55 protein-coding genes and 1 tRNA gene (1 of these 56 running past the window's edge) are annotated in these 55,718 nt (G+C 60.5%); 31 read left to right on the top strand and 25 right to left on the bottom strand.

Going from position 1 to position 55,718, the window contains the following annotated elements:
- The 3 genes in view from Q7V03_RS17580 to Q7V03_RS17570 are tightly spaced (at most 55 nt apart) and all read right to left on the bottom strand, a layout consistent with a single transcriptional unit that may run on beyond the window.
- A protein-coding gene (locus Q7V03_RS17580) for an ABC transporter permease (protein ID WP_304926894.1) crosses the window boundary here: on the bottom strand, positions 1-1,072 show its 5' portion. The gene continues 590 nt to the left of window position 1, outside the view; the window shows 1,072 of its 1,662 coding nt (coding positions 1-1,072); its start codon is at positions 1,070-1,072; its stop codon lies beyond the left edge, outside the window.
- On the bottom strand, positions 1,069-2,253 hold the full coding sequence (locus tag Q7V03_RS17575) for an ABC transporter substrate-binding protein (RefSeq protein ID WP_304926893.1): 1,185 nt from the start codon (positions 2,251-2,253) through the stop codon (positions 1,069-1,071). Before Q7V03_RS17575 ends, Q7V03_RS17580 begins: the two co-directional genes overlap by 4 nt.
- A gap of 55 nt (positions 2,254-2,308) precedes the next feature.
- The gene (locus Q7V03_RS17570; RefSeq protein WP_304926892.1) at positions 2,309-2,914 is read right to left on the bottom strand and encodes a CDP-alcohol phosphatidyltransferase family protein; all 606 of its coding nucleotides are present in this window, start codon (positions 2,912-2,914) and stop codon (positions 2,309-2,311) included.
- A gap of 228 nt (positions 2,915-3,142) precedes the next feature.
- Between Q7V03_RS17570 and Q7V03_RS17565 the strand changes: the two genes are divergently transcribed.
- Positions 3,143-3,547 carry a DUF2177 family protein gene (locus tag Q7V03_RS17565; RefSeq protein ID WP_304926891.1) on the top strand — a complete coding sequence of 135 codons (405 nt, stop codon included), beginning with the start codon at positions 3,143-3,145 and terminating at the stop codon, positions 3,545-3,547.
- On the top strand, positions 3,544-3,867 hold the full coding sequence (locus Q7V03_RS17560; protein WP_304926890.1) for an arsenate reductase family protein: 324 nt from the start codon (positions 3,544-3,546) through the stop codon (positions 3,865-3,867). Before Q7V03_RS17565 ends, Q7V03_RS17560 begins: the two co-directional genes overlap by 4 nt.
- 34 nt (positions 3,868-3,901) lie before the next feature.
- Here Q7V03_RS17560 and Q7V03_RS17555 read toward each other — a convergent pair whose 3' ends face one another.
- Complete coding sequence (locus Q7V03_RS17555) at positions 3,902-4,108, bottom strand: cold-shock protein (RefSeq protein WP_304926889.1); 207 nt, start codon at positions 4,106-4,108, stop codon at positions 3,902-3,904.
- Between the two features lie 148 nt (positions 4,109-4,256).
- Between Q7V03_RS17555 and Q7V03_RS17550 the strand changes: the two genes are divergently transcribed.
- Positions 4,257-4,613 (top strand): hypothetical protein, encoded by a 357-nt coding sequence (locus Q7V03_RS17550; RefSeq protein WP_304926888.1) that lies wholly within the window; start codon positions 4,257-4,259, stop codon positions 4,611-4,613.
- Positions 4,614-4,767: 154 nt separating this feature from the next.
- Here Q7V03_RS17550 and thrS read toward each other — a convergent pair whose 3' ends face one another.
- Positions 4,768-6,714: a threonine--tRNA ligase gene (thrS, locus tag Q7V03_RS17545; RefSeq protein ID WP_304926887.1), complete on the bottom strand. Its 1,947-nt coding sequence runs from the start codon at positions 6,712-6,714 to the stop codon at positions 4,768-4,770.
- A 125-nt stretch (positions 6,715-6,839) separates the two neighbouring features.
- Here thrS and Q7V03_RS17540 point away from each other — a divergent pair, with 125 nt between their 5' ends.
- Positions 6,840-7,595, top strand: coding sequence for a carboxylesterase (locus Q7V03_RS17540; RefSeq protein WP_304926886.1), 756 nt, complete (start codon positions 6,840-6,842; stop codon positions 7,593-7,595).
- On the top strand, positions 7,595-8,311 hold the full coding sequence (locus tag Q7V03_RS17535; RefSeq protein ID WP_304926885.1) for an alpha/beta fold hydrolase: 717 nt from the start codon (positions 7,595-7,597) through the stop codon (positions 8,309-8,311). The genes Q7V03_RS17540 and Q7V03_RS17535 overlap by 1 nt, the downstream gene beginning before the upstream one ends.
- Before the next feature lie 50 nt (positions 8,312-8,361).
- Here Q7V03_RS17535 and phaZ read toward each other — a convergent pair whose 3' ends face one another.
- Positions 8,362-9,720: a polyhydroxyalkanoate depolymerase gene (phaZ, locus tag Q7V03_RS17530; protein WP_304926884.1), complete on the bottom strand. Its 1,359-nt coding sequence runs from the start codon at positions 9,718-9,720 to the stop codon at positions 8,362-8,364.
- Positions 9,721-9,824: 104 nt separating this feature from the next.
- On the opposite strand from phaZ, the gene Q7V03_RS17525 reads away from it, so the two are divergent.
- The 5 genes from Q7V03_RS17525 (at position 9,825) to Q7V03_RS17505 (ending at position 14,476) form a co-directional block, all read left to right on the top strand.
- On the top strand, positions 9,825-11,630 hold the full coding sequence (locus Q7V03_RS17525) for an alpha/beta hydrolase (RefSeq protein WP_304926883.1): 1,806 nt from the start codon (positions 9,825-9,827) through the stop codon (positions 11,628-11,630).
- A 153-nt stretch (positions 11,631-11,783) separates the two neighbouring features.
- Positions 11,784-12,239, top strand: coding sequence for a Phasin (locus Q7V03_RS17520; protein ID WP_304926882.1), 456 nt, complete (start codon positions 11,784-11,786; stop codon positions 12,237-12,239).
- A 132-nt stretch (positions 12,240-12,371) separates the two neighbouring features.
- Complete coding sequence (gene phaR / locus Q7V03_RS17515) at positions 12,372-12,926, top strand: polyhydroxyalkanoate synthesis repressor PhaR (protein ID WP_304926881.1); 555 nt, start codon at positions 12,372-12,374, stop codon at positions 12,924-12,926.
- Positions 12,927-12,941: 15 nt separating this feature from the next.
- On the top strand, positions 12,942-13,889 hold the full coding sequence (locus Q7V03_RS17510; protein ID WP_304926880.1) for a LysR family transcriptional regulator: 948 nt from the start codon (positions 12,942-12,944) through the stop codon (positions 13,887-13,889).
- A 65-nt stretch (positions 13,890-13,954) separates the two neighbouring features.
- A complete protein-coding gene (locus tag Q7V03_RS17505; RefSeq protein WP_304926879.1) occupies positions 13,955-14,476 on the top strand; it encodes an alkylphosphonate utilization protein in 522 nt (173 codons plus the stop codon).
- A gap of 157 nt (positions 14,477-14,633) precedes the next feature.
- Here the strand turns inward: Q7V03_RS17505 and Q7V03_RS17500 are convergent, their stop codons facing one another.
- A complete protein-coding gene (locus Q7V03_RS17500; RefSeq protein ID WP_304926878.1) occupies positions 14,634-18,074 on the bottom strand; it encodes a pyruvate carboxylase in 3,441 nt (1,146 codons plus the stop codon).
- A 324-nt stretch (positions 18,075-18,398) separates the two neighbouring features.
- Between Q7V03_RS17500 and Q7V03_RS17495 the strand changes: the two genes are divergently transcribed.
- Positions 18,399-20,831, top strand: a complete 2,433-nt coding sequence (locus tag Q7V03_RS17495; protein WP_304926877.1) for an ATP-dependent helicase — start codon at positions 18,399-18,401, stop codon at positions 20,829-20,831.
- Between the two features lie 78 nt (positions 20,832-20,909).
- Here the strand turns inward: Q7V03_RS17495 and Q7V03_RS17490 are convergent, their stop codons facing one another.
- Together Q7V03_RS17490 and Q7V03_RS17485 are read right to left on the bottom strand one after the other, a co-directional pair.
- Positions 20,910-22,058 carry a benzoate/H(+) symporter BenE family transporter gene (locus Q7V03_RS17490; RefSeq protein ID WP_304926876.1) on the bottom strand — a complete coding sequence of 383 codons (1,149 nt, stop codon included), beginning with the start codon at positions 22,056-22,058 and terminating at the stop codon, positions 20,910-20,912.
- A gap of 583 nt (positions 22,059-22,641) precedes the next feature.
- Positions 22,642-22,857 carry a DUF1127 domain-containing protein gene (locus Q7V03_RS17485; protein ID WP_304926875.1) on the bottom strand — a complete coding sequence of 72 codons (216 nt, stop codon included), beginning with the start codon at positions 22,855-22,857 and terminating at the stop codon, positions 22,642-22,644.
- A 302-nt stretch (positions 22,858-23,159) separates the two neighbouring features.
- Here Q7V03_RS17485 and Q7V03_RS17480 point away from each other — a divergent pair, with 302 nt between their 5' ends.
- The 8 genes from Q7V03_RS17480 (at position 23,160) to mraY (ending at position 32,726) form a co-directional block, all read left to right on the top strand.
- Positions 23,160-24,260, top strand: a complete 1,101-nt coding sequence (locus Q7V03_RS17480) for an Mrp/NBP35 family ATP-binding protein (protein WP_304926874.1) — start codon at positions 23,160-23,162, stop codon at positions 24,258-24,260.
- A gap of 699 nt (positions 24,261-24,959) precedes the next feature.
- Positions 24,960-25,460: a division/cell wall cluster transcriptional repressor MraZ gene (locus tag Q7V03_RS17475; RefSeq protein WP_304926873.1), complete on the top strand. Its 501-nt coding sequence runs from the start codon at positions 24,960-24,962 to the stop codon at positions 25,458-25,460.
- Between the two features lies 1 nt (position 25,461).
- Positions 25,462-26,475 carry a 16S rRNA (cytosine(1402)-N(4))-methyltransferase RsmH gene (gene rsmH / locus Q7V03_RS17470; protein ID WP_304926872.1) on the top strand — a complete coding sequence of 338 codons (1,014 nt, stop codon included), beginning with the start codon at positions 25,462-25,464 and terminating at the stop codon, positions 26,473-26,475.
- 3 nt (positions 26,476-26,478) lie between these two features.
- On the top strand, positions 26,479-26,850 hold the full coding sequence (locus Q7V03_RS17465) for a cell division protein FtsL (protein WP_304926871.1): 372 nt from the start codon (positions 26,479-26,481) through the stop codon (positions 26,848-26,850).
- Positions 26,847-28,634, top strand: coding sequence for a penicillin-binding protein 2 (locus Q7V03_RS17460; protein WP_304926870.1), 1,788 nt, complete (start codon positions 26,847-26,849; stop codon positions 28,632-28,634). The genes Q7V03_RS17465 and Q7V03_RS17460 overlap by 4 nt, the downstream gene beginning before the upstream one ends.
- Positions 28,635-28,649: 15 nt before the next feature.
- Positions 28,650-30,131, top strand: a complete 1,482-nt coding sequence (locus tag Q7V03_RS17455) for a UDP-N-acetylmuramoyl-L-alanyl-D-glutamate--2,6-diaminopimelate ligase (RefSeq protein ID WP_304926869.1) — start codon at positions 28,650-28,652, stop codon at positions 30,129-30,131.
- Between the two features lie 5 nt (positions 30,132-30,136).
- Complete coding sequence (murF, locus tag Q7V03_RS17450; protein ID WP_304926939.1) at positions 30,137-31,573, top strand: UDP-N-acetylmuramoyl-tripeptide--D-alanyl-D-alanine ligase; 1,437 nt, start codon at positions 30,137-30,139, stop codon at positions 31,571-31,573.
- Between the two features lie 70 nt (positions 31,574-31,643).
- A complete protein-coding gene (mraY, locus tag Q7V03_RS17445) occupies positions 31,644-32,726 on the top strand; it encodes a phospho-N-acetylmuramoyl-pentapeptide-transferase (protein WP_304926868.1) in 1,083 nt (360 codons plus the stop codon).
- Between the two features lie 220 nt (positions 32,727-32,946).
- On the opposite strand, the gene Q7V03_RS17440 is transcribed toward mraY, so the two are convergent.
- Positions 32,947-33,645 (bottom strand): hypothetical protein, encoded by a 699-nt coding sequence (locus Q7V03_RS17440; RefSeq protein ID WP_304926867.1) that lies wholly within the window; start codon positions 33,643-33,645, stop codon positions 32,947-32,949.
- Positions 33,646-33,958: 313 nt separating this feature from the next.
- Here Q7V03_RS17440 and murD point away from each other — a divergent pair, with 313 nt between their 5' ends.
- Entirely contained in the window at positions 33,959-35,359 is a 1,401-nt protein-coding gene (murD, locus tag Q7V03_RS17435) for a UDP-N-acetylmuramoyl-L-alanine--D-glutamate ligase (RefSeq protein WP_304926866.1), read from the top strand.
- 209 nt (positions 35,360-35,568) lie between these two features.
- Here the strand turns inward: murD and Q7V03_RS17430 are convergent, their stop codons facing one another.
- The gene (locus tag Q7V03_RS17430; protein WP_304926865.1) at positions 35,569-36,183 is read right to left on the bottom strand and encodes an NUDIX hydrolase; all 615 of its coding nucleotides are present in this window, start codon (positions 36,181-36,183) and stop codon (positions 35,569-35,571) included.
- A complete protein-coding gene (locus Q7V03_RS17425) occupies positions 36,180-36,641 on the bottom strand; it encodes a DUF983 domain-containing protein (protein ID WP_304926864.1) in 462 nt (153 codons plus the stop codon). The genes Q7V03_RS17430 and Q7V03_RS17425 overlap by 4 nt, the downstream gene beginning before the upstream one ends.
- A gap of 199 nt (positions 36,642-36,840) precedes the next feature.
- Here Q7V03_RS17425 and Q7V03_RS17420 point away from each other — a divergent pair, with 199 nt between their 5' ends.
- The 4 genes from Q7V03_RS17420 to Q7V03_RS17405 all read left to right on the top strand — a co-directional run bounded on the left by Q7V03_RS17420 (position 36,841) and on the right by Q7V03_RS17405 (position 39,108).
- Complete coding sequence (locus Q7V03_RS17420; RefSeq protein WP_304926863.1) at positions 36,841-37,470, top strand: EF-hand domain-containing protein; 630 nt, start codon at positions 36,841-36,843, stop codon at positions 37,468-37,470.
- Between the two features lie 181 nt (positions 37,471-37,651).
- On the top strand, positions 37,652-38,248 hold the full coding sequence (locus tag Q7V03_RS17415) for an RNA polymerase sigma factor (protein ID WP_304926862.1): 597 nt from the start codon (positions 37,652-37,654) through the stop codon (positions 38,246-38,248).
- Positions 38,248-38,586: a hypothetical protein gene (locus Q7V03_RS17410; RefSeq protein ID WP_304926861.1), complete on the top strand. Its 339-nt coding sequence runs from the start codon at positions 38,248-38,250 to the stop codon at positions 38,584-38,586. The genes Q7V03_RS17415 and Q7V03_RS17410 overlap by 1 nt, the downstream gene beginning before the upstream one ends.
- Before the next feature lie 3 nt (positions 38,587-38,589).
- Entirely contained in the window at positions 38,590-39,108 is a 519-nt protein-coding gene (locus Q7V03_RS17405) for a periplasmic heavy metal sensor (protein ID WP_304926860.1), read from the top strand.
- Between the two features lie 51 nt (positions 39,109-39,159).
- Here Q7V03_RS17405 and Q7V03_RS17400 read toward each other — a convergent pair whose 3' ends face one another.
- Positions 39,160-40,530, bottom strand: a complete 1,371-nt coding sequence (locus tag Q7V03_RS17400; RefSeq protein ID WP_304926859.1) for a diguanylate cyclase — start codon at positions 40,528-40,530, stop codon at positions 39,160-39,162.
- Between the two features lie 155 nt (positions 40,531-40,685).
- Between Q7V03_RS17400 and Q7V03_RS17395 the strand changes: the two genes are divergently transcribed.
- The 5 genes from Q7V03_RS17395 (at position 40,686) to Q7V03_RS17375 (ending at position 45,277) form a co-directional block, all read left to right on the top strand.
- Positions 40,686-40,967, top strand: a complete 282-nt coding sequence (locus tag Q7V03_RS17395) for a DUF3572 domain-containing protein (RefSeq protein ID WP_304926858.1) — start codon at positions 40,686-40,688, stop codon at positions 40,965-40,967.
- Between the two features lie 78 nt (positions 40,968-41,045).
- Positions 41,046-41,732, top strand: coding sequence for an HAD family hydrolase (locus Q7V03_RS17390; RefSeq protein WP_304926857.1), 687 nt, complete (start codon positions 41,046-41,048; stop codon positions 41,730-41,732).
- A 122-nt stretch (positions 41,733-41,854) separates the two neighbouring features.
- Positions 41,855-43,414, top strand: a complete 1,560-nt coding sequence (locus Q7V03_RS17385) for a trimethylamine methyltransferase family protein (protein ID WP_304926856.1) — start codon at positions 41,855-41,857, stop codon at positions 43,412-43,414.
- Between the two features lie 279 nt (positions 43,415-43,693).
- Positions 43,694-44,281, top strand: coding sequence for a heme NO-binding domain-containing protein (locus Q7V03_RS17380; RefSeq protein ID WP_304926855.1), 588 nt, complete (start codon positions 43,694-43,696; stop codon positions 44,279-44,281).
- A gap of 3 nt (positions 44,282-44,284) precedes the next feature.
- Complete coding sequence (locus Q7V03_RS17375) at positions 44,285-45,277, top strand: GGDEF domain-containing protein (RefSeq protein WP_304926854.1); 993 nt, start codon at positions 44,285-44,287, stop codon at positions 45,275-45,277.
- Between the two features lie 15 nt (positions 45,278-45,292).
- Here Q7V03_RS17375 and Q7V03_RS17370 read toward each other — a convergent pair whose 3' ends face one another.
- The 5 genes from Q7V03_RS17370 to Q7V03_RS17350 all read right to left on the bottom strand — a co-directional run bounded on the left by Q7V03_RS17370 (position 45,293) and on the right by Q7V03_RS17350 (position 49,182).
- On the bottom strand, positions 45,293-46,012 hold the full coding sequence (locus Q7V03_RS17370) for a sulfate/molybdate ABC transporter ATP-binding protein (protein ID WP_304926853.1): 720 nt from the start codon (positions 46,010-46,012) through the stop codon (positions 45,293-45,295).
- Positions 46,013-46,023: 11 nt separating this feature from the next.
- A complete protein-coding gene (gene cysW / locus Q7V03_RS17365) occupies positions 46,024-46,908 on the bottom strand; it encodes a sulfate ABC transporter permease subunit CysW (protein WP_304926852.1) in 885 nt (294 codons plus the stop codon).
- Positions 46,901-47,737: a sulfate ABC transporter permease subunit CysT gene (cysT, locus tag Q7V03_RS17360; RefSeq protein ID WP_304926851.1), complete on the bottom strand. Its 837-nt coding sequence runs from the start codon at positions 47,735-47,737 to the stop codon at positions 46,901-46,903. Before cysT ends, cysW begins: the two co-directional genes overlap by 8 nt.
- 6 nt (positions 47,738-47,743) lie before the next feature.
- Entirely contained in the window at positions 47,744-48,883 is a 1,140-nt protein-coding gene (locus Q7V03_RS17355) for a sulfate ABC transporter substrate-binding protein (protein WP_304926850.1), read from the bottom strand.
- Between the two features lie 74 nt (positions 48,884-48,957).
- A complete protein-coding gene (locus Q7V03_RS17350; RefSeq protein ID WP_304926849.1) occupies positions 48,958-49,182 on the bottom strand; it encodes a hypothetical protein in 225 nt (74 codons plus the stop codon).
- A 290-nt stretch (positions 49,183-49,472) separates the two neighbouring features.
- On the opposite strand from Q7V03_RS17350, the gene Q7V03_RS17345 reads away from it, so the two are divergent.
- A complete protein-coding gene (locus Q7V03_RS17345; protein ID WP_304926848.1) occupies positions 49,473-49,946 on the top strand; it encodes an Lrp/AsnC family transcriptional regulator in 474 nt (157 codons plus the stop codon).
- On the opposite strand, the gene Q7V03_RS17340 is transcribed toward Q7V03_RS17345, so the two are convergent.
- From Q7V03_RS17340 to Q7V03_RS17310, 7 genes are all read right to left on the bottom strand, one after another.
- On the bottom strand, positions 49,943-50,542 hold the full coding sequence (locus tag Q7V03_RS17340) for an alpha/beta hydrolase (RefSeq protein WP_304926847.1): 600 nt from the start codon (positions 50,540-50,542) through the stop codon (positions 49,943-49,945). The genes Q7V03_RS17345 and Q7V03_RS17340 overlap by 4 nt on opposite strands.
- A complete protein-coding gene (locus Q7V03_RS17335; RefSeq protein WP_304926846.1) occupies positions 50,539-51,477 on the bottom strand; it encodes a glutathione S-transferase family protein in 939 nt (312 codons plus the stop codon). Before Q7V03_RS17335 ends, Q7V03_RS17340 begins: the two co-directional genes overlap by 4 nt.
- Before the next feature lies 1 nt (position 51,478).
- Positions 51,479-52,288 carry a VOC family protein gene (locus tag Q7V03_RS17330; RefSeq protein ID WP_304926845.1) on the bottom strand — a complete coding sequence of 270 codons (810 nt, stop codon included), beginning with the start codon at positions 52,286-52,288 and terminating at the stop codon, positions 51,479-51,481.
- A 24-nt stretch (positions 52,289-52,312) separates the two neighbouring features.
- Positions 52,313-52,726 (bottom strand): DoxX family protein, encoded by a 414-nt coding sequence (locus Q7V03_RS17325; protein ID WP_304926844.1) that lies wholly within the window; start codon positions 52,724-52,726, stop codon positions 52,313-52,315.
- Positions 52,727-52,806: 80 nt separating this feature from the next.
- Positions 52,807-53,712, bottom strand: coding sequence for a LysR family transcriptional regulator (locus tag Q7V03_RS17320; protein WP_304926843.1), 906 nt, complete (start codon positions 53,710-53,712; stop codon positions 52,807-52,809).
- A 121-nt stretch (positions 53,713-53,833) separates the two neighbouring features.
- A tRNA-Glu gene (locus Q7V03_RS17315) sits at positions 53,834-53,908 on the bottom strand.
- Positions 53,909-53,961: 53 nt separating this feature from the next.
- Positions 53,962-54,768 (bottom strand): lytic transglycosylase domain-containing protein, encoded by an 807-nt coding sequence (locus Q7V03_RS17310; RefSeq protein ID WP_304926842.1) that lies wholly within the window; start codon positions 54,766-54,768, stop codon positions 53,962-53,964.
- A 257-nt stretch (positions 54,769-55,025) separates the two neighbouring features.
- Here Q7V03_RS17310 and Q7V03_RS17305 point away from each other — a divergent pair, with 257 nt between their 5' ends.
- Complete coding sequence (locus tag Q7V03_RS17305; RefSeq protein ID WP_304926841.1) at positions 55,026-55,583, top strand: Arm DNA-binding domain-containing protein; 558 nt, start codon at positions 55,026-55,028, stop codon at positions 55,581-55,583.
- Positions 55,584-55,718: the final 135 nt, after the last annotated feature.

Below are 55,718 nucleotides of genomic sequence, written 5' to 3'. Positions count from 1 at the left end.
TGACGCCCGCCAAAACAAGTGTATTTATCAGGGCTTTACCCCAGTCAGCGCGCATCCAAATCCCGCCCGACCACGCTTCCGGCCAGATCATCGGATAAGACCAGCGCCAGGCCAGCGACCACACCATCAGCGACAGCAGCGCCACCGCAGCCAACCCGATCAGACCCCAAACCCCAACCCGTGCCAGTTGCAAACCCGGTGCCCAAGACATCCCCCGCCCCCCGCGCCGCAACCACCAACGACCCACAACGCGCAGCACGCCCTCTGCACCCCACAGCACTGCAATACAGCCCACCACCAGCCCCGCTTGCAGCAATGCCCCTGCCGAGGCGGGCAGGATCATCGCCACATCTGCCGCACTAAACCAGCGCAGCACCGCCACGGCCAATGTCGGCGGGTTTGACGGGCCCAGAATGATCGCCATATCCACCACCGACACACCGTAAGCCAGCACCACCCAAACCGGCAGCCGGATCAGCGGCCAAAGCTGCGGCAAGATCAGCTTGATCCACGCCACCCCCGGCCCATAGCCCATCGCCCGCCCGACGGCGATCTGCCGGGCCACGGGAAGCTGGCTCAGCCCCGATGCCATCACCAACAGCAAGAACGGCAGCTCTTTCACCACCAGCCCCAGCATCAGCGCCAGTCCCCAAGCGTCATGCACCGAGGCGATATCGGGCGGCTGAACCCATCCCATCACCGGTGCCAAAGCCCGTGCGATCCAGCCCGAGGGCGCCAAAACAAACGCCAACCCCACCGCCATCGCCGCGTGCGGCACGGCCAGAAAGGGTGGCAGCCACCGCATCCGCCCCGGTGCCGCGGCACAAAACCCCACCGCCAAGGCCAGCGCGATCAGGGTCGATCCCAGCCCGGTCACCACACTCAACCGCAGACTGCTGCCAAACCCCGGCTGCGCAAACAGCATCCGCCACGGCTTCAGCGACCATGCGTTCAACCCCAAAGCAGGCAACACCCCAAACGCCGCGCGCGCGGTTTCGGCCAATCCCACCAAAATCGGCGCGATCAGCCCCAGCAGCACCACCGCCAAAACCGCGCCACGCAAGCGGCTCACTTGGTGTAACGCTTGGCCCATTCTGCGACCAAACGCGTCATCCAGCTGGCATGCGGCTCCAACAGTACCGGCCCCAGATCCTCCAGCGCGGGCAGGGCGTCAGCCTTTGGCAAAGCCGCAAACCTGGCCTTGCCCGCATCATCCAGCCGCGCCGGGTCCAGCACCGCAAACGAGCCCAAAACCGTAATATCCTGCATATGCGCTTGGGTCGCAGGCTCTAGCAGAAAGTTCGCCACCACTTCCGCCCCCGCCGCATGGGCCGCGTTGTACGGGATCGCCACAAAGCTGATATTGCCAATGCTGCCCGCTTTCGGCACGAACACCCGCGCCGTCGCTGGCAAAGTCCCCTCGGCAATCGCCGCCGCAGTTGAGGCCGGATCAAACGACATCGAGATATCCACCTCGCCATCGTTCAGCATCTGGCTTTGCACCTCGCCACTTGCCGGAAACGTCGCCCCGCCTTGCCACAGGTTCGGCCGCAACGCGTCATACCACGCCCACAACGGCACCGTCGCCGTGGCAAACGCCGCGTCGGTCACCGGCTGCTGCAACACAGCAGGATCGGGGGCCAGTTCAATCAACGCCTGCTTCAAAAACGTCGCCCCCATGAAATTCGACGGGTCCGGATGCGTCATCCGGCCCTGATGCGCCGCCGCCCAATCGACAAATCCGGCCATATCGCCAGGCACCTCTGCCACCTTGGCACTGTCATAGCTGAACACAAACTTCGCCAGCCGCCACGGGCTTTCCATGCCCTCGACCGGCACCGTAAAATCCACCGAAGCCGCCGACGAAGTCGCCAAATCCAGATACTGCGCATTCGGCAAATCGGCCACAAACGGCCCATGCAACAAACCTTGATCCTTCATTGCCAGAAAATTCGGCCCATTGATCCAGATCAGATCGACCGAGCCACCCGTGTCTTGCCCCGCCGCCTTTTCCGAAATCACCCGAGTCACCGCCTCGGCCGTGTCGGTCAGCTTCACCTGCTCCACCTTCACGCCATATTGCGCCTCGGTTTGGGCACCCACCCAAGCGATAAACGCATTGGTGCGCGCATCGCCGCCCCAGGCGTTGAAATACACCGTCTGGCCCTTCGCCTCGGCCAAAGTCTGCGCCCAATCGGCAAGCGCAGGGGTGGCAAACAGCAGCCCAAGGGCGGCAACCAGCGGCAGTTTCATGGTAACTCCAATCTTAGAAATTCATATCATATCAGCAGGGTATAGCCCGCGCAGCTTACGAGGCAAAGGCTTGCCAGCCCATCCGCCAACGCAAGCCCGTGGTCAGACAGCAGGCAAGCGCATAGCCATAAGCCAGCACAGAGAACCACGCCGGATTTAGCGCCATCAAGGTGAAGATCGCAATCGTTTCAAAGCCTTCGGTCAAGCCACCAAGGTAATAAATCCCTTTGCTGGGATAATCAGCCGCCTGCATCCCCCGCCGCGCCGCAATGCTGGCAAAAGCCAGAAACGACGATCCGGTGCCGACAAAACTGGCGATCAGCACCGCGGCAGGCAGGGCGTTGCCGCCCGGATCAGCCAAAGCAAACCCCAGTGGAAACAGCGCGTAAAACACGAAATCCAGCGCGATATCCAAGAAAGCCCCGCGATCTGTCGGCCGGTTGATCCGCGCCACAGCACCATCCAAGCCATCCGCCACCCGGTTCAGCGCCAGCAAAACCAGCGCCAGTCCATAAAACCCAAACGCCAAAGCCGGCACCGCCAGCGCGCCTAAAGCAAATCCGGCCAGCGAGACCTGATCCGCCGAAACCCACCTCGCCAGCACCCGCGCGGGCCCCCGCAACAGCCAGTTCTGCAACGGCAAAAGTTTCGCGTCTATCATGCCTGCTCCCCACATTCCGCACCAGCATAGGGACTTGGCCGTGTTTGTGCTTCATCTTTCAATCAGATGTCAAAAACGTGAGTCCGGCGGCAAAGATTTAATTTTTCATTAATTCACGTATATCAACGCATTGATATAAAAGACAAATAAAAGGTCCCGAGTTGGGACCATCCGCGACCCCTTCCCAAATTCATGCCGCACTCTAATTATTCACTAAAGGAGAGCCCCATGCAAATCATCACCCTCTACATCCTGACCGCGCTGATCTTCCTGATCCTCGACGCGGTGATGCTGACCCTCCACATGCAGCCGCTGTTTCGCCGCAATCTGGGTGACCAACTGCTAACCGAGATCCGCTACCTTCCCGCCGCCGCTTTCTACGCCGCCTATGTCGCGGGCCTCTTATACCTGATCTCAATCCCTGGTCTGAAATCCGACACTCCGGTGTTCCTGCCTGCCGCGATCGTGGGCGCAATGGCCTACGGCACCTATGAATTCACCAGCTACGCGATTATGAAGGCGTGGAGCCCCGAGATGGTCGCCACCGACCTGATCTGGGGCACCTTCCTAACGGCGTTCTCAGCTTGGGGCGGCGTGTATCTCACCAAGCTGATATTCAAAGGCCTGCAATGATCCTTTACGGCATTTCCACCTGCGACACTTGCAAGAAAGCCCTGAAAGCGCTTAAGACCGCAGGTCGCGACGTCACCTTCCGCGACATCCGGGCGCAGCCGCTTTCCGAGGCCGAGATCGACAAGATCGTGATCGAATTTGGTGATCGCGCGGTGAACAAGCAATCCACCACCTATCGCGGTTTAAACGATTTCCTGAAAGTCTCTGACCCCGAGGCACAAATCGCAGCCCAACCCGCAGTGATGAAACGACCAGTGATTGACGCCGATGGCAAGTTCTACCTCGGCTGGGATGATGCGGTGCAAGCGGCCCTGCTGTAAGGAAAACGGCCCCCGAAAGGGCCGCTTTCAGACCTTATAGCAAGCGCAGATCTCCTGCGGATTCCTTGCCATCACGACCAGATTGCAGCTCGAAGCCGATTTTCTGGTTGTCGTTCAGGCTTTTCAATCCGGCGCGCTCGACTGCCGAGATGTGAACGAAGATATCCTTCCCGCCATCATCGGGCGCAATAAAGCCGTAGCCCTTCGTGCTGTTGAACCATTTTACGGTGCCGGTTGGCATGCCGTCTCTCCTATCTCAACCCCCCCGAGGCGATATTACCCCGGGCCGTGCAATCCAGGTCTTTCGGGCCAAGCAGGCGTTCAGAAAGTCTGTCGTCACTGATGAAATCATGCCAAACCTTAGGCGAAAATCAAGCACGGAGATTCGGGTGAGAAACGCAGCACTGACTTTAGGCCTGATTGGCGGCGTTTTGGCCATGATTGTTGGGTTTTTCGGCTATGGCTACACCGAGTTTGTCGCGAGCCACGGCGCCATTGGCGATATTGGCAAGCAAGTCGATCATCCGATGGTGATCAAAATGGCAAGCTTTCTGGCGCCTATCCTTGCGATTGCGGGTGCTGCGATGGCGCGGTCGCAGAATATTCCGGCAGGCGTTCTCATGCTGGCGGCTGCGGTGGGCATCTATGTCGCCTTCGGATTCAACGTCTTCACGATGTTCCCGATTGCGATGTGCGGCCTTGGCGGCGTGTTCGCACTGGCCGCACGGCAACCGGATGCCCATTAAACAGGGGCCACCTCGGGCGGGATCGAGCCACCGCTCGGCGGAGCTGCCGCGTCTTGGATTTGCTCTTTCTAAAATACTCCCACCGGAGGCTTCTGAGGCAGATCTGGATGCCTCCGGCGGGAGTGTTCAGACCAATGTGAAATTGGCCAGAGTTTTAGTGCCCCGAGGGCGGCAGGGCGGCAAAGCCAAACTCGGCCAAAGCCTGATCCAAGCTGATCGTCTCGGTGCGGTTGTCACCAAGACGCCGCACTGAAACCGTGCGGTCCTCGACCTCTTTCATCCCCACAGCGAGGATTACCGGAACCTTGCCAACCGAATGTTCGCGCACCTTGTAGTTGATCTTCTCATTGCGGGTGTCAGCCTCTGCCCGGACGCCAGCCTTGATCAGCGCATTGGTGATTTCATGCACGAACGGGTCGGCATCTGAGACGATCGCGGCCACCACGACCTGACGCGGTGCCAGCCAGAACGGCAGTTTTCCGGCGTAGTTTTCGATCAGGATGCCGATAAACCGCTCGAAAGACCCTAAAATCGCGCGGTGCAGCATATAGGGGCGGTGCTTTGCGCCATCTTCGCCAACATATTCCGCGTCCAGCCGCACTGGCAGGTTGGGGTCAACCTGGAAGGTGCCGCATTGCCATTTGCGACCAATCGCGTCGGTCAGTTTGAAGTCAAGCTTCGGGCCGTAAAACGCGCCTTCACCGGGATCGACCTCATAGGCCACGCCTGTAGCCTTGATCGCGGCCTCTAACATGCTCTCGACCTTATCCCATGTCTCATCCGAGCCGATGCGGACATCCGGGCGGGTGGAAAATTTGATCTCAAAGCCGTCAAAGCCAAGGTCTTTATAGACCGATGCCAGCAGTTTGATGAAGGCCTCGCACTCGCTGCCGATCTGATCTTCGGTGCAGAAGATATGCGCATCGTCTTGGGTAAAGCCACGCACCCGCATCAGGCCGTGCATCGAGCCGGAAGATTCGTAACGATGGCACGATCCGAACTCCGCCAAGCGCAAGGGAAGGTCGCGGTAGGATTTCAAACCTTGGTTGAAGATCTGCACATGGCACGGGCAGTTCATCGGTTTCAGCGCGTTGATGCGCTTTTCCTTCGCGCCATCCTCGTCAACCTCGACGATGAACATGTTCTCGCGGTAGGCTTCCCAATGGCCGGATTTCTCCCACAGCACGCGGTCAACCACTTGTGGCGTCTTGATTTCTTTGTAGCCCGCTGCCTTTTGACGGCCGCGCATGTAGTCTTCCAACTGACGGTAAATCGTCCAGCCATGCGGGTGCCAGAACACCATGCCGGGGGCTTCATCTTGGATGTGGAACAGGTCCATCTCGCGGCCCAGCTTGCGGTGGTCGCGTTTGGCGGCCTCCTCCAGCATCGTCATGTGGGCTTTCAGTTCGTCGCGGTTCTTGAACGCAAGCCCATAGATGCGTTGCAGCATGGGGCGACTGGCATCGCCGAGCCAATAGGCCCCGGCCACATGCGTCAGCTTGAAGGCGTCGGCGGGGACTTGGCCGGTGTGTGCGAAATGCGGGCCACGGCAGAAGTCCTGCCAAGGCCCGTGCCAATACATCCGCAGATCTTCGCCGGGCGGAATGCGGTTGATCAGCTCGACCTTGAACGGCTCGTTCTTGTCCTCGTAGAATTTGATTGCGCGGGCGCGGTCCCAGACTTCGGTTTTCACCGGATCGCGGGCGTTGATGATTTGCTTCATCTTGGCCTCAATCTGGCCAAGGTCTTCCGGCGTGAACGGCTCGGCGCGGTCGAAATCATAGAACCAGCCGTAATCACGGACCGGGCCGATGGTGACTTTCACATCCGGCCAGATTTCCTGAACCGCGCGCGCCATGATATGGGCGGCGTCGTGGCGGATCAGCTCCAGCGCCTGCACGTCATCGGAAAGCGTGTGGATAGCGATGCTCGAATCGCTGTGGATCGGCCATTGCAGATCGGAATGCGCGCCGTTGATCGTGGCGGAGATCGCCTTTTTTGCCAAGCTGGTCGAGATTGACGCGGCCACCTCGGCACCCGTCACGCCAGCGGCGTAATCGCGCTTGTTGCCATCAGGGAATGTAAGCGAAATCTGGGACATATCGTCCTCCTCGTCGTTTTGGCGCCTACGAAACGCCCGGTTGCGGGTTATGTGAGCGGGGTTTTGCCTATCGCCCGTGGCCTTGTCAACCGCAGGCGGCTAAGGTGAAGAAAAAGTGAGGCAGCATGACCGAACCGCATCAGTTGACGACGCCTCAGGGCCGCCGGATTGCCTATCATTTCACCAAAGGGCAGGGGCCTTGCGTGGTGTTTCTGGGCGGCTTCAAGTCGGATATGACCGGGACCAAGGCGGTGTATTTGCAGGATTGGGCCGAGGCTACGGGGCGGGCTTTCCTGCGGTTGGATTATTCAGGGCATGGGGTGTCATCGGGTGATTTCCTTGATGGCGCGATAGGCGATTGGCTTGAGGATGCGCTTGCTGTGATTGGGGCGGTGACTTCGGGGCCGCTTGTGCTGGTTGGGTCCTCCATGGGGGGGTGGATTTCGCTGTTGGTGGCACTGGCGATTCCGGCACGGATTGCAGGGCTTGTCGGCATCGCGGCCGCGCCAGATTTCACCGAAGATTCCATGTGGGCTGATTTTACCGATGCCCAACGCGCTGAAATCATGAATAAAGGTCAGATCGCGCTGCCGTCAGAATACTCTGACGCGCCTTATGTAATCACCCGCCGCCTGATCAACGAGGGTCGCAATCGGCTGGTTCTGCGCACGGCTTTGACGCTGAATTTCCCCACCCGCCTGCTGCAAGGCACCGATGACATTGACGTGCCGCCCTCGGTTGCGCTGCGCCTGCTGGATCATGCCACGGGAGGCGATATCCGCCTGACACTGGTGAAAGGCGCAGACCACCGCTTTTCTACCCCCGCTTGCCTGTCGTTGATCACAGACGCGATTGCCGATGTGCTGAAAGCTACAAACTGATGCCGCACCCCGAACCCCTTGTGTTGATCCCCGGCCTGATGGCCGATGCGCGGCTGTTTTTGCCGCAGATGGTGCGCTTAGGGGCGGCGCGGGCGATGCAGGTGGTGCTGCCGACCAAGGGCGAGACGGTGGAGCAGATGTCAGAGGCCATGCTGCCCGGTCTTCCCGAGAAATTCGCGCTGCTGGGCCATGGCTTGGGCGGCGATATTGCGCTGGATCTGATCCGGCGTCTCCCTGAGCGCGTCACCCGTGTGGTGCTGATGGCAACCGATCCGTTGTCAGAGCCGCCGCAAGCCGCCGCTGCCCGCGAAGCCCGGATTGTTGCCGCGAAATCGGGCCGCTTGGCTGAAGCGATGCGGCAGGAAATTCCGTTGTCGGCCATTGTCGAGGCAGATTGGCGCGACGAGATCATGGCTTTGGTGCAGGATATGGCGCTGGGTCTGGGGGAGGGCGTGTTCCTGCGTCAATCGCGCGCCCTGCAACGTAGGCCCGATCAGCAGAAAACCATGCGCCGCGTGAAGCTGCCGGTGCTGGTGATCGCGGGAGAGGCCGATACATTGGTGCCGATGCGCAGGCAGGAATTCACCGCCAATCTGATGCCCTATGGCAAGCTTTTGGTGATCGAGGCCGCCGGGCATCTGGCGAGCTTGGAGCAGCCTGAGGTGGTGTCCAAGGCGATCGAGGGATTTTTCGCCGGTCCGATGATGCTGCGATAGGAAAAAGGCCCGAAGGTTTCCCCTCGGGCCTTTGTTGCAATAACAAGTGGTTAGTGCTTGGACTTTGCCGAAGCCAGTCGGGTGACATTCGCAGCCGGGGCTGAGGTGACAGGTGCTTCGGCAGCCGATGCTGCGGCGACGGATGTTTCGGAAACAGGCGCTTGAACAACAGGCGCTGCGCCCGAATTGGCGTCAATGAACGACAACACCAACGGCCGAATATTCAACCGCCAGCTTTTGCCCGCGAAGATGCCGTAATGGCCCGCGCCGGGTTCAAGGTGTTGCGCCTTTTTGCTGTCAGGCAGACCGGTCAGCATATCCAGCGCGGCGACGCATTGGCCAGGGGCGGAAATGTCATCATTCTCGCCCTCTACCGTCATGACCGCAACGCGAGTGATCGCCCCGATATCGACCTTTTTGCCCGCGACGATGAATTCATTTTTCGCGATCTCACGATTCTTGAAGATCCGCTCGACGGTGGAAAGGTAGAATTCGGCGGTCATATCCATCACCGCCAGATATTCATCATAAAAGCGGTTATGCGCGTCGTGATCCGAGGCATCGCCCTGCGCCACCCGCATGATCTGGTCGCTGAACGCTTTCTTATGGCGCTCGGCGTTCATCGACATGAAACTTTGCAGTTGCAGCAAACCCGGATAGACCAAACGGCCGACACCTTTGTATTTGAAGCCCACACGCTGGATGGCGATCTGCTCCAACTGGCCCATGGTGATTCGGCGGCCAAAGTCGGTGACATCGGTTGCCGCCGCATCGGGATCAATCGGCCCGCCGATCAAAGTCAGCGAACGCGGCTGCGCATCCGGGTCTTCGGCGGCCAAATAAGCCGTCGCGGCCAAGGTCAAGGGTGCTGGCTGGCACACCGCGATCACATGGGTATCGGGGCCAAGCGCGCGCATGAAATCAACCAGATACAGCGTGTAATCTTCGATATCGAACTTGCCTTCCGACACTGGTATGTCGCGGGCATTGTGCCAGTCGGTGATATAGACATCGGCGTCCGGCAACAGGCTGGACACGGTCGAGCGCAGCAGTGTGGCATAATGTCCCGACATCGGGGCCACCAGCATCACTTTGCGGGCCATGGGTGCTCGCCTGCGCACTTTGAACTGCATCAGGCTACCAAAAGCGCGCTCCACCACCGGCACCACATCAACCAAATGGTCTTGCGCGTCAGGGCCTGGAATCGATCGGATGCCCCAATCTGGCTTGACCACCATGCGGCCAAAGCTGCGTTCGGTCACCTCTCCCCAAGCCGCCATCACGTTCAACATCGGGCTCATCGTCATCGAGAACGCCGGATAAGATGCCATGGCACGCGCAGTAGCGCCCATCCACTCATTGGTGTTACGAATGCTTTCCATAAGGTCGTAGGTCGCCATATACTTCATCACGATTCCTTACGGGGAGGGGGCCCCGGCCCAATCGTCGTCGGGCCCTTGCGGCGGGGCGACATTATGCTGCACAGCAGAAAGAATAGGGGCTAAAGATTAACATGACAACCGAAGACAATGCCGCAGGTGCAAAATTAGAGAAGATGACTGCTAATCTTGCCAAAATTGAAGCATTGTCAGCACGTTTGATGGCAGCTTTGGCAAATAAAAAGTCATCCGATCCCGGCGTGCAGGGGCCGGGGCAAGACATGTATCTGAAAGCCGCCGCGGCCTATCTGGCCGGAATGATGCAGAATCCGGCGAAAGTGCTGGAGCATCAGGTTGCCTATTGGGGCAAGACGATGAAGCATTATGTCGAGGCCCAAGCTGCCTTGGCGAGCGGTGAGTTGAGGGCCCCCGTCGATGCGGGCCCGACGGATCGGCGGTTCTCAAACCCGTTGTGGGACACGCATCCTGCCTTCAACTACTTGAAACAGCAATATTTGTTCAATGCCGAAGCGGTGCGCGATGCCGTAGGCGATATGGAATCGATTGATCCCGGCGACAAAAAGCGCGTCGAATATTTCACCAAACAGATCGTGGATATGCTGTCGCCGACCAATTTTCTGGGCACCAACCCGGATGCTTTGGAAAAAGCCTTGGCGACCGATGGCGAAAGTCTGGTGCGCGGCCTTGAGAATCTCGTCGCTGATATCGAGGCCAACAACGGCGAACTCGCCGTGACTTTGGCCGACCGTGAGGCGTTTGTATTGGGCGAAAACATCGCCACCACCCCCGGATCAGTGGTGTTCCGCAACCGGATGCTGGAACTGATCCAGTACAGCCCGACCACCAAAACGGTTTTCCAGACGCCTTTGCTGATTTTCCCGCCGTGGATCAACAAATTCTACGTGATGGATCTGAAGCCGGAAAACTCGCTGATCAAATGGATCGTCGATCAGGGTTTCACATTGTTCATCGTCTCGTGGGTTAATCCGGATGCGTCCTATGCCGATGTCGGCATGGATGAATACATCCGCGAGGGCTACCTCACCGCGATGGCCGAGGTGCGCCGGATTACCGACGAAAAACAGATCAACGCGGTCGGCTATTGCATCGCGGGCACCACCCTCAGCCTGACGCTGTCGCACCTGCACCGTGCAGGTGACACCTCGGTGAAATCCGCGACCTTCTTCACCATGCTGACCGATTTCTCTGATCCGGGCGAGGTCGGCGTATTCCTCGACAATGATTTCCTTGATGGGATAGAGCGCCAAAGCCTTGCCGATGGTATGCTGTCTAAAACCTTCATGAGTCGCACCTTCAGCTATCTGCGTTCCAATGACCTCATCTACGGCCCGGCAATCAAAAGCTATATGATGGGTGAGGCTCCGCCCGCGTTTGATCTGCTGTATTGGAACGGCGACGGCACCAATCTGCCCTGCAAGATGGCGATCGAATACCTGCGAGGCCTTTGCCAAGATGATGGTTTGGCCCAGGGCACTTATAAGGTTTTCGGCCATAACGTCAGCCTGAAGGACATCCAGATCCCGGTCTGCGCCATCGCCTGTGAGACTGACCATATCGCCCATTGGCGCGGCAGCTTTAACGGCTTCAAGCAGATGGGGTCCAAGGACAAAACCTTCATCGTCTCGCAATCGGGCCATGTCGCGGGCATCATCAACCCACCCTCAAAGGGCAAATACGGCCACTACACCAATGCAGGTCCAGTGGCGGGCGCGCCGGATGATTGGATGGCCAGCGCCAGCTTCAATCAGGGCAGTTGGTGGCCGCGTTGGGGGGAATGGCTAGCCGCGCAATCCGGCACGCAAATTCCCGCCCGCGTTCCAGGTGATTCGGTCCGCCCGGTGCTGTGCGCCGCCCCTGGCACTTATGTCTCGCTGCAACCCAACTTGCCAAAGGGCTGAGTTTGCTTGCGTTTCCCTAGCGGCACCCTGTGCAAGACCTGCGACACCGTCACCGCTGCGTTGCAGAAAATTCACTTGCAATGCTGCACTGCAGCATTTACATTTATCTCATCGGAAAACGGGGATGCCCCCGCAAACCATTAGGAGCATAAAATGAACAATGCGAATGATTTCACCAAAACCATGCAAGACATGATGGCTAAGTTCCCGGTTGACGCTTCGGCGTTCCAGAACGCTTTCAAAACCCAAGCTGCGTTTGGCGAGAAACTGTCGAAAGTGGCTCTGGAAGCTGCTGAAAAATCGACCGAAATCTCGTCCAAATGGGCAAAAGAGACCATTGCCAAGCTGTCGGGCGCTGCAAAGGCCAAACCCGAGCCGGCTGATTATACCAAATCCATCACCGATTTCGCTTCGGCTGCTGCTGAATTGGCTTCGGAAAATATGGCTGCTTTCGCTGAAGTGGCCAAAAAAGTGCAGATGGAAACTGTTGAACTGATGCTGGCTGCTGGCAAAGACGTTTCAGCTGAAGCTTCGGCTGTTGTCAAAAAAGCCACCGACGAAGTGACCGCTGCGACCAAAAAAGCCACCGCAGCGACCGCTGCCAAGTAATCTGCAAGGATCGCGCATCCTGATTTCTTCCCTGGCTTGGGATGCATGGGGCGGGCCATTGTGCCCGCCCTTTCTTTTTATGCTGCACTGCCCTAGACTTTCTCTGCACTGCAATATCTTGGGGAGAGAACTATGGCCGAACCTGCTAAGCCGCTGCTGATCAAGCGCTATGCCAGCCGCCGTCTCTATAATACCGAGACTTCTGATTACGTCACCCTTGAAGACATTGCAGGCTTCATCCGCGCTGGGCGCGAGGTGCAGATTATTGATTTGAAATCCGGTGATGACCTGACCCGGCAATATCTGTTGCAGATCGTCGCCGAGCATGAATCCAAGGGCGACACCGTTCTGCCGACCAATGTGTTGACGGACTTGGTGCGCAGCTACACCACCAACATCCAATCCGTGGTGCCGCAATTCCTTGCCGCCAGTTTTGAGATGCTGCGGGATGGCCCGACCAAGGTGATCGAAAACATGAACGTCATCCCGAACCCGCTGACCGCGATGCCGGGGTTTGATTTGATGCGCAAACAGCAGGAAGCGTTTATGAAAACCATGATGGGTGGGGTGCCCGGGTGGGCAGGCTCTGGCCCCGCCAAGGAAGACGCTGCGCAAGACCCGGCTGAGGAACTGGCCGAGATCAAAAAGCAATTCGCCGAGCTGCAGAAAAAGCTGTCGAAGCTTTAGATGCCAAATCTTTAGATGGCAGAACAACAGGGTCGCGTCACGCTTTGGGGGATTGAGGTCTTCCTCGCCGTCGCCGAAGAGGGCGCGATTTCTGCGGCTGCGAAACGCTTAGGGGTCAGCCCCTCGGCGATCAGTCAGCAGTTGACCGGGCTTGAAACCGCGCTCGCCGCCGTGCTGCTGGATCGCTCCGCCCGTCCGATGCGGTTGACGCCTGCGGGCGCGATGTTTCGTCGCCACGCTCAAACCATCCTGAATGCCGAGGCCGAGGCCCGTGCTGATCTGGCGGTGGCTGATCTGTCGGGCCTGACCACGTTGCGGCTTGGCATGATCGAAGATTTCGACGCCGAGGTGACGCCCAGCCTGCTGTCAGCCTTGGCGGGCGAGCTCAAAGGCTGTCGGTTCCTCTTGGAAACCGGGGCCAGCCACCGCCTGCTTGATCAGCTTGAAAGCCGCTCGCTTGACATCGTGGTGGCCGCCGATCTGGATTCCGACACCGCCGACCAAGGCTGGCGCGAGGTGCATCCTTTGCTCGCCGAACCCTTCCTCGCCGTGACCCCGAAAGGTCGCAGCCATACAGATCTGCCGCTGATCCAATATACCGCGCGGCATGTGATGGGCCGTCAGATCGCGGGCCATCTGGCACGGCAAAACCTGCGGCTGGCGCATCGGTTTGAATTGGACAGCTATCATGCGATCTTGGCGATGGTGGCGGGCGGGCAGGGCTGGACGATCTTGCCGCCCTTGGCCTTGCACCACGCCGCACGCTTTCATCGCCAGATTGATGTGGCCCCGCCGCCGTTTGAACCCTTGCAACGCACCCTCTCGCTTTCCGCGCGTGAAGGCGTGCTGCGCGACATGCCCCGGCAGATCGCCAGCCGTCTGCGCGGCCTGATCGCGGCGCAGATCGTTGCGCCTGCGCAGGCGGAATGGCCTTGGCTGGGTGAGACGCTGCGGGTGCTTTAGCCGCCGCTTTGCGCTGGCCTTTGCCGGACGCGGGGTCTAGGGCTGGGGAAACCAAAGGACATATCATGGCACTTTCCGATCTTCTGGCCCGCGCGGGCAATGCGTGCGAATTCTGTGGCGCTGCCGCCGATCTGGCTGCGGTCGATGTGCCGCCTGCGGGTGAAGTGGCTCTTTGCCCCGCCTGTCGCGAGGATGTGCCCGCTGATGCTTCGCATTGGCGCTGCCTTGAGGGCGCGGCTTGGTCGGTAGAGCCTGCGGTGCAACTGGCGGTCTGGCGCAAGCTGGGGCAGTTGGCCGAACCTTGGGCGGTCGAGGCGCGCGAGGGCATGGTGTTGTCGGATGAGGTGCAGGGGTGGACGGAAGTTGCGGCCAGTGTCGAGCATCGCGACAGCAATGGGGTTTTGCTGGCCCACGGCGATTCGGTGATGTTGATCAAGGATCTGGTGGTGAAAGGCGCGAATTTCACCGCCAAACGCGGCACGGCAGTGCGGCGGATTTCTTTGGTGGCGGATAATCCCGAGCAGATTGAAGGCCGGGTTGAGGATCAGCGGATCGTGATCTTGACCGCGTTTGTGAAGAAGATTTAGGGCGGTCCCAACTCGGGACCTTTTTAATATGCTTCAATATCAACAGCTTGCAAGTCGAAATTCAGACTTTCTTAACGATTGAACGCATAAACCCCGCACCATCTGGCGCGGGGGTTTCATGTATGGGACCACGATTTTTATCAAAAATCGGTTTGGCTCACTCCAACTCGACCAACAGATCCTTGGCGTCGATCTGGCTGCCCGGCTGCACATGCAGCGCTTTGACCACAGCGGCGCGGTCGGCATGAATCCCGGTTTCCATCTTCATCGCCTCGATGGTCAGCAATAGATCGCCCGCGTTTACCTTTTGCCCCGCCACCACAGCAACAGAGGCAATCGAGCCGGGCATCGGCGCCCCGATATGGCCCGGATTGCCCTCAACGGCTTTCGGCTTGGCCGCAACTTTCGCTTTGATCGCGCGGTTCGCCACCTTGATCACGCGGGGCTGACCGTTCAGCTCAAAGAACACCTTCACTTCGCCGTCGTCGGTGGTTTCCCCCACCGCTTGCAGACGGATTTCCAACTTTTTGCCGGGGTCAATCTCGGCGGTGATTTCTTCGCCGGGGGCCATGCCGTAGAAGAACGTCCGCGTCGGCAGGGTGCGCACCGGGCCATAGGCTTTGTGGCGGCCCATGTAATCAAGGAACACCTTGGGATACATCAGATAGCCGTTCAGATCCTCGTCGTCGATCTTGAAGCCGCCGAGTTCTTCAGACAGTTTCGCGCGCACTGCTTCCAGATCAACCGGGGCCAAGCTTTCACCCGGACGGGCGGTAGAGGCCGTTTCGCCCTTCAGCACCTTCTTGGAAATCCCTGCGGGCCAGCCGCCATGCGGTTGGCCAAGATTGCCTTTCAGCATATCAATCACCGAATCCGGGAAGGCCACCTCGACCTTCGGGTCTTCGACCTGCGCGCGGGTCAGACCTTGAGACACCATCATCAGCGCCATGTCGCCGACAACTTTCGACGACGGCGTGACTTTGACGATATCGCCGAACATCTGGTTCACATCGGCATAGGTCTGCGCGACCTCGTGCCAGCGTTCCTCCAGCCCCAGCGAGCGGGCTTGGGCTTTCAGGTTGGTGAACTGGCCGCCGGGCATCTCGTGCAGATAGACTTCCGAGGCGGGGGCAGGGATGCCGGATTCAAACGCCGCATATTGGCCGCGCACCGCTTCCCAATAGTTTGAGATTTGCCGGATCGCGGCCATATCCAGCCCCGTATCGCGGTCGGTATGGCGCAAGGCTTCGACAATGGAGCCGAGGCAGGGCTGCGAGGTGCCGCCCGAAAACGCATCCATCGCCGCATCGACGCAATCGACGCCTGCATCTGAGGCCGCCATGATCGTCGCCGCTGCCGCGCCGCTGGTGTCATGAGTGTGGAAGTGGATCGGCAGGCCGACCTCTTGCTTTAGGGTTTTGATCAGTTGTTTGGCGGCGGCGGGTTTCAACAGGCCCGCCATATCCTTCAAGCCCAGCACATGCGCGCCTGCGGCTTTCAACTGTTTGGCGGTATCGACATAGTATTTCAGATCGTATTTGGCGCGATTGGGGTCAAGCATATCGCCAGTATAGCAGACGGTGCCTTCGCAGACTTTGCCCGCCTCAATCACCGCATCCATCGCGACGCGCATGTTTTCGACCCAGTTCAAGGAGTCGAATACCCGGAACACATCGACGCCCGTGCTGGCGGCTTGTTTGACGAACGCTTGCACCACGTTGTCGGGATAGTTGGTGTAGCCGACGCCATTGGACGCACGCAGCAGCATCTGCGTCATCACATTCGGCATCAGCGCGCGCAGATCGCGCAGGCGTTGCCACGGGCATTCTTGCAGGAAGCGGTAGGCCACGTCGAAAGTGGCCCCGCCCCAACATTCGACGCTGAAAAGCTGTGGCAGGTTGGCGGCATAGGCGGGCGCGACCTTGATCATGTCGATCGAGCGCATCCGGGTGGCCAGCAGGGATTGGTGGCCGTCGCGCATCGTGGTGTCGGTCAGCAGCAGCTTTTGCTGTTTGCCCATCCAGTCGGCGACAGCCTGCGGGCCGTGTTGTTCCAGCAGGTTGCGGGTGCCCATTGCAGGCTCGCCCAATGCCTTCGGGGCTTTTGGCGTGCGCGCTTCGGCATGGGGTTTGGTGCGCCCCGCGGTTTCTGGATGCCCGTTGACGGTGATATCGGCGATATAGGTCAGGATTTTGGTGGCCCGGTCGCGGCGCTTCTTGAACTGGAACAGCTCTGGCGTCGTGTCGATGAATTTGGTGGTGTAGGTGTCATCGAGGAAGGTCGGGTGCTTCAGCAAGTTGATCACAAACTCGATGTTGGTCGACACCCCGCGAATACGGAATTCGCGCAAGGCCCGGTCCATCCGGCGGATGGCGGCGGTGGGGGTCTGGGCGGTGGCGGTGACTTTCACCAGCAGCGAATCGTAATAGCGGGTGATCACGCCGCCTGCGTAAGCCGTGCCACCATCCAGACGGATGCCGTTGCCGGTGGCCGAACGGTACGCGGTCAGCCGGCCATAATCCGGGATGAAGTTGTTCTGTGGGTCTTCGGTGGTGACACGGCATTGCAGCGCGTGGCCGGTGAGGTGGATTTCTTCCTGATTGGCCTTTCCGGTGGCCTCGGCCAGGGTTTTACCCTCGGCGATCAGGATTTGTGCTTGCACGATGTCGATGCCGGTGACTTGTTCGGTGACGGTATGCTCGACCTGAACGCGGGGGTTGACCTCGATGAAATAGAACTGCTGGTTGTCCATATCCATCAGGAATTCGACGGTACCAGCACATTCATAGCCGACATAGGCGCAGATGCGGCGGCCCAGATCGCACACCTCGGCGCGTTGGGCACCGGTGAGGTAGGGGGCGGGCGCGCGTTCGACGACCTTCTGGTTACGGCGCTGTACGGTGCAATCACGTTCATAGAGGTGGTAGATCGCGCCATGCTTGTCGCCAAGGATCTGCACCTCGACGTGCCGCGCGCGGATGATCATCTTTTCCAGATAGCCCTCGCCGTTGCCAAAGGCGGCTTCGGCCTCACGACGGCCTTCGCGGACCTTATCGACCAGCTCGGATTCTGACAGAATCGGGCGCATGCCGCGACCGCCGCCGCCCCAGCTGGCTTTCAGCATCAATGGGTAGCCGACCGCGGCGGCCTCTTTCTTGATGGCGTCAAAATCATCGCCCAAGACTTCGGTGGCCGGAATAACCGGAACGCCTGCGGCCATGGCGACGCGACGGGCGGAGGCCTTATCACCCAAGGCGCGCATGGTGTCGGCTTTTGGGCCGATAAAAGTGATGCCAGCCTGATCGCAGGCATCGACGAAATCCGGGTTTTCCGACAGCAAGCCATAGCCCGGATGGATCGCATCAGCGCCGCAAGCCCGCGCCACCCGGATGATTTCGGGGATCGACAGATAGGCACCGACAGGCGACAGGCCTTCGCCGATCAAATACGCCTCGTCCGCCTTGAAACGGTGCAGGCTGAGCTTATCTTCCTCGGCATAGACGGCGACGGTCTTTTTGCCCATCTCATTGGCAGCCCGCATCACGCGGATCGCGATTTCGCCGCGATTGGCGATCAGGATTTTCTTGAATTCGGTCATGCGAGACTCCGGGCAGCGGGAGAAGGGGCTTGTCAGGCCGACACTAGCCGTGCTGCGGTGCAGCGCAAGGGGCGGAAACGCCATGATATGACAGATTTGCGATATGATCGGCGCTAACATTCGACTGTTGCGGATAGGACGATTCTTTGCCTGAAAAATGGGCGGTTTTTGAATGGCGCGGGCTTTCGGGCGCGGATTGGCCTAGCGATTGTGCAGGCTGGTGAAAATCAGCTCGCTGTTTCAACAAAACTGGCGCGAAAGTTTCCTGTGAACAATGCGGGAACACTGCTTTATCTCGGGCAAGAACCGCGATAGGTTGGCTCTATGAACTGGACGGATGACGAAGATGCTTTCGCGGCAGCGGTGCCGCTGTCACAGCGCGCCCTTGGCCGTGGTGCGGCGCGGCCTGCGCCCTATCTGGATGATCTGAACCCGGCGCAGCGCGAGGCGGTGGAGGCTTTGGATGGCCCGGTGCTGATGCTGGCGGGGGCTGGGACGGGGAAAACCAAGGCGCTGACCTCGCGCATCGTGCACTTGCTGAACATGGGCAAGGCAACCCCGCGTGAGATTTTGTCGGTGACGTTTACCAACAAGGCCGCGCGCGAGATGAAGCTGCGGGTCGGGCGCTTGCTGGGCGATGTCGCCGAGGGCATGGCGTGGATGGGCACGTTTCACTCGCTGTCGGTGAAGATATTGCGCCGTCATGCCGAACTGGTGGGGTTAAAGAGCAACTTCACCATTCTGGATACCGATGATCAGTTGCGGCTGCTGAAGCAGTTAATTGCGGCGGCGAATATTGACGAAAAACGCTGGCCTGCGCGGATGCTGGCCAGCATGATTGACAGCTGGAAGAACCGGGCGATGACGCCGGACCGGGTGCCATCGTCGGAAGCCTCGGCTTATAACAATCGTGGCACGGAGTTGTATGCGCAGTATCAAGAGCGTCTGCGCACCCTGAACGCCACCGATTTCGGCGATCTGCTGCTGCATTGCGTGGTGATTTTCCAGAAGCATCAGGACGTGCTGGCGCAGTATCAGCGCTGGTTCAAATATATCCTCGTCGACGAATACCAAGACACCAACGTCGCGCAATATCTGTGGCTGCGGCTGCTGGCGCAGGGGCATCGGAATATCTGCTGCGTTGGCGATGATGATCAGTCGATCTACGGCTGGCGCGGCGCCGAAGTGGGCAACATCCTGCGGTTTGAGAAGGATTTTCCCGGCGCGAAAGTGGTGCGATTGGAGCAGAATTACCGCTCGACGGCGCATATTCTGGCGGCTGCCTCGGGGATCATCGCAGCCAATGCCGACCGTTTGGGCAAGACGCTGTGGACGGCGGGAGCACAAGGGGAGAAAGTGCGGCTGATCGGCCATTGGGATGGCGAAGAAGAAGCCCGCTGGATCGGCGAGGAAATTGAGGCCGCACAGCGCGGGCGACGCGGGATTGAAGCGACCTCACTGGACGGCATGGCGATTCTGGTGCGGGCGTCGCACCAAATGCGGGCGTTTGAGGATCGGTTTTTGACCATCGGGCTGCCGTATCGGGTGATTGGCGGGCCTCGGTTCTACGAGCGGCAGGAGATTCGCGATGCGATGGCGTATTTCCGGTTGGCGGTCTCGCCGGAGGATGATCTGGCGTTTGAACGCGTGGTGAACCTGCCCAAGCGCGGGCTTGGCGACAAAGCGCAGCAGGATATTCAACGCGAGGCGCGCGGGCAGGCGCTGCCGTTGCTGGATGGCGCGCGCAGTCTGGTGGCGCGCGGTGGCATTGGCGGCAAGGGGGCCGGGCAGTTGCGCGGCTTTGTTGAAGGCGTCGATCGCTGGCACGCGGCTTTGACCGGCGCGCGGATTGTGCCGCCCGAAGATGCGCTGATCGAGCCGATGCTGCCGGATACGCCGCCTGCCAATGATCTCAGCCATGTGCGGCTGGCCGAGGTTATTCTGGAGGAATCCGGCTATGTCTCGATGTGGCAGAACGACAAAACGCCGGAAGCGCCGGGGCGGTTGGAGAACCTGAAAGAACTGGTGAAGGCGTTGGAGCAGTTCGACAGCCTGCAAGGCTTTCTCGAACATGTCAGCCTAATCATGGAGAACGACAACGAGGAAGCGGCGGAGAAAGTGTCGATCATGACGCTGCACGCCGCCAAGGGATTGGAATTCCCGGTGGTTTTTCTGCCCGGTTGGGAGGATGGCTTGTTCCCCAGCCAACGCTCGATGGACGAGTCGGGTAAGAAGGGCTTGGAGGAAGAACGCCGTCTGGCCTATGTCGGCATCACGCGGGCGGAGGAGCTTTGCACGATTTCCTTTGCCTCAAACCGTCGGGTCTATGGCCAGTGGCAAAGCCAGCTGCCCAGCCGTTTCATTGACGAATTGCCCGAAAAGCACGTCGAGGTGCTGACGCCACCTAGCCTGCATCGCGGTGGCTATGGGGCCGCGGCCCCGTCTTTCGGTGCGGCGCTGGAAGATCGGGCGGTGAAGGCGGATGTCTATAACTCGCCGGGCTGGAAGCGGATGCAGGACCGCTCGGCGCAGCGTGGGGTCAGCCAACCGCGTGAGGCGCGCAATGTGACGATTGATGCGCAGGCGGTGTCTTCCTACGTCATCGGCGACCGGGTGTTTCACACCAAGTTTGGCTATGGCGAGATCATCGGGATTGAGGGCGATAAGCTGAGCATCGAATTTGATCATGCCGGATCGAAGATGATCGTGGCGCGCTGGGTGGTGCCCGCGCATCAGGTCGATGACGTGCCGTTTTAGGGCAGACCGGGTCAAGCCGGGCGGAATTTGAAAAATTCCGGCACGAAATTCGGCTCGAATTTCGATCTGGCGGCGGCGTCACGGATTTTTCTTCAACCGCTCTAATGTGTAAACGGCCAGACCTGCCAGCAAGCCCCAGAACGCCGCACCAATCCCAAACGCGGCGACGCCCGAGGCGGTGGTGGCGAGCGTCACCGTCGCGGCAAAGCGGGTGTGCGGTGGGGTGAACGCTCCGGTCAGCGCGCCCATCAGGGGGCCGAGCAGCGCCAAAGCGACCAATGCTATCATCAGCGCGGGCGGCAGGGCCGCCAGAATCGGCAGGATCACCGGCCCAAGCAAGCCCAGCATGACCCAGAACCCGGCGTAGATCAGACCGACCTTCCAGCGCTGGTTGCGGTCGGGGTGGGTGTCGTCGCCCAGACAAATCGCCGCCGTGATCGCGGCCATGCTGACGGTATGCGCGCCAAACAGGCCTGCGACGGCAGAAATCCCGCCGGTGGTGATCAGGGCGGCACCGACGGGCGGTTCGTATCCGGCGGCGCGCAGGGTGGCGAAACCGGGCAGGTTTTGCGAGGCCATCGTCACCAGATACAGCGGCAGGCCAAGGCCGAGCAGCACATCCAGCCGGAACGCGGGCGGGATGAACGTGAGGGTCGGCAGCGGTAGGGCAAGCTGTGGCAGGTGTGCTGCCCCGGTCGCGAAGGCAAGGATCAGCCCGGTGGCCAGCGCCGCCAGCACCGCAAGGGCGGGGTTTTTCAGCCTGACCGCCAAGAAGATAGCGATCATCGGCAGCACCGAGCCGGGCAGGCTTTGGGCGGCGAGGCTGCCCTTCAGGCAGAACGGCAAGAGCACGCCTGCGAGCATTCCGGCAGCGACGCCGTCCGGTATCAGCGCGACGAGGCGACCCAACGGGCGCAAGGCTCCGGTGAGGGCGATCAGTACGCCTGCGAGCGCGAACGCACCCACAGCCTCGGCCATGCTGATTCCGCTGGTGGCGGCGATCAGCGCGGCGCCGGGGGTGGACCATGCCAGCACGACGGGGATGCGGTGGGCATAGCTGAGATAGGCCGAGCCTGCCGCCTTGGCGATGCAGATTGCGAACACCCAGCTGGCGGTTTGCGCGGGGCTGGCACCGAGGGCGGCGGCGGCGGAAAGCACGAGGGCGATGGTAGAGCCGTAGCCGACCAATGCCGCCACAAGCGCCGCTGAAAGCATAGAAATCCGCATGAACCCGCCTGTTTTACCCCTACGGAAGTATCGTGGGGCGGCATGTCAGATGCAAGGGGAGGAAGGCGGCACCCCTAGGGAGGAGGAGAGGGGGGTGCCGCCAAATCGTGCAGGCCAGGGAGGAGGTGGCCCGCGTCACCGCTATCTCCGGCCCGGGAGGAGTTGGCCGGGGAGTTAAAGCGGCAGCGACCCTAGGGAGGAGGTTAGGGCCGCTGCCTGATCACACTGGCCCGGGAGGAGGTGGGCCGCGCGAATAGGGTGCGACGATCTGAGGGAGGAGACCAGATCGCCGCGTGTCCGAGAGCCCAAGGGAGGAGGAGGGCTCATCGAAGTCAAATAAGGTGGCAGTGATCCAGGGAGGAGGTTGGATCACCGCCTGATCACACAGGCCCGGGAGGAGGTGGGCCGCGCGAATAGGGTGCGACGATCTGAGGGAGGAGACCAGATCGCCGCGTATCCGAGAGCCCAAGGGAGGAGGAAGGCTCATCGAAGACAATAAAAAGGCGACGGCGCAAGGGAGGAGTTGCGCGCCGCCGCGCCGTGAAACCAAGCCGCTGGGAGGAGGTAGCGGCCGGTTCAGGGATTACTTGCCGTAAGCTGCCTCACGGGCGATTTCGGTGATCAGCGAGCGGGCGATGCCCAGATCGGACAGCTCACGGTCGGTCAGCTGACGCAATTCGCGGATGGTGCGGTCATAAACCCGGCGGCGTGCCAGCATTGCCGAGATCGACGCGAAGATGCCCGAGATACGGTCGGATGCCGATACTTGGACGGCGCGGGTAGTGTTTACGTATGCCATGATAGCCTCATTTTTGTTCTGCGAGCGGTTGGTCTTGGCCGGATGCCTAAACCCTTCTGTTCCGCTGTTAGGGGTAACATGGGGCAAATGCTGCAACTGCACAATGGGTCGAGTGATCAATGCAGCCATGCAACAAGCGCATGGCTAAGCGTCGCAAAATGTTCATTTTTAACAGACGCTTCGCTGAATATTTGAGCGTTTGGTCAACAGGGCTTGCCCTTTCCGTCAAAGCGCACAACTTTGCCTGGCGCAACTGCCAATTTAAGTAGCGTGCAAACTAAAATGCGGGCGAAGGAAAAACCATGAGCGTGACACGGGATGAAGTGATGGCAGTGCTAGCGCGGGTGCAGGTGCCGGGCGGCACGCTGGTGTCGCGCGATCTGGTGCGCGCGGTGATGGTCGAAGGCGGGCTGGTGCGATTCGTTATTGAAGCGCCGACGCCTGCCGAGGCGCACGCTTTGGCCCCGGCGCAGGTGGCGGCTGAGATGGCGGTGAAGGCGCTGCCCGGTGTGACGGATGTGCAGGCGGTGATGACGGCGCACGGCCCGGCGCCGAAAGCGGCCACGGCGGCACCGCCCATGTTGGGTGCAAATCCCGGCGCGGTGAAGATCGGCCAGCACCCGACACCACATCAGGGCGGGCCTGCCCGCATCGCCGGGGTGGACCGGATTATCGCGATTGGCTCGGGCAAGGGCGGGGTGGGCAAATCCACCGTCAGTTCTAACCTCGCCGTTGCCTTGGCGAAACAGGGGCGGCGGGTCGGCTTGCTGGATGCTGATATATATGGTCCCAGCCAGCCCCGCATGATGGGGGTGAACAAGCGCCCGGCCAGCCCTGATGGCAAGATTATTGAGCCGTTGCACGCGCATGGCGTCACGATGATGTCCATTGGCTTGATGCTGAAGGAAGATGAGGCGGTGATCTGGCGCGGCCCGATGCTGATGGGGGCGTTGCAGCAGTTGTTGGGGCAGGTGGCTTGGGGCGAGTTGGATGTGCTGATCATCGACCTGCCACCGGGCACCGGCGATATTCAATTGACGCTTTGCCAGCGCACGCATCTGACGGGCGCGATCGTGGTCTCGACCCCGCAGGATGTGGCCCTGCTGGATGCCCGCAAGGCGCTGGACATGTTCCAGAAGCTGAAAACCCCGGTGCTGGGGCTGATCGAGAACATGTCGACCTATATCTGCCCGAATTGCGGCCATGAGGAACATCTGTTCGGCCATGGCGGGGTGGTGGCAGAGGCGAAACGGTTGGACCTGCCGTTCTTGGGCGAATTGCCGCTGTCTATAGATGTGCGTTTGGCGGGGGATGCAGGGACGCCGATTGCTTTGGGCGACAGTCCGCATGCGCAGGCCTATGCACGGCTGGCGCAAAGGCTGATTGCGGGCGGTATGGCTTAGGGTGGGTTTTTAACCAAACCTACGCGAGATGGGAAGGGTGGTGCGTTGAAGACCCACTCTACGCCGACCCGACATGGGCGTTCACGGGAAACCTAGCCCTGCGAATCACTTTCATGGGATGCCATGGGAAAACCGAGGGAAACCTCGGTTTTTTGCATTTCGGGCTGACTATCTTTCGTCGATCCGGCCTATTTCTGCGCAAGACTTGGGTGATTTTTGGCAGATTTGAAAAATTCTTGGGAAATCATGGGGGCCTGCCGAAGGAATTCTGAATATCTATATCTAGTGTTCACGCTGCCGTGAAAGCGGCGTTACCGACTAAGTTTAGCTTCCCAGGCCACTAGATGCTGTTTTCTGCGCGGCCTGAAAACAAGATATTCCCCTTGCTCACCCAAAGATTTCCATTGCTTCCCATGAAATCCCATGGCATCCCTGTTCTCACGAAGACGGAACGGCGGGACATAAAAAGCAGGGGCGGCTGAAGACCCCGAACAAGGCGAAAAAGACAGGCTCATACAGGCACCCCGCCTTTCCTACTTTGACAGATCCGGCGCGCGAGCGAGCAGACATCTCCCCCAGGTGGCAAGCGCAGCAGGACGCCCAGCGATGGGACAGACGGCGGACCGAGCAGTGGCAGCAGCTCGGTCCGCCTTTTCTATTTCAAGGGGTTGAAGAACCCCAAAAGGAGCCGAAAGGCCGATGGTGAGTGAGGCGTTCAGAGGCGAGTTCTACCAGAAGGTAGACAGCAAGGCGCGGGTTTCGATCCCAGCAGCCTTCCGCCGCATTCTGGAAGCAGAAGACCCCTCCTCTGATGATGCACGCCCCAAAGTTTACATGGTCTACGGTGGCAAAAGCCGGAATTTCGTCGAGTGTTATTCAAAGTCGGGTGCCGATGCTTTGGCCGCCAAGATCGAAGCGATGGAACTGGGTTCGGACGACCGCGATAAGGCAGAACGCGATTTGATTTCGCGCTCGGTGATGGTCGAGATTGAGCCCGATGGCCGCATCGTTTTGCCGCTGAAAGTGCGGGCCAAGATGGGGTTTTCGGCAGACGATATTGCCGGAGAGGCGGCGTTTGCGGGCTACACTAACCGCTTCAAGCTGTATCGCCGCGAGGTCTACGACGCCGAAATGAACGATGATGACGATGATGGCGTAGATCCCTTGGCCCTTGTGGGTCGGGCTGCGCGGGCGGGCTGACATGGACCCGATCCGCGACCAGAACATCGGCCGCTCTCCGCATATCCCCGTATTGTTGCGGCCGTTGTTGGCGGCTGTCGCCCCGGTGCGCGGGCTGTGGCTGGATGGCACTTTTGGGGCAGGCGGCTATACGAAAGGGCTGTTGGAGGCTGGGGCCGATTGTGTGATCGGCGTCGATCGCGACCCTTTGGCGCTGGAACTGGCGGCTCCTTGGGCTGGGGCTTATGGCGACAAGCTGCGGCTGGTGGCGGGGAATTTCTCTGACATGGACCGGCATGCCGGGGAATTGCTCGACGGCGTTGTGCTGGATCTTGGCGTTTCCTCGATGCAGATTGATCAGGCCGAACGTGGCTTTTCGTTTCAGAAAGACGGCCCCTTGGACATGCGGATGAGCCAATCCGGTGAGTCTGCCGCCGATATTGTGAACACCGCAACCGAACAACGCCTTGCCGATATCCTGTATCATTTCGGCGAAGAACGCGCCTCGCGCCGGATTGCGCATGCGATTGTCGAACAGCGCGCCGAGCCGATTGTCACGACGTTGCGGCTGGCCGAAATTGTCGCGAAATGCCTGCCACGGCCCAAGCCGGGGCAAAGCCACCCCGCCACCCGCAGCTTCCAAGCCCTGCGTATCGCGGTGAACGAGGAATTTAGTCAACTGGTGCAGGGGCTTCTGGCCGCTGAACGCGCGTTGAAACCCGGTGGGCTGCTGGCGGTTGTCACCTTCCACTCGCTGGAGGATCGCGTGGTGAAGCGCTTCTTCCAGCAGGCAGCAGGCGAGGAGCCGAACGCCAACCGCTACGCCCCGGTCAAAGAAAACACCACTGCGCGGTTCGATTTGGTCACCCGCAAGGCGATTGGCCCGGATGATCTTGAACTTGAAGAAAACACGCGCGCGCGCTCGGCCAAGCTGCGGGTGGCACGACGCACCGCAGCCCCCGCCAAGGATATCGACGGCGCGGCACTTCATGCCCCCGATCTGCCGAAAGCTTCCAACAAAAAAGGACACCGCTAAGCCATGCGCCCCGTGCTTTACGTTCTGTCGTTTCTCGCTGTGATGGCGTTGGGGTTTTGGGCCTATCGTGAGAATTATGCGACTCAAGCCTCGCTGCGCGATGTCACTAACCTGCAAAACGAAATCGGCACGTTGCGCGAAAGCCTGTCGATCGAGCGCGCCGAATGGGCCTATCTGAACCGTCCCGACCGGCTGCGCGATCTGGCGACGCTGAACTTTGACCGGCTGGAACTGCTCCCCATGCTGCCCTCGCAATTCGGTGTCACCAGCCAAATCACCTTCCCGCCTGCACCTTTGATCACCAACCTGCCGATTGAGGGCGGGGAAATGGTGTCTGGCACGCTTGCCGCGACAAAAGAAGCGCAAACGCCATGACCCGCACGCCCCTGCGCCCGCTTGCCCGCATCCTGCACGCCCGCCAAAGGGGCGAGAACCCCGACAGCATCGAGCGCGAAAACCTGCGTCTGCGCCACGAAGTCATGCGCGACAAATCCCGTGGCTCTGCCCAAGTCCGCCTCGTCATCCTCGCTTTGTGCTTTTTCGGCGCTTTCACCCTGATCGGCGCGCGGATGGGCACGATTGCGGCCTCGGAACCGATCGAGCCGCGTACCGCCTCGGCAGGCACCGAAATTGATGCGGGTCGCGCCGATATTGTCGACCGCAATGGCCGGATCCTTGCCACCAACATGCTGACCCATGCGCTGTATGTGCAAACCCGCGATCTGATTGATCCCGCCCGTGTCGCCCGCGAACTGGCCGTGATCTTCCCTGATCTGGATGAGAAAGCCCTGCTGCGGCGTTTCATCGATGGCCGCAGTTTCCTTTGGGTGCGCAAGGTGCTGTCGCCCGAACAGATGCAAATGGTGCATGAAATCGGCGACCCCGGCTTGTTGTTTGGCCCGCGTGAGATGCGGCTTTACCCCAATGGCACCTTGGCCGCCCATGTCCTTGGGGGCTCGTCCTTTGGCGCAGAAGGCGTCAACAGCGCCGAAGTGATCGGCACCGCCGGGCTGGAAAGATTTGCCGACGCGCGCCTGCGCGATCCGGCCCAAGCGGGCACGCCTTTGGTCACTTCGCTGGATATCACCGTGCAAGCGGCGGTCGAGGATGTCTTGGGAGCGGGCATCACCATGATGAACGCCAAGGGTGGTGCCGCGATTCTGATGGATGTCAACACCGGCGAAATCGTCGCCCTTGCCGCTGGCCCGACGTTTGATCCGAACGACCGCCCCGCCAACCCGACCTCGGGCGAGCCGTCTGACAGCCCGCTGTTCAACCGCGCGGTGCAAGGCGTTTATGAGTTGGGCTCGACCTTCAAAATCTTCGCCGCAGCGCAGGCCATCGAGTTGGGGCTGCTTACGCCCGAAACCCTTGTTGATGCCAATGCGCCGATGTATTTTGGCAAATTCAAGATCAATGAGTTTGAGGGCCACAACTATGGCCCACTGCTGTCGGTGTCTGATATCATTGCAAAATCCTCCAATGTTGGCACCGCCCATATCGCGATGATGATTGGTGGCGAGCGTCAGCAGGCGTTCTTGAAAGCTTTGGGCCTGTTCGATGCCTCTCCGGTGGAACTGGTGGAAGCAAAGGGTGCGAAGCCGCTGCGCCCGGCGCGCTGGCCGGAAATCGTCACGATTACTGCCGCTTACGGCCATGGCATCTCGGGCAGCCCGCTGAACCTTGCCACTGCTTACGCCAGCATCGCCAATGGCGGCATCAAGGTGACGCCGACGCTGCTCAAACGCACCGAGCCGATGCAGGGGGAACGGATTTTGTCGAAACGTGTGGCGCTTCTGGCCGTCGGCATGATGCGCCGCGTCGTCACCGAAGGCACCGCCAGCTTGGGCGATGTGCCGGGTTATGCGGTGGCGGGCAAGACCGGCACCGCCGAGAAAACCAAGCGCGGCGGCGGTTATTACGATGATAAGGTGATCAATACGTTCGCCTCTGTGTTCCCCGCAAATGATCCGAAATATGTGCTGGTGGTGACGCTGGACGAGCCTTCGGAAAACACCGGGTCAAAACCGCGCCGCACTGCGGGCTGGACCGCCGTCCCTGTTGCCGCCGAGATCATTCGCCGTGCGGCCCCGTTACTGGGGATGCGGCCACAGGTTGAAGCCGCCAGCTTGGATGGGCTAGTAGCCGTCAAGAATTAAGCTTGGGGGTATGTTGTGGCAGATCGGACAAAAACACTCGCAGACCTGGGCCTGACCGCCCGCGAAGGCCGCAACCCGGTGCTGCGCGGCATCACGCTGGACAGCCGCGCGGTGGAAGATGGCTTTCTGTTCGCCGCGATGCCGGGCTCCGCGGTGCATGGCGCAAGCTATATCGAGCTGGCCTTGGCGCGCGGCGCAGTTGCCATCCTGACCGATGCCGCAGGGGCACGGCTGGCGGCACAGGTTTTGGCCGATTCTGATGCTGCCCTGATCGTCGCAGAAGACCCGCGTGAGGCGATAGCGCGTGCGGCAAGCCTGTGGTTTGGCAGCCAGCCCGCCGTGATGGTGGCGGTGACTGGCACCAATGGCAAAACTTCCGTAGCGACCTTTGCGCGGCAAATCTGGATGGCTTTGGGCTATGCTGCGATTAACATCGGCACCACCGGGGTTGAAGGCGCATGGTCTGCGCCGTCTGCCCATACCACGCCCGACCCGATCACTTTGCACAGGATGCTGTCTTTGGCTGCGGTTGAGGGCGTTAGCCATGCCGCGATGGAGGCATCCTCGCACGGACTTGATCAGCGCCGGATGGATGGCGTGCGACTGAAAGCGGCGGGCTTCACCAACTTCACCCAAGACCATCTGGATTATCACCACACCTTTGAGGCTTATTTCGCCGCCAAAGCCGCGTTGTTCGACCGCGTGCTGCCCGAAGATGGCGTGGCGGTGATCAATATGAACGACCCCAAGGGCCATGAGGTGGCGCTGATCGCGGTGGCACGCGGCCAAGGCCTGATTTCGGTCGGCACCGGCGAAGGCTGCGATCTGCGCATCCTCGGCCAGCGCTTTGACGCATCGGGTCAGGATGTGCGCTATGAATGGAAGGGCACGCCCTACCAAGTGCGGCTGAACCTGATTGGCGGCTTTCAGGCCGAAAATGTCGCCTTGGCGGCAGGTCTGGTGATCGGGGCAGGCGAATCCGCCCGCGATGTGTTCGCCGTGCTGCCGCAGCTTTCGGGTGTGCGGGGCCGGATGCAACTGGCGGGCACGCGGCTGAATGGCGCCTCGGTGTTCGTCGATTACGCCCACACCCCCGATGCTTTGCAAACCGCGCTGCGCGCTTTGCGCCCGCATGTGATGGGCCGGGTCATCGTGGTGTTCGGCGCAGGCGGCGACCGCGACACCACCAAGCGCCCGCTGATGGGGGCCGCTGCGCGCGACAACGCCGATGTGCTTTATGTCACCGACGATAACCCGCGCTCGGAAGACCCCGCCCTTATCCGTGCCGCCATCATGGCCGCATGTCCCGAAGCCAATGAGGTCGGCGACCGTGCCGAGGCAATTCTGCTTGCCGTCGATGCCCTGCAACCCGGTGACGCTTTGTTGGTCGCGGGCAAGGGGCATGAGAGCGGTCAGGTGATCATGGGCAACATTTACCCGTTTGACGATGTGGAACAGGCCAGCATCGCTGTCGCCGCACTGGATGGATTGCTATGAAACCTTTGCCCGAACTGTGGACCTCAGCCGACGCCGTCACCGCCACCAATGGCCGCTCGACCGCCACATGGATCGCCACCGGAGTCTCGATCGACACCCGCACCATTAAGCCAGGTGATCTGTTCGTAGCGCTGAAAGATATGCGTGACGGTCACGAGTTTGTCGCTCAGGCATTGAAAAAGGGGGCCGCCGCTGCCCTTGTGTCGCATGTTCCCGAAGGCACAGCCCCCGATGCCCCGCTGCTGATCGTGGATGACGTGCTGCACGCGCTGGAAAAACTGGGCCAAGCTGCGCGCGCCCGGACCGCAGCGAAAGTGGTGGGGGTGACGGGTTCAGTCGGCAAAACTTCAACCAAGGAAATGCTGCGCAGCATCCTGTCTGGCCAAGGCAAGACCCATGCCGCCGAAGCCAGCTATAACAACCACTGGGGCGTGCCGCTGACCCTCGCCCGCATGCCGCCAGACACCGATTTCGCGGTGATCGAGATTGGCATGAACCACCCCGGCGAAATTGCGCCCTTGGCCCGTATGGCTGATCTCGACGTCGCGCTGATCACCATCGTGGCCGCGGCGCATCTGGAAGCGTTCACCGACCTTGAGGGCATCGCCCACGAGAAAGCCGCGATTTTCGACGGCCTGCGCCCCGGTGGCACCGCGATTTTCCCAAGTGACCAAAGCATCACCCCGATCCTGCAAGCCAAAGCTGCCGCAGTCGGGGCCAAAGCCATCACCTTTGGCACCACCGCCACCGCCGACTACCACCTGACCCAAGTCACCCTCTGCGACATCGCCACCATCGTGCTAGCCACACGGCAAGGCACCCCGAGCCTGTTCAAAGTCCTCAGCCCCGGCCGCCATTTCGCCGCCAATGGTCTGGGCGCGCTCGCCGTCGCCGATGCCCTGCACCTCGACCCGATGATTGCTGCAAGTGACCTTGGTCGCTGGCAACCCCCCGCAGGCCGCGGCACGCGCGAACATATCACCCTTGATATCGTGGAAGAAACCAGCTTCGATCTGATCGACGATGCCTTCAACGCCAACCCGACCTCGCTGGCCGCCGCCTTGGATGTGCTGATCGCCGCCACCCCGCAAGACGGCATCGGCCGCGTCGGCAAGGGCCGCCGCATCGCCATCCTCGGCGATATGCTAGAGCTTGGCCCGACCGAAATCGCTTTGCACGAAGCCATAGCCCAACACCCGCTTCTGAACAAAATCGACCTGATCCACTGCGTCGGGCCCCGGATGAAAACGCTGTGGCAAAACCTTCCCCGCGCGCAACGTGGCGAGTGGGTGGCCGATGCCCGCGACCTTGCCGCCCGCCCGCGTAGCCTGATTGACGCAGGGGATATCCTGCTGGTGAAGGGCTCGAAGGGCATAAAGGTCAGCCTGATCGTTGACGCCCTGCGCAAATTGGGGCACCCAGCGCCCGACACCAAGCAATAAGGCGCGGGATCATGCCGTCCCCCCGCGCACCAAAGAGAAGCGTAATGCTCTCGCAACAAGGAGAAGCGTAATGCTGTATTGGCTCACCGAGTTTTCGGATGGCGGCGACGTCTTCAACCTGTTTCGCTACATTACCTTCCGTGCCGGTTGCGCTTTTGCCACCGCACTGATCTTCGGCTTCATCTTTGGCCGACCCTTGATCGACCTGCTGCGCCGCAAGCAAGGCAAGGGCCAACCGATCCGCGACGATGGCCCGCAAAGCCACTTCATCAAAGCTGGCACCCCCACCATGGGCGGGCTTTTGATCCTGTCGGCGCTGACGGTCTCGACCCTGATGTGGGCGCGGCTCGACAACCCCTACGTCTGGATCGTGGTGCTGGTGACGCTGGCCTTCGGTCTGATCGGTTTCGCCGACGATTACGCTAAAGTCACCAAGCAAAACACCAAGGGCGTTTCTGGCCGGGTACGGATGATCGCGGGTCTGTTGATCGCAGCGCTGGCCACCTATGCCGCCTCAAGCTTCCATCCGCCCGAGTTGACCAACCAACTGGCGTTGCCTTTGTTCAAAAACGTGCTGCTGGATTTCGGCGTGTTCTTCATCCCCTTCGGCATGATTGTCATCGTCGGCGCCGCCAATGCGGTGAACCTAACCGACGGTTTAGACGGCCTTGCCATCATGCCGGTGATGATCGCGGGCGGTACCTTGGGGGTAATCTCCTACATTGTCGGTAACTTTAACTTTGCTGAATATCTCGGAGTGCATTTCGTTCCGGGCTCAGGCGAGTTGCTGGTGTTCGCCGCCGCTTTGTTTGGCGGCGGCCTCGGCTTTCTGTGGTACAATGCCCCCCCGGCGGCGGTGTTCATGGGCGATACCGGAAGCCTCGCCTTGGGCGGCGCTTTGGGGGCGATCGCCGTCTGCACCAAACACGAAATCGTCCTCGCCATCGTCGGCGGTCTCTTCGTGGTTGAGGCGCTCAGCGTGATCATCCAAGTGCTGTACTTCAAACGCACTGGCAAGCGGGTGTTCCTGATGGCCCCGATTCACCACCATTTTGAGAAAAAAGGCTGGGCCGAGCCGCAAATCGTCATCCGGTTCTGGATCATCAGTCTGATCCTTGCGATGATCGGCCTTGCCACGCTGAAGGTGCGCTGAGGCGCAGTAAAATGCCCGGAGCGATCTGCACCGGGCATTTGTTTGGCTTAAACAAGATTAAAATTTGGTCCCGCGACCTGTGGCCTCGCCCCTTCGGATCTTGGCCGTAAAAAGGTTTTCAGACTGGCCTAAATACTCCCGCCGGAGGCTCCTGAGATAAATCACGGATGCCTCCGGCGGGGATGTTTGGAAACAGATGAAACCCGAGACCGATCTGCGCTTACAAGCCCGGCAGCAGGTTGAACAGGCTGCGGTCGCCAAACATCAACCCAGAATTCGTGCCAAAATTATAGGTAGCACCGATCTTGGCATAGGTTTCCGAGCCAGTATCGGTGTTCAGCGCCCCAAGCTCTGCGAACATTTTCGAGCTGTCTCCCAAGCCGAAAGAACCGCGCAACCCGTAGCGGGTCAGCGAAGCACCATCAAACGAGCCGTGATCCAGCGAGCCGCCAATGCCCACGCCATTGCCCATCACCATGCCGCCGCTGACGCCCAGCACCGTGCCGCTGCCGTCGCCGTCCTCGGCACGGCCAAGATAGCCCTGCACGCCGCCGGTGCCAAAGTTCTGCGCCGCCTCAACCCCGTAAACATCGGTGCGCCCGCCATTCACTGCATCCATGCCGTAAAACGCACCCAAGGCCGTGCTGTCGCCCAGCTTATAGGTGCCGTGGGTGACAAAATTGGTCGCAGTCTCATCGGCGAAGTTCAGCATATTGACGCCCAGATCCATCTGCATGCCGAACTGAGGCCCAAACGCCAATTCGACTGATCCGCTGATATTGGTCTTTGCGACCGAGAAATCATCGGTAAACCCCGATTGCGAGAGCTTGACCTGCCCGCCTGTCATCTCGGCCTGGGCCACCGATGCTGTCAGAATAAAGCCAAGGATGGCAAGGATGTGCTTGCTCAGAACCTGCATAATCGTCACTTTCTTGTTTTTGACTGCTGCGATAAAGCATAGAGCCGCAAGCTGACGGCGACCAGCTTTGAGGGGCAAACGTCCAGCGGTGGGGCCAGAGTGTTGCGGTGGAGACTCACCTCACGCAGCTTTGCCAACCGGAGAGCGCGGTTTACCCCGCCACGACGGCAAACCCTAACAAATCCCTAATGCCCTACTTCTAACCCATTGATAAATAATACACCGCCCCTCGGTCCACGCGCGGACAGATGCCGTCTTGCCCCGCCCCCCCAGCTCGGGGCATTGTCAGGCCCAGATAAAACCGGAGGCTGCGATGATTCCCGTAAAAGGCTACGAGGGCCAAAAAGTGGCCGTGCTGGGTCTGGGCCGCTCTGGCCTTGCCACCACCCGAGCCCTGATTGAAGGTGGGGCCGAGGTGCTGATCTGGGACGACAGCCTCGAAGCCCGTTTTAAGGCCGAGGCCGAGGGTTTCACCTGCACCGACCTGACCCGCGCCGGCGCCTTTGAGGGCGTAGTGGCGCTGATCACCTCGCCCGGCATCCCGCATCTTTACCCCACCCCGAACAAAGTGATCGCGCGGGCCCTGGAGGCCGGGGTGCCGCTCGACAACGATATCGGCCTGTTCTTCCGCAGCTTTGCGGGGCCGGAGTGGGACGATTTCGACATCACCCCCCGGGTGATCTGCGTCACCGGATCGAACGGTAAATCCACCACCACGGCGCTGATCCACCACATTTTGGAGGTGGCGGGGCGGGCGACGCAGATGGCGGGCAATATCGGTCGCGGGGTGCTGGATATCGAACCCGCGCAGGATGGTGAGGTGGTGGTGCTGGAGTTGTCCTCCTATCAAACCGACCTCGCGCGCAGCCTGACGCCGGATGTGGCGGTGTTCACCAATCTCTCGCCAGATCATCTGGATCGTCACGCCGGAATGGGCGGCTATTTCGCGGCCAAGCGGCGGCTGTTTGCCGAAGGGGGGCCGGATCGAGCGGTGATTGGGGTGGACGAGGTTGAGGGTCGGTTTCTCGCCAATCAGTTGGCCGAGGGGCCGCAGGATGATCGGGTGATCCGAATATCTTCGGGGCAGAAGCTAGAGGGCTTTGGCTGGGCGGTGTTTGTCCGCAAGGGGTTTTTGGCGGAATGGCGGCGGGGCAAGCAGGTGGCCTCGGTCGATCTGCGCGAAGTGGCGGGGCTGCCGGGGGCGCATAATCATCAGAATGCTTGCGCGGCTTATGCGGCCTGTCGGTCTCTCGGGATCGGGCCGAAGCTGATTGAGACCGCGTTTCATTCGTTTGCAGGGCTGCCGCATCGCAGCCAGTTGGTGGGCGAGAAGGCCGGGGTGCGGTTTGTCAATGACAGCAAGGCCACCAATGTCGATGCGGCGGGCAAGGCGTTGCAGGCGTTTGCGAAGATCCGCTGGATTGCCGGGGGGATGGGCAAGGAAGGTGGCATTGCGGGGCTTACGCCGCATCTGGGATCGGTGTTGAAGGCTTACTTGATCGGCCATTCGGCGCGTGAGTTTGCGCTGGAATTGGGCGACACCCCTTATGAGATTTGTGAGACGATCGAGCGGGCGGTCAGCCGGGCTGCTGAGGAGGCTGTGGCGGGGGAGGTAGTGTTGCTGGCCCCGGCGGCATCCTCGTTTGATCAGTATCCGAATTTTGAGGTGCGGGGCGATGATTTTACCGCGCGGGTGAAGGCTTTGCTGGGGTGAGTGGACGGTCCCGACGCGGGACCATTTTTATTTCATTTTGGTTCAAAGAGTTATGGAGCTGCGTTCAGGAAGTGTTAAGCTTTCTGCCGATTTGCTCTTTTTGAAATACTCCCGCCGGAGGCTTCTGCGGCTGGCCTAATGTGCCTCCGGCGGGGATATTTGAGCAGAGAGGATGACCTGAGGAGCTGGTTTTGGGCGCTGCGGTTTGCTTACAGCCTGCGGAACGTCGGCACGGGACCAGAGTTATCGAAGAACGGCACGCCGGGTTGGGGGTGGCCGTTTAACAGGGCGGTGACTTCGGCGAGCACAACTTCAGTGATGAAGGGCAGATCGAGCGCGCGGGCTTCCGCAAGGCCGATCCAGTGCAGGTGCGACAGTTCGGTCAGGGTGTCGGAGAAGACCTCTGTGTCACCTGTGACGCCTGCGGCGGAGGTGAGGAAGAAGCGGGCGTCAAAGCGGCGCGTGCGGCCCGGCGGGGTGATCGCGCGGAACATGAAGTGCAAAGCACCGGGGGCGGGACCCGGCAGCGAAAGCCCGGTTTCTTCGGTCAGTTCGCGCAGGGCTGCGGTCGCAAGCGTTCCCGGCGTGGGGGCATCTGCGGGGCAGTTCAGCGTCAGGCGGTGGGCGCAATCGGTACCCAGGCCGGGCAGCGCATCGGTGGCATCTTCGGCATCGACGCTGCCACCGGGGAAGACGTATTTCGACGGCATGAAGGCGGCGGCATGGCCGCGCTGGCCCATCAGCACCTCAAATCCGGAGCCCGCAGGCCGCCACAGCACGATGGTGGCGGCGGGGCGGATCGCTTCGGCTGCGGGATTGCTCACAACTGCTCGGGCGTGGTGGGGGTGGTGCGGCCAAAACCATGCATTCGTTTGGCCCATTGCAGCCCGACCAGCGCGCCTTTCAGGCGCGGCAGCAGATAGAGCGACAGTGCCACGGTGCCGATGGAGAAGAGGGTGATCAGCGTGGCAGGCTCGGGCCGGTATTTCACGAAGACGAACATCAAGAGCGGTGCCATCAGATGGCCGACGATCAGGATGGTAAGGTAGGCCGGGCCATCATCGGCGCGCTGCGGGGTGAAGTCTTCGGAACACACAGGGCAGCTTTCGCGCACCTTGAGATAGCCTTTCAGCAGCGGGCCTGCGCCGCAATTCGGGCATCGCCGCGCCCAACCCCGGCGCAGGGCGGGCCAAGCCGGACGCTCGGCGAAGGCGTCGTGATCATGGGTATGAAGATCAGCGGCTTCATGATCAGTGTCGAGGTGTAGGGCAGCGTCGGTCATCGGAAAATCCTGAATGCAAGAAGCATGTTCTAAGCGATATGGGGATGAAAGTTGAGTACTTACACGGGGGGGCGCTGCTTTGTCGCAAGCGGGCTTGAAAATAAATCAAGCAGCGGGGCGCGACGGAAACCGAAAGCTGCGGCGTTTATCTTGGTATGAACGCCATAGCAGAGGCTGTGGCGAGCTTCAGGAGAAGAAAATGCTTCACAGTAAATCGGCGATCAACACCAAATTGGCGCGCTACAGCACACTGGCGGGAAATCCGAAACTGGCAGGGTCGGCCTTGATTCTGGTGGCGGCTTTGATGGGGGCTGCGGCCTATGCGCAGGATGCGACGCCACCAAAGCCACCGCATGGCGGGTTTGATTTCGCCACTTTGGACGCCGACAAAGACGGCAAAGTGACCAAGGCCGAGGTCGAGGCGTTCCGCGCCGCCAAGGTCAAGGAAATTGACGCCAATGCGGATGGCAAAATCTCGGCGGATGAGCTGGCGGCACCGCGGATTGCAGCCTCGACCGATCGGATCAAGGCACGCTCGGCGGAGATGGTCAAGAAGATGGACACGGATGGCGATGGGCTGCTGAGTGCGGCCGAGATGGCGGCGCGACCGGGGCCGGAGATGCTGTTTGACCGGATCGACGCCAATGCAGACGGGGCGGTCACCCAAGATGAGGTCGATGCCGCGCGCAAGGCGATGCATGAGAAGCATGGCAAGGGCCACGGCAAGCACGGCAAAGATGGGCATGGCAAGCCGCGTCCTCCGATGGAGGATGACATGATGGGCGGGCCGGATGGCGGCCAAGATGCAGGGAATGAACCGGCGAATTGATCAAACCTGATCAGACGTCCTGATCTGGGTCAGGGCCGAAGATCCCCACAGGCTTTGGTTGGGATCGCGGCGTTAGGGGTGGGGTTTGCGGTTGTTGCGGCAGACCCCACGTCACAGTGAAACCCATATCTGTTGCAAAATGTTGCGAGCCCGGGGCAAGCCGGGTAAGCCCGATCACAGGATGACAATGCCGCGCGATACCCTTGCAGACTTGGCTGATGAGGCGCTGGTGGTGCTTTATGCCCATGGCGACCCGGATGCCGCACGGCTGCTGGCTGGGCGGCTGTTGCCGCGGGTTTTGGGCTATGCCGGGCGGATGCTGGCAGACCGGGCCGAGGCCGAGGATGTGGCACAGGAAGCGATGCTGCGGTTGTGGAAGGTGGCACCGGAGTGGCGACAGGGGGAGGCGAAAGTCTCGACCTGGATTTACCGGGTGGTGGCCAATCTGTGTACGGACCGCTTGCGGGCGCGCAGGCGGCGCCGGGCCGAGGCGCTCGATGATGTGGCCGAGCCTGCGGATGGCGCTGCGTCTGTGGTGGCGGGGATGATTGAGGCGGACCGGATGGCGGCGTTGGATCAGGCTTTGGCCGCCCTGCCCGAGCGGCAACGCGAAGCGGTGGTGTTGCGGCATATCGAGGGGTTCAGCAACCCCGAGATTGCCGAGATACTGCAAATTGGCGTGGAAGCGGTGGAAAGTCTGACGGCGCGGGGCAAGCGGGCTTTGGCTGCACTTTTATCAGGGCAGCGGGCGGCTTTAGGCTATGAGGAGGCGGAATGATGGATGACCTTGACGATCTGTTGGCCGGGGCATCGCGGGCTTTGGTGCAGCCGTCGGAGGCGCTGGTGGCGCGGGTTTTGGCGGATGCGGCTGATCTGCAAGCGCGGCCTGTGTGGGTGGCTGCTGTGGTGCCGCGCGCGGGGTGGTTGGCGGGCTTGGCTGCGTTGTTTGGCGGGGCAGGGTCTTTGGTGGGGGTCGGCTCGGCTGCGGTGGTGGGGTTGTTTTTTGGCTTTGTGCAGCCGGATGGTCTGGGCGCGGTTTCGGATATGTGGGCTGTGGGCTCGGTCGATCAGGTCGATTTGATGCCGCAGCTTGATGTGCTTTTGGCAGAGGAATAGGTGATGAGCGAAGCGGCTGAGGTGAAAGCACCGGGCAAGGGGTTGCGGATCGCGCTGGCGGTTTCGGTGGCGCTGAACCTGGCCGTGGCGGGGGTGTTTGCGGGCTCGTTTCTGAAGGATCACGAAGAGGGCGGGCCGCGCGGTGTGCGTGAGATCGGCTTTGGTCCGTTTTCCGAGGCGTTGAGCCGTGAGGATCGCAAGGCGTTGCGCAAAGCTTTGCTGGCGCGGATGCCCGAGATGCGGCAGGCGCGGCAAGAGGCGGGGCAGGATGCACAGGTTTTGCTGGACGTGCTGCGGGCCGATCCGTTTGATCCGGGCCAACTGACGACGGTGCTGGAGGCGCAACGGGTGCAGATGGCGGGGCGGTTTGAGGTGGGGCAGGGCTTGATGCGCGATCTGCTGGTGGGAATGACGCCCGAGGCGCGGCGGGTGTTTGCGGACCGTCTGGAGAAGCGTTTGCAGCAGGGGCGCAAGGGCGGGCCGGATAAGTTTGGCGATGAGGGGTCACCACCGAAGCCTTAGGGATTGGTGGGTGGGGGCCGGGGCACTTCTTCGGCCTTTTGCTTGACCGTGTCAGGCGGCGGTGCGGCTGATGGTGACTTGGTTGCGGCCTGCCGATTTGGCGTGAAGCAAGGCGCGGTCGGCGCGGTCGATCAGGTCTGACAAGGTGTCTTTGACGCAGGGAGCGCAGGCATCGGCGGAGGTGGCAAGACCAATGGAGACGGTGACCTGCAAAACAGAAAAATCGCCGATTCGCACCGGGGATTCTTCGATGGCGTGGCACAGGCGTTCGGCAATGCTGCGGGCCTCGGTGAGCGAGGTTTCCGGCAAAGCGATGAGAAATTCTTCGCCACCGATGCGGGCCAGCAGATCGCCCACCCGCAGGTTGCGGTTCAGCCTTTGTGCCACCTCAATCAGCACGGCGTCGCCTGCAGCATGGCCCCAGCGATCGTTCACCGACTTGAAGCGATCAAGATCGACCACCATCACGGCAAACTCCTGCCCCGATCGGCGGGAAATATCGGCGATGGCGGCGAGTTGCGCCATGCCGTAGCGGCGGTTGTGCAGGCCGGTCAAGCTGTCAATCATCGCCAGCCGCAAACCGTCTTGCACCGAGGCCCGCATCGCATCGGCCTCGCGTTTTCGCGCCAGCAGCCGGACCAGCCGCAGCGCAAGTTCTTCGGCCGGGATGCCATGTGCCACCAGATCATGCGCGCCAAGATCAAACGCCACCGCCGCCGCGATGGCCGATCCGCGGCTGGATTGCACGCAAAACGCGCCGTGTCGGCTGTGGGTGCGCGAGCGCAGTTCTGACATCAGCCGCAGACCAGAGCCTGGACCGTTGAAATCGGATTCGATCAAAAACACATCCGGCGTGGTGCCGTCATGCATGCCTTCGGTCATCGCCTCTTCTGCCGACATGACAAGCACGCGGTCGGTCAGATGCGGGGCCATATCGCGCCGCAGTTTCAGCGCCACTTCGCTGCGTTGGGTGATCAGGGCGATCACACCGGGTTGATAAAACGTCGCCGGAGCTTCGGCCAGACCCAGCATGGCGATGCCGTCGTGATGCGGTGAGTAGCCTTCCACTTCATCGCGAGCGCGCATGAAGCTGCGAATCCGCGCAAGCAGGTTTTGATCATCGAGCGGTTTTTGCAGGAAATCATCGGCCCCGGCGCGGAATGACGCACAGCGCGCTTTGGCATCCAGCACAGGCGAACAGATTGCGATCGGCACATGCCGCAAGCCGGGTTCCGCCCGCAATCGTTTTAGCAACCGCAGCCCCGGCATATCGGGCAGGGTAAGTTCAAGCAGGATCAGATCCGGTGCTTCGGTCAGGGCAAGTTTCAGACCGCTGGCGCCATCCGCCGCCAAAAGCGGGGTATAGCCCGCAGCCGTCAGCCTGACCTTCATGACGATGCGATTCGTCGCAACATCGTCCACGATGAGTATCTTGCCGACCATTGTCGAAACACCCGCACCTATTGTTAAGCTTGTGTTTCCACTGTGGCGTAGAAAGGGTTAAGAAATCCTTTCCAAAATTAATAGATCAGCAGCGCAATTTCGGTATGACCTGCGCAAAACCTGGGGAAAACGGCATGAATAAGCGGGAATCTGCTGAAACTCTGGCTTTGCAGGCGTTTGCGTGGCTTTTGGCACAGGATGATCTGGTCGGGGTATTCCTTAACGCGACAGGGGCGGGGCAGGGCGAATTGGCGGCACTTGCGGGTGATCCGGTGTTTTTGGGCGCGGTGCTGGATTTTCTGATGGAGGATGATGCGCGGGTTATCGGGTTCTGCGATGCCTCCACTCTGCCCTATACGGCGGTCATGCATGCGCGGACAGAATTGCCGGGTGGGCAGTTGCCGAACTGGACCTGATTGCGTTTTTTCGATCAAGGCTTCAGGGTGCGGCCAAAAGAAAGCCCCGGTCAGCAGGCTGACCAAATGGAGACTGGCATGATTGAGGCGCTGATTTTCGACAAGGACGGCACGCTGTTTGATTTTCGGCTGTCTTGGGGCGCGTGGACACGCAGCCTGTTGGCCGAGTTGGGCGATGCCGATGGGCGGCTGGCGCAGGTGTTGGGATATGATGCGGCGCGCAATGATTTTGCCATCGACAGCCCGGTGATCGCGATGACCACGCCCGAAATCGCCGATATTTTGCTGCCGCATCTGCCGGGGCTGGGGCTGGACGAGTTGTTGGAGCGGATGAACCAGCTGTCTGCCGATGCGCCGATGGTGCCAGCGGTGGATTTGCCCGCCGTGCTGGGGGCTTTGCGGGCGCGCGGGCTGAAGCTGGGCTTGGCGACCAATGACACCGAGGCGCCAGCGCGGCGGCATTTGGCCGGGGCCGGGGTGTTGGAGTTGTTTGATTTCGTGGTGGGCTGTGATTCCGGCTTTGGCGGCAAGCCCGCGCCGGGGCAGCTTTTGGCCTTTGTGCGGCACTGTGGTTTGACACCGGGGCGGGTTGCCATGGTGGGCGACAGTTTGCATGATCTGGATGCGGGCCGGGCTGCGGGAATGCAGGCGGTGGCGGTGCTGACCGGGATCGCTGTGCGCGCCGGTCTTGAGGCTCATGCGGATGTGGTTTTGACCGATATCAGCCATTTGGGCGCTTGGATTGACGGCTTGGCGGCGGTCTAACCGGGGCGTCGGACAAAAACGACACATTTGCGTCGGGAACGTGGTGCGCTAAGGCTCTGCGTTTCGTTCATCTTGGGCACCAGCAGCGTCCACGGTTGTGGTCGCCAGAATGGAGACGCCAGATGAGCGATGACGCAAGCCGCAAACGTATTCGTGCCGGGGGTCGGGCGGGCAACAAAAGCCGGGCGGGCTCGGCAGTGATTGACCAGATGCCGTGGCGGATTCCGGTGAATAACGACCGCCCGATTGAACCTCTGGATGCCGATGGTGTGCAGGCGGTGCACAAAGCGACGATGCGGATTTTGAAGGAAATCGGCATCGAGTTTCTGAACCCCGAAGCCGTGGCTTATCTCAAGCAGGCTGGCTGCGTGGTGAACGGCACCAACGTCAAGATGGACGAAGATTTCGTGATGGAGATGCTTTCCCATGCGCCGGAAAGCTTTACCATTACCCCACGCAACCCAGAGCGTGCAGTGATCATGGGCGGCAAGCACATGCTGTTTGTGAACGTATCCAGCCCGCCGAACGCCTGGGATCTGGAGCGCGGCAAGCGCACGGGCGACTTTGCGACGTTCAAGGAATTCATGAAGTTGACGCAGTATTTCAACTGCATCCATATCGCGGGCGGCTATCCGGTAGAGCCCGTGGATATTCATGCCAGCGTCCGGCATCTGGACTGTCTGTATGAAAAGCTGACGCTGACCGATAAGGTCGTTCACGCCTATTCGTTGGGGGCAGAGCGGGTCGAGGATGTGATGGAGATGGTCCGTATCGCGGGCGGTCTCAGCCATGACGAATTCGACGCCAAGCCCCGGATGTACACCAACATCAACTCGGTCTCGCCGTTGCAGCATGATTATCCGATGCTGGACGGAGCGATGCGGTTGGCCAAGCGTGGGCAGCCTGTTGTTATCACGCCATTTACACTGGCAGGAGCGATGGCGCCTGTCACGATGACGGGGGCGGTATCGCTGTCCTTGGCCGAAGGTTTGGCGGGTGTGGCCTTGCTTCAATACATCAATCCAGGCTGTCCGGTGGCTTTGGGCACGTTCACCAGCAACGTCGATATGAAGTCGGGCGCGCCCGCGTTTGGCACGCCGGAATATATGCGGGCGACGCAGATGACCGGGCAGTTGGTGCGGCATTACAAGCTGCCGATGCGCTCGTCTGGCACATGTGCGGCCAACGTGCCGGATGGGCAGGCGATGTGGGAAACCAGCAATAGCCTGTGGGCGGCGGTGCAAAGCCGCACCAACATGGTCTATCACGCCGCGGGCTGGCTGGAGGGCGGGCTGATCGCAAGCCCCGAGAAGTTCATCATGGACTGCGAAGTGTTGCAGATGATCCAACGTTATTTTGAGGATGCGGTGGTGGCGGTGACCCCGGATGATCTGGCGTTTGACGCGATCAAGGCGGTTGGCCCTGGCGGGCATTACTTTGGCTGCCAGCACACCCAAGACCGCTATGCCACGGCATTTTACGCGCCCATCGTGTCAGATTGGCGCAATTATGAGGCGTGGCAGCAAGATGGATCAATCTGGACGGTGGAGCGCGCACACCGGATCTACAAGCAAATCATCGCGGAATTTGAAGCGCCCGAGATGAACGGCAATCATCAGGAAGCGCTGCGGCAGTTCGTGGCCAAGCGCAAGCAAGAGGGCGGCGCGCCTACCGATTTCTGAATTCTTGCAAAGGGTTATAGGGGGCCTGTGCGAATTTCTGCGCGGGCCCTTTGGCATTTTGGACGCCCGCTTGCCTGTGGGTCGTGAAGCGTGTCAGATTTAGATTGAATCGAACATCGCTGCCTCTCGCAGGTGCTTGAACGCGTTTTGCGATGAGGATGTTTCTCGCAAAACCTGACACGCTCTAAATCAGCGAATGTCGCGCTGCCCTTGCGGCGATTTGGTAATTGTTAAGGCCCCGCGCTTAAACTTGGGGAGAATCATTTTGCGAGTGTCCCGATGCACGGCCTGATCAACCGCTCGATCCAGTGTTTTCTGCGCGACACCTATGGGGTGGCCAACTGGTCGGCGATTGCGCGCGCGGCCGGCCTTGGCTTTGACAACTTTGAACCGCTGCTGTTGTATGACACAGCGCTGACCGAAGCCGTGATTGACGCCGCAGCCCGGCATTTGCAGCGGCCGCGTGAGACGGTGTTAGAGGATTTGGGCACCTATCTGGTGTCGCATCCCAATCTTGAAGCGCTGCGTCGGCTGTTGCGCTTTGGTGGGGTGAGTTTTCAGGATTTTCTGCACTCGATGGAAGATTTGCCGGAACATGGCCGCTTGGGCCTGCCCGATCTGGAGGTGCCCAGCTTCACCCTGCTGGATCAGGGCGAGGGGCGGTTTTTGCTGCATGTCTCAAAACTGATTGATGGGGTAGGGCATGTCGCGGTCGGGCTTTTGCGGGCGATGGCGGATGATTATGGCGCGTTGGTGGTGCTGGATCATGCCGGGGTCGAGGCAAGCTGTGAGGTGGTTGCGGTGCATCTGCTGGATCACACTTATGCAAAGGGGCGGCGGTTTGAGCTGGCCATGCCGGAGGCTTAGCTGATGCCGGGTGCTGCCTTAAACCAAGCTGCGCTGTCGCGGATGATGCCGATGCATGTCGGTCTGGATGCGGTGGGTAAGATCACCACGATGGGGCCGACTTTGGCCAAGCTTATTGAGGGGCCGCTGCCGTTGGGGGTGGGGCTTCTGAAAGTGTTTGCGGTGCGCAGGCCTGCTGGGATCTCCTCGATGGATGATCTGCGGGCGCGGGCCGGGTCGACCCTGCATGTCGATTTGCGCGGCAAAGGCGATACGTTTCGCGGGCTGGCGATGCCGACGGGCGATGGCGGGATGCTGTTGAACCTGTCGTTTGGCATCCGGCTGATTGAGGCGGTGCGGCATCATGCGCTGACCGATGCGGATTTCGCCGCCACCGATATGGCGGTGGAAATGCTGTATCTGGTGGAGGTCAAGCAGGCTGTGATGACCGAGCTCAGGCGGCTGAACCTAAGTCTGCTCGGCGCGAAGGCCACGGCGGAGGAACAGGCGTTGACCGATACGCTGACGGGCTTGCGCAACCGGAGGGCGCTGGAAGTGTCGCTGCCGGCCCTGATCGGGCAGGGCGTGGCGTTTGGCTTGATGCACATTGATCTGGATTACTTCAAGCAGGTGAATGACACACTGGGCCATGCAGCAGGGGATGAGGTGCTGCGCGAGGTGGCTAAGGCGCTGGTGGTGGAAACGCGGGCGTCGGATATGGTGGCGCGGGTGGGCGGCGATGAATTTGTCGTGCTGTTGCCGGGGTTGTCGGACCCGGCGCGTCTGAATCAGATCGCGCGGCGGATCATTGATCGATTAACGCAACCGATTGATTTTGAAGGCACAGACTGCCGGATTTCAGCCTCGATCGGGCTGACGATTTCGACTTTGTATGATCCACCCGAGGCCGAGCGGATGCTGAGCGATGCCGATGCGGCTTTGTATGCGTCAAAGCGAGCGGGGCGGGCGCAGGCGCAATTTTATCAGTCGACGGGGGGGAATTTTCTATCGGCATGAGGGATTCTCTGGCGGTCAGACCGCCAAAAATTCCTTGACGAAAGCCGTGGCGGGGCGGGCGCGGATGTCTTGCGGGCGGCCGATTTGCTCGATGCGGCCCATCGACATCACCACCACCAAATCGGCGAGTTCCATGGCTTCGTCTTGGTCGTGGGTGACGAACACGGTGGTGAGGCCGGTGGTGTCGTGAATTTCGCGCAAGCCCGCGCGGAGTTCTTTGCGCACACGGGCATCTAGGGCGCCGAATGGCTCGTCGAGCAGCAACATCCGGGGTTCGATGGCGAGGGCGCGCGCGAGTGCGACGCGCTGGCGCTGACCGCCGGAAAGCTGGCTGGGATAACGCGCGCCGATGTCGGGCAGTTGTATCAGCTCCAGCAGTTTGGTGACGCGGCGGGCGATTTCGGCCTTGGCCGGGCGCTGGGCGGAGGGGCGGGCGCGCAGGCCGTAGGCGATGTTTTCAAACACCGTCATGTGGCGGAACAAAGCGTAGGATTGGAACACAAAGCCTGCGCGACGGTCTTGCACGGTCAGGTTGGTCGCGTCAGTGGCATCAAACAAGACCCGGCCGGCGGTGGGAAACTCAAGGCCGCCAAGGATGCGCAGCAGCGTGGTTTTGCCGGAGCCCGAGGGGCCAAGCAGTGCAACCAAAGCCCCCGAGGGAATGGAGAGTGAGACGGGATGCAGGGCTGCCGTCGCGCCGAACTCTTTGGAAATCTGATCAATTTCGATTTGCATGGGCTGGCCTTTCAGGGACGGTGTGCGGCGGCAAGCTGATCGGCAAAGCGCCATTCCAGCAGGGTTTTCAGGGTGAGGGTCAGCAGGGCGAGCAGGGCCAGCACGGCGGCGAGGCTGAAGGCTGCGACCGAGAGGTATTCGTTGTACAGCATCTCGATGGTGATCGGCATGGTGGCGGTCTGGCCGCGAATTTTGCCGGACACGACGGCGACCGCGCCGAATTCACCCATGGCGCGGGCGTTGCAAAGCAGCACGCCGTACAGCAGCGCCCAGCGAATGTTGGGCAAAGTGACGGTGAAGAAGATGCGCCAGCCGGAGGCTCCAAGCGTCAGAGCGGCTTCTTCCTCGGCGCGGCCTTGTTCGATCATCACCGGGATCAGCTCGCGGGCAACAAAGGGGAAGGTCACGAACATCGAGGCGAGGATGATCGAGGGCAAGGCGAAGACGATGGGGTAGGCTTGGGCGACCATCCAACCGCCGATGGCGGTGTTGGCACCGAAGGTCAGCACGAGGCAGAGGCCCGCTACGACTGGTGAGACTGAGAAGGGCAAATCAATCAGGGTGATCAGCAGGGCTTTGCCGCGAAAGTCGTATTTGGTGATGAACCAAGCGGCGGCAATGCCGAACACGGCGTTCAGCGGCACGGCCACGGCGGCGACGATCAGGGTGAGTTTGATCGCCGATGTCGCCTCGGGGTTGGCTAGGGATTTGATGGCTTCGATGGCGCCTTTTGACAGAGCCTCGGCGAAGACGGCGACGAGGGGGGCGAACAGCAGGAGGGCGAGGAAGATAATGACCGCGGCGATCAGCGCGACCCGGAAGCCGGGGGATTCGGTGGTGACGGGGCGGTGGGCCTGCGGAGTTTTGGATTTAAGGGTGGTGGGGGTGTCAGACATAGCCAATCCTCCGGCGGCTGAGAACTTGGATGGCGTTGATCAGCAAGAGGATCGCGAAGGAAATCACCAGCATGGCGATGCCGATGGCGGTGGCCCCGACATAGTTGAATTCTTCGAGTTTGATGACGATCAGCAGCGGTGCGATCTCGGTTTTTAGCGGGATGTTGCCTGCGATGAAGATCACCGAGCCGTATTCGCCAACCGCGCGGGCCAGCGACAGCGCAAAGCCCGTCATCGCGGCGGGGGCCAGCATCGGCAGCACCACGCGGCGCAGAGTGTAGGCGCGGGTGGCGCCGAGGGTGGCGGAGGCTTCTTCAACCTCGCGTTCGATTTCCTCGACGACGGGCTGCACGGTGCGGGTCACAAAAGGCAGACCAACGAAGATGAGGGCTATCAGGATGCCCCATTGGGTATAGGCGATTTTGAAACCGAGATCTTTGGCGATGGCCCCGAACGGGCCGTTCGGGGCGTAAAGCGCGGTTAGGGCGATGCCCGCGACGGCGGTGGGCAGCGCGAAGGGGAGGTCAACGGCGGCGTCTAAAAGGCGGCGGCCGGAGAAGCGGTAGCGCACGAGAACCCATGCGAGGGCGACGCCGAAGACGAGGTTGACCAGGGCGGCGATGAACGACAGGCGGAACGATAGGAACAAAGCGCCCCAGATGCGGGGGGTGTTCACCTCGGTCCATAGGGCGGGAAAACCAGCCGTGGCGCCCTTCAGAAGAAGGGCGCAAATTGGCAGCAAGACCACCAGAGACAGTAGGGTGAGAGTGATCCCGGCACTTAAGGCCATGCCGGGGAGTGGCGAGCGGTTGATCAGCGGTCTGCGCATGGGGCGTTACTTCGCGGTGTAGATTTGGTCGAAGGTGCCACCATCGGCGAAGTGGGTTTTTTGTGCTTCGGCCCAGCCGCCGAAGTGGGAGATGTCGACCAGTTCCAGTTTCGGGAAGCGGGCGACATCAGCCGGGTCGGCTTTCGATGTATCCCAGCCACGGTAGAAGTTTTTGAAAATAATGGCTTGGGCTTCGGGGGTGTAGAGGAAGTTCAGATAAGCCTCGGCCAGTTTGCGCTGATCGTCGTTGTGGATATTGGCCTCAACAAGCGCAACGGGCGGCTCAGCGAGGATTGAGAGCGACGGGACCACGATGTCAAACTGATCTGCGCCGAGTTCTTTTTCTGCCAGATAGGCTTCATTTTCCCAGGCCAGCAGCACATCGCCAATGCCGCGCTGGGCAAAGGTGGTGGTGGCATCGCGGGCGCCTTTGTCCAGCACAGGCACATGTTCCAGCAGGGATTTGACATAGGCTTGCGGGTCTTTGCCGTTCTTTTCGGCCCAAGCCCACGCGGCGAGGTAATTCCAGCGCGCGCCTCCGCTCGTTTTGGGGTTCGGCGTGATGACTTCGACACCCTCATTTACCAGGTCGCCCCAATCTTTGATGCCCTTCGGGTTGCCCTCGCGCACCAAAAACACGATGGTCGAGGTATAGGGCGAGGAATTGTGCGGCAATTTCGACTGCCAGTCGGCGGGCAGTTTGCCTTCCTTGGCGACCTTGTCGATGTCGGCGGCCAATGCCAGCGTGACCACCTGCGCATCCAGACCTTCGATCACGGCGCGGGCTTGGGCGCCGGAACCGCCATGGCTGGCCTCAATCGTCGGGGCCGGGTTGCCTGCGGTGATGTAGCTTTCGATGAAGGCGGCGTTGAGGTCTTTGTACAGCTCGCGCGTTGGGTCGTAGCTGACGTTCAGCAGGGTTTCGGCGCGCAGTTCTTGTGCGGCGGAAAAGCTGAGATACAGCGCCGAGAGCGCGATCAGCGCGGCTTTGCCCAGCCAGTTTTCGCGCACCGGGAAGCCTGTGAACTCGCGCTCGCCGGTGGTGATGGTGACGCGGCCATCGGGGTGGCGCTGGGTGAGGGTGCCTTGGGCAGTCGGTTTGTCATAAGCAGAGATTGGGCCTGCAACGGTGATGGTGGTGAGCATTGGTTTCTCCTGCGGAAATGCGTGGCGTTTGGCCGGAAAGGGAAGGGCGGGGATCAACCCGAGAATGGGGGCGGTCATCGCGCATAGGCGTCCAAGGGCTCGACGCGGGTTTCCCACAAGCGGGCATCGCGGCCATCGAGCAATTCTTGCACCGCCGCTTGCGGATCGCGGGTGAAGCGAACCAGCGGGTTGCCCGAGACACGGTGGGCGCGCCCGGTGCGGCGGTCGATCAGAGAAACCTGATAGGCGCAGGACATCGGTGCCGCATGGCTGAAGTCTGAATGGGGTGCTGCGAACATGGTGGTCTCCCTCTGGATTGTTTGGGCAGGGTCGAGTGTATCGACGCCCTTAATAACGACAGAGTTAGTCGAGTATGGCAATGGAAAAATACCGCTCTTTTTTGTCGTGATTTTAGAAGAAAATTCTCTCTGCCTTATTGTCAATGGGTTGATGGGCGGGAACTCGGTTTTATTAGATATACTTATTTAAAAACAATGCATTAGAGAATTTTCAAAAGTATCACGATAAGAATGGTAGACATTTATAATTTTTGCCTCATCCTAGGCATCAAAGCAGAAGGGGAACGGCTATGGCCGAGCTTGACCAGATTGATCGCAAGATTATCTCCGAGTTGATGCGCGATGCGACGCTGCCAGTGGCGCAGATTGCCGACCGGGTGGGGCTGTCGCAGACGCCGTGCTGGAAACGGATTCAACGGCTTGAGGCCACCGGCATCGTCACCGGACGGGTGGCAATGGTAGACGCGGCCCGGCTTGGCTTTGGGCTGACGGCGTTTGTCGAGGTCGAAGCCGTGGATCATTCCGCCGAGTGGCGCGATGCGTTCGTGAAGGCGACCGAGGCGATCCCCGAGATTATGGAAGTCTACCGGATGGCCGGAGAGATGGATTATCTGCTGCGGATTTCGGTGGGCGATACGGCGGATTTTGACGGGCTATACAAACGCCTGACCGATGCGGTGGCGATCAAGAACTTTACCTCGCATTTCGTAATGGAGCGGATGAAGTTTGGCACGGCTTATCCGGTGGACACCCAGCGGCGTTAATTTAGCACTGCGCGCAGAAAGTCTTGGGCCAATGCGACGCCCGCAGGGGTGATGGTGTGGCCGACGCCGGGCAGCAGGTGCAATGTGGTTTGCATGCCTGCAGCGGTGAGGGCGGCTTCGGCCGTCGTGGCCTCGGAGATAGGCATCACCGGGTCGGTGGTGCCGTGGATCAGCAGGACCGGGGTTTTTAGCGCTGGCGTCAGCGGTGCCGGCGTGGCGAGGCGCAGTGAGAAGGCGACAACTGCGCCCACCTGCCAGCGGCCGGACGCCACGGCGTCCAGCGCCATGATCGCGCCTTGCGAGAAGCCGATCAAAGCGACGTTGTGCAACTGGTTTTGCAGGCCGTGGGCTTCGATGATTTCGGCGAGGGTGGCGTCGAAACTGGCGCGGGTTGCAACGACCCGGATGGGGCGGTTGGCCTTGGTGACGCCAGCGATAGAGAACCACTGACGCCCGGTGTCGCCCAAATCATAGGGTTGCGGTGCATCGGGGCTTTCGCATTGCGCGCCGATATTTTGCGCGATGTGTTGGCCGATCGGGGCCAGATCGGCACCACTGCTGCCGACACCGTGCAGCATGATCAACAACTTGCTCATGCTTTGTCCCAAGGCAGCAGGGGTCCTGCCGGGACAAGGCCCAAGGGGTTCAGGGTTTTGATCGAGTAATAGCCGCGTTTGATATGGTCGATGCTGACGGTATCGCCGATGCCGGGAAGTGCTAGGATGCGCAGCATATAGGCTTGCAGGCCAGGGTAGTCGGCGATGCGTTTCAGGTTGGTTTTGAACAACCCGTGATAGGCGGCATCAAAGCGGATCAGGGTGACGAAGGCGCGGATATCGGTTTCGGTAAAGGCTGTGCCGTGCAGGTAGGGGCGGTTGTCGGACAGGCGCGCCTCTAGGCTGTCGAGGCTGGCGAACACATCGGCGAAAGCGGATTCGTAGGCGGTTTGGGTGGTGGCAAAGCCTGCGCGATAGACACCATTATTGAGCCCTGGGTAGATCTGGTCGTTCAGGGCGTCGATCTCAGCGCGCAGGGCCTCGGGGTAAAGATCGGGGCCAGTGGCGATGCTGCCGAAGCCAGAGTTGAGCATACGCACAATGTCAGCAGATTCGTTGTTGACCAGCGTGTCGGTGTGTTTGTCCCACAGCACCGGCACGGTGGCGCGGCCCGAGACGTGGGCATCGGCGCGGGTGTAGATCTGGTGCATATAGGTGGCGTTGTGCAGATGGTCCGGCGTGCTGCCGGGGTAGTCCCCAAAGCGCCAGCCTTGGTCGGTAAGGCTGGGCTCGACCACGGACACGGTGATGGCGGATTCTAAGCCTTTGAGTTGGCGCGCGATTAGAGTGCGTGACGCCCAAGGGCAGATCAGTGCTACATAAAGGTGGTAGCGCCCGGATTCAGCTTTGAAGCCGGATGTGCCATCCGGGGTGATCCAGTTGCGGAACGTCGATTGTTGGCGCACGAAGCCACCTGTCGCGTCTTTCGCCTGCACGGGCTGCCAGTTTTCCATCCATTTTCCGTCGACCAACATGTCAGGCAACCTTCGGCGAGAGGGTGATCGGGGTGCCCCAAGGGTCAGTCAGGGCGGCGGGAAGTTTGGCGCGCAGGGCGGCGAGGGGGGCTGCATCTGCCAGAATTTCAAGATCGGCAAGCCCGGTCGAGGGGAAATTGCGCTTGCCTGCACCCCGGCTGTTCCAAGTGTTGGTGGCAATGTGATGGTGGTAGCCGCCTGCGCCGTAGAAGGCGGCACCGGGGTAATGGGTGGTGATCGCAAAGCCTAAGGCGCCATTGTAGAACGCCTCGGCCTCGGGCACAGATCCGGTTTGCAGATGGACATGGCCGATCACCGTGCCCTCGGGACTTTCGGTGAACGGGGCCTTGGCAGAGGCGGCGAGGTTGTTCAGATCAAGGCCGTTGGTGGCCATTTGAATCTGGCCGCCTTGGGTTTTCCACGCCGAGCGCGGGCGGTCGATATAGACCTCTATGCCGTTGCCTTCCGGGTCTGACAGATAGATCGCCTCGCTGACGAGGTGGTCAGAGGCACCCTCCAGAAGCAGTTGACTGTCAGAGGCGTGCAGCAGCCACGCGCCAAGATCGGCACGGGTGGGCAGCAGGAAGGCGGTGTGAAACAAGCCAGCTTCTTTCGGGCTGCGGCGGCGAGCGGTTTTGTCGGCGCGCAGCTCCAGCAGTGGGGTGTTGCCCGCGCCAAGGCGCAGGGTTTCGCCATCATTGCTAAGTTCAGTCAAGCCAAGCGCTTGTTTGTAAAACGAACCGACACGCCCGATGTCATGCACCGTCAGGGCGACGCGGCCGATTTCCAAGGATGCAGATGCAGTGGACATGTCGATTCTCCGAAAGTTCAGGGGTTAGCTGCGGCGGCTTAAAGATGCGGCACCGTCGCCGAGCATAGATTGCACCACAAGGCCGATGATCCAGAACGCCGGATATTCCCAGCCGCCGTTTTCGTTGGTGAAGAAGAAACCTGCGGCAAAATGCACGGTGACAATGGCCCCGAGCAACACGGGAATCAGGACGAGAGAGACGGTGCGGGTGCGGTATCCGGCGATCAGGGCGAGGCCGCCGAGCACTTCAAGCAAGATCACCAGATAGGCGAGCGGGCCGGGCAGGCCGATGCTTTGGAAGAAGCCAGCGGTGCCTGCGGGGGTGAAGACGAAGATTTTCAGACCAGCATGGGCGAGGAACAAAGCGCCAAGGCTGACACGCAGGATGAGGGCGGCGAGGTCGGTCTGGCTGGTGGATTGGGTGGGCAGGGCGGTCATTGCGATGATCCTTTGGGTTTGGATGGATGATCGCAATATGGCTCTTGCCGATTGGATTGATAATCTTGCCAAATGGAAGATCATTCCATCCGATTTGGAAGGGATGTGCTGGGGTGCGGCAGTTGTTGCACCAGAAAATCAATCAGCATCCGCATCTTCAATGCCAGATGCCGACCGGAGGGATACAGCGCAAACACCCCCATCGGCGGTTCTTCATAAGCGCCGAGCAGGCGGACGAGGCGACCGCTGGCAAGGCTGTCGGCCAGAACAAAATCGGGCGAAGACGCGATGCCAAGCCCGGCCTCGGCGGCGATCATACAGGCGGAGGCATTGGAGAAGATAAGCCGCCCATCCACCGCAACGCGTTGATTCTGAGCGAACATCCAGCGATGGGGGTCGCGGTAATTGGTGTCGATCAAACAGTCATGCCCGGTCAAATCTTGCGGTGTTTGCGGAACCCCCCGCGCCGCAAGATAGGCGGGGGAGGCCGCGACGATCAGTTGCGAGCTGCACAGTTTGCGCGCAATCAGCGTGGTGTCGCGGGGCTTGCCAACCCGGACCGCCATATCAAAGCCCTCATCGACAAGGTTCACAAGGCGGTCAGAGAAATGCACATCCAGCGCGATCTCGGGATAGGCCTTGGCAAAATCGGCCAGACGCGGGGCAAGCCGGATGGTGCCAAAGCTTAACGGCGCGCTGAGCCGGATCTTTCCGCGTGGCAACAAGGCAGCGTTGCGGATTTCGGTATCGAGCGCGTCAAATTCATCGAGCAGGCCGCGCAGACGGTCGAAATAGGCTTGACCCGCCTCGGTTGCTGCCAGCGCGCGGGTGGTACGGTGCAACAACCGCACGCCAAGCTCGGCTTCAAGCTTTGACACCAGCTTGGAGGCTTGGCCGGAACTGGTGCCCAAGCGCTGCGCTGCGGCGGCAAAACTGCCGGTTTCCAGCACGGTGACGAACATACGTTCGCTGATCAGCCGATCCATTGGCGCGCTTTCGCTGGGGAATTTGGCAAATATTAGTGTGATTGTTGCCGCTTTGGAAGGAAGATGCACCGGGGGAGGTGGAAGCCCAAGCGATGGGTTTCATTGACAAAATCATGGGAAGTGGCAGCCCGTAGGGGAGTCGAACCCCTCTTACCAGAATGAAAATCTGGTGTCCTAACCGATAGACGAACGGGCCACTGCGGCGGTTCCTAAGCGGTTGGCGCGCAGGGTTCAAGAGGGGAAACCGATTCAGCCGTCGATTCTTGCAGCCATCAACGCGATGGCTTGCTGATACACCTTAGCGGCGTTCCATTCTTTGATCACCGCGAAGTTTGGCTCGCCTTCCTGATAGCCCAGCCCAGGTTGCCAGCCCTTCTGGCGCAAGTAGTTGGCGGTGGTTGCCATCGCGTCGGTGAGGTTGGTCAGATCAATCCGCCCGTCGCCGTTGCCATCTTGGCCGTAAGCCAGCGCATTGCCGGGCAGGAACTGAGTGTGGCCAAGCTCGCCATGCTTTGCGCCGACAGATTTGGCGCTGATCGAGCCTTGATCGACCAGCAGCAGCGCGCCGATCAGATGCGGGCGGAAGAAATCTGTGCGGCGGCAGTCGAAGGTCAGGGTGGCGATGGCCGAGACGACATTGGTGTCACCCATGAAATTGCCAAAGCCGGTTTCCATCCCGTGGATGGCGAGCAAGACGCCTGCGGGCACACCATATTGCGTCTCAAGCCCTGCATAGAAGTCGGGATTCTTCTTTTCGCGGGCGCGGCCCTGCGAAATGATCGCATCGGCGCCGCGCACGGACAGGAACTTTTGCAGGGTGTATTTGAAGCTTTTCTGGTTGCGATCCGCCGCGATGGTGGCTTTGGAATAGCTTGCCCCCAGCAGGGCCGCGCGGCCCGCTTCGCCGACGCCCTCGGCTTTGGCCGCTTGCGCCATATCGGCCTTCCACGCGTCAAACCCAGATGAGGTGTTGCTGCAAGGGGCAGACAAACCAGGGGCGGCTAAAGTCAGGGAAAAAAGCAATGCGGTCAAAGATTTGGTCAACACGGTCTGCATCCAACAAGTAAAGATTGTGGGCAGAATAGCCGGGCTGTCGCGCGGCGCAAGGGGGCTGAAACTACTCAGCGGTTTCAGGGTAATGGAAGAAGTGGCAGCCCGTAGGGCTTCCATTGGTATGTCTGACACCGTCTGTCACTGTCTGAAATCTTCATTGTTTCCAAATGCTTGCTGCATTGTATCGTCCGCACCCGTCTTGATTTGACCGCCTGTTTATGCGTAATCCCTTAGGCAACGCTTAGGCAAGGGGTTTCGGTATGTCGCGCAAGGAATACGAAAAGCTGGACGACAAGTTCATTGCTGCCATCAAGGGGCCGGAACCCGGCAAGACGGTCACGCGCTTACGCGACAAGCTTGCCGACGGGCTTTTCCTGCGGGTCACGAAGCACACTGACCGCAAGGGCGTCGAACGGGTATCGAAGTCCTTTGAAGTGTTCTTCACGTTGAACGGCAAGACTTCTTGCACGGGTTTGGGCCGTTGGGTCGAACCACCGCGCCCCGGTGAACCGAAGTTTCAAAAGGGATTGAGCGTCAAGGAAGCCCGTCGCAAAGCTATCGAACTTCGCGAAATGGTCGAAGCAGGGCAAAACCCCATCGAAGTTAACCGGGCGAAAAAGGTCATTCCCGACGCGCCGAAGGTCGTAACCTTTGCCGACGCTTTGGACGAATACATGAAAAGCGACTACATGCAAAAGACGCTTTCCAGCGACAAGCACCGCAAGCAATGGCGGGCAAGCCTTGACCTTCATGCCGTGCCGAAGATCGGTGACAAGAATGTGGGCACCATCACGATTGACGACGTGAAGGAATGTTGATTTGCACTGAGAAGTGACCCGGGTAGGCGGATAATTTCCATTGAGATTTGACCCATGTGACCCTCCCCCAAGCGAAGAGCGAGGGGTTCAAAGGAGTGATCGACATGGGACTACTGAACGTTATCCGGAAGCTGC

The sequence above is a fragment of the Cypionkella sp. genome (assembly GCF_030652235.1).
In the GTDB taxonomy this organism is placed as follows: domain Bacteria; phylum Pseudomonadota; class Alphaproteobacteria; order Rhodobacterales; family Rhodobacteraceae; genus Cypionkella.
Note: the sequence above shows the minus strand (reverse complement) of the source record. Positions and strands in the feature narration are given on the sequence as shown.

Bases quoted from the DNA above. Each gene is read 5' to 3' on its own strand.
- Q7V03_RS17355 (WP_304926850.1), bottom strand. From the start codon at position 48,883: ATGCTCACCACCATCACCGTTGCAGGCCCAATCTCTGCTTATGACAAA.
- Q7V03_RS17405 (WP_304926860.1), top strand. From the start codon at position 38,590: ATGAGCGAAGCGGCTGAGGTGAAAGCACCGGGCAAGGGGTTGCGGATC.
- Q7V03_RS17480 (WP_304926874.1), top strand. From the start codon at position 23,160: ATGAGCGTGACACGGGATGAAGTGATGGCAGTGCTAGCGCGGGTGCAG.
- Q7V03_RS17475 (WP_304926873.1), top strand. From the start codon at position 24,960: ATGGTGAGTGAGGCGTTCAGAGGCGAGTTCTACCAGAAGGTAGACAGC.
- Q7V03_RS17335 (WP_304926846.1), bottom strand. From the start codon at position 51,477: ATGTTGGTCGACGGAAAATGGATGGAAAACTGGCAGCCCGTGCAGGCG.
- phaR (WP_304926881.1), top strand. From the start codon at position 12,372: ATGGCCGAACCTGCTAAGCCGCTGCTGATCAAGCGCTATGCCAGCCGC.
- Q7V03_RS17565 (WP_304926891.1), top strand. From the start codon at position 3,143: ATGCAAATCATCACCCTCTACATCCTGACCGCGCTGATCTTCCTGATC.
- Q7V03_RS17410 (WP_304926861.1), top strand. From the start codon at position 38,248: ATGGATGACCTTGACGATCTGTTGGCCGGGGCATCGCGGGCTTTGGTG.
- Q7V03_RS17395 (WP_304926858.1), top strand. From the start codon at position 40,686: ATGAATAAGCGGGAATCTGCTGAAACTCTGGCTTTGCAGGCGTTTGCG.
- Q7V03_RS17350 (WP_304926849.1), bottom strand. From the start codon at position 49,182: ATGTTCGCAGCACCCCATTCAGACTTCAGCCATGCGGCACCGATGTCC.
- Q7V03_RS17500 (WP_304926878.1), bottom strand. From the start codon at position 18,074: ATGACCGAATTCAAGAAAATCCTGATCGCCAATCGCGGCGAAATCGCG.
- Q7V03_RS17460 (WP_304926870.1), top strand. From the start codon at position 26,847: ATGACCCGCACGCCCCTGCGCCCGCTTGCCCGCATCCTGCACGCCCGC.
- Q7V03_RS17320 (WP_304926843.1), bottom strand. From the start codon at position 53,712: ATGGATCGGCTGATCAGCGAACGTATGTTCGTCACCGTGCTGGAAACC.
- Q7V03_RS17385 (WP_304926856.1), top strand. From the start codon at position 41,855: ATGAGCGATGACGCAAGCCGCAAACGTATTCGTGCCGGGGGTCGGGCG.
- cysT (WP_304926851.1), bottom strand. From the start codon at position 47,737: ATGCGCAGACCGCTGATCAACCGCTCGCCACTCCCCGGCATGGCCTTA.
- Q7V03_RS17560 (WP_304926890.1), top strand. From the start codon at position 3,544: ATGATCCTTTACGGCATTTCCACCTGCGACACTTGCAAGAAAGCCCTG.
- Q7V03_RS17540 (WP_304926886.1), top strand. From the start codon at position 6,840: ATGACCGAACCGCATCAGTTGACGACGCCTCAGGGCCGCCGGATTGCC.
- Q7V03_RS17340 (WP_304926847.1), bottom strand. From the start codon at position 50,542: ATGAGCAAGTTGTTGATCATGCTGCACGGTGTCGGCAGCAGTGGTGCC.
- Q7V03_RS17440 (WP_304926867.1), bottom strand. From the start codon at position 33,645: ATGCAGGTTCTGAGCAAGCACATCCTTGCCATCCTTGGCTTTATTCTG.
- Q7V03_RS17520 (WP_304926882.1), top strand. From the start codon at position 11,784: ATGAACAATGCGAATGATTTCACCAAAACCATGCAAGACATGATGGCT.
- Q7V03_RS17420 (WP_304926863.1), top strand. From the start codon at position 36,841: ATGCTTCACAGTAAATCGGCGATCAACACCAAATTGGCGCGCTACAGC.
- Q7V03_RS17330 (WP_304926845.1), bottom strand. From the start codon at position 52,288: ATGTCCACTGCATCTGCATCCTTGGAAATCGGCCGCGTCGCCCTGACG.
- Q7V03_RS17415 (WP_304926862.1), top strand. From the start codon at position 37,652: ATGACAATGCCGCGCGATACCCTTGCAGACTTGGCTGATGAGGCGCTG.
- Q7V03_RS17305 (WP_304926841.1), top strand. From the start codon at position 55,026: ATGTCGCGCAAGGAATACGAAAAGCTGGACGACAAGTTCATTGCTGCC.
- Q7V03_RS17485 (WP_304926875.1), bottom strand. From the start codon at position 22,857: ATGGCATACGTAAACACTACCCGCGCCGTCCAAGTATCGGCATCCGAC.
- Q7V03_RS17425 (WP_304926864.1), bottom strand. From the start codon at position 36,641: ATGACCGACGCTGCCCTACACCTCGACACTGATCATGAAGCCGCTGAT.
- phaZ (WP_304926884.1), bottom strand. From the start codon at position 9,720: ATGAAGTATATGGCGACCTACGACCTTATGGAAAGCATTCGTAACACC.
- Q7V03_RS17325 (WP_304926844.1), bottom strand. From the start codon at position 52,726: ATGACCGCCCTGCCCACCCAATCCACCAGCCAGACCGACCTCGCCGCC.
- Q7V03_RS17505 (WP_304926879.1), top strand. From the start codon at position 13,955: ATGGCACTTTCCGATCTTCTGGCCCGCGCGGGCAATGCGTGCGAATTC.
- thrS (WP_304926887.1), bottom strand. From the start codon at position 6,714: ATGTCCCAGATTTCGCTTACATTCCCTGATGGCAACAAGCGCGATTAC.
- Q7V03_RS17310 (WP_304926842.1), bottom strand. From the start codon at position 54,768: ATGCAGACCGTGTTGACCAAATCTTTGACCGCATTGCTTTTTTCCCTG.
- murD (WP_304926866.1), top strand. From the start codon at position 33,959: ATGATTCCCGTAAAAGGCTACGAGGGCCAAAAAGTGGCCGTGCTGGGT.
- Q7V03_RS17345 (WP_304926848.1), top strand. From the start codon at position 49,473: ATGGCCGAGCTTGACCAGATTGATCGCAAGATTATCTCCGAGTTGATG.
- Q7V03_RS17525 (WP_304926883.1), top strand. From the start codon at position 9,825: ATGACAACCGAAGACAATGCCGCAGGTGCAAAATTAGAGAAGATGACT.
- Q7V03_RS17370 (WP_304926853.1), bottom strand. From the start codon at position 46,012: ATGCAAATCGAAATTGATCAGATTTCCAAAGAGTTCGGCGCGACGGCA.
- Q7V03_RS17510 (WP_304926880.1), top strand. From the start codon at position 12,942: ATGGCAGAACAACAGGGTCGCGTCACGCTTTGGGGGATTGAGGTCTTC.
- Q7V03_RS17495 (WP_304926877.1), top strand. From the start codon at position 18,399: ATGAACTGGACGGATGACGAAGATGCTTTCGCGGCAGCGGTGCCGCTG.
- mraY (WP_304926868.1), top strand. From the start codon at position 31,644: ATGCTGTATTGGCTCACCGAGTTTTCGGATGGCGGCGACGTCTTCAAC.
- Q7V03_RS17535 (WP_304926885.1), top strand. From the start codon at position 7,595: ATGCCGCACCCCGAACCCCTTGTGTTGATCCCCGGCCTGATGGCCGAT.
- Q7V03_RS17375 (WP_304926854.1), top strand. From the start codon at position 44,285: ATGCCGGGTGCTGCCTTAAACCAAGCTGCGCTGTCGCGGATGATGCCG.
- rsmH (WP_304926872.1), top strand. From the start codon at position 25,462: ATGGACCCGATCCGCGACCAGAACATCGGCCGCTCTCCGCATATCCCC.
- Q7V03_RS17555 (WP_304926889.1), bottom strand. From the start codon at position 4,108: ATGCCAACCGGCACCGTAAAATGGTTCAACAGCACGAAGGGCTACGGC.
- Q7V03_RS17490 (WP_304926876.1), bottom strand. From the start codon at position 22,058: ATGCGGATTTCTATGCTTTCAGCGGCGCTTGTGGCGGCATTGGTCGGC.
- Q7V03_RS17465 (WP_304926871.1), top strand. From the start codon at position 26,479: ATGCGCCCCGTGCTTTACGTTCTGTCGTTTCTCGCTGTGATGGCGTTG.
- Q7V03_RS17390 (WP_304926857.1), top strand. From the start codon at position 41,046: ATGATTGAGGCGCTGATTTTCGACAAGGACGGCACGCTGTTTGATTTT.
- cysW (WP_304926852.1), bottom strand. From the start codon at position 46,908: ATGTCTGACACCCCCACCACCCTTAAATCCAAAACTCCGCAGGCCCAC.
- Q7V03_RS17570 (WP_304926892.1), bottom strand. From the start codon at position 2,914: ATGATAGACGCGAAACTTTTGCCGTTGCAGAACTGGCTGTTGCGGGGG.
- Q7V03_RS17380 (WP_304926855.1), top strand. From the start codon at position 43,694: ATGCACGGCCTGATCAACCGCTCGATCCAGTGTTTTCTGCGCGACACC.
- Q7V03_RS17575 (WP_304926893.1), bottom strand. From the start codon at position 2,253: ATGAAACTGCCGCTGGTTGCCGCCCTTGGGCTGCTGTTTGCCACCCCT.